Origin of the sequence: Acetivibrio mesophilus, assembly GCF_004102745.1 — a bacterium.
Classification (GTDB): domain Bacteria; phylum Bacillota; class Clostridia; order Acetivibrionales; family Acetivibrionaceae; genus Hungateiclostridium; species Hungateiclostridium mesophilum.
The window spans coordinates 1-57671 of the sequence record NZ_RLII01000022.1; the positions used below are offsets into that span (position 1 = coordinate 1).

46 protein-coding genes, 3 tRNA genes, 1 riboswitch and 1 other annotated feature are annotated in these 57671 nt (G+C 37.7%); of the genes, 39 read left to right on the top strand and 10 right to left on the bottom strand.

Annotated elements, in window-relative coordinates:
- Window positions 1-215: 215 nt before the first annotated feature.
- Together argH and EFD62_RS13405 are read right to left on the bottom strand one after the other, a co-directional pair.
- Window positions 216-1592, bottom strand: a complete 1377-nt coding sequence (argH, locus tag EFD62_RS13400; RefSeq protein WP_069194292.1) for an argininosuccinate lyase — start codon at window positions 1590-1592, stop codon at window positions 216-218.
- 9 nt (window positions 1593-1601) lie between these two features.
- A complete protein-coding gene (locus EFD62_RS13405; RefSeq protein ID WP_069194291.1) occupies window positions 1602-2819 on the bottom strand; it encodes an argininosuccinate synthase in 1218 nt (405 codons plus the stop codon).
- Between the two features lie 187 nt (window positions 2820-3006).
- On the opposite strand from EFD62_RS13405, the gene ruvC reads away from it, so the two are divergent.
- From ruvC to EFD62_RS13475, 14 genes are all read left to right on the top strand, one after another.
- Window positions 3007-3495, top strand: a complete 489-nt coding sequence (gene ruvC / locus EFD62_RS13410; RefSeq protein WP_128706274.1) for a crossover junction endodeoxyribonuclease RuvC — start codon at window positions 3007-3009, stop codon at window positions 3493-3495.
- Between the two features lie 46 nt (window positions 3496-3541).
- A complete protein-coding gene (gene ruvA, locus EFD62_RS13415) occupies window positions 3542-4150 on the top strand; it encodes a Holliday junction branch migration protein RuvA (protein WP_128706275.1) in 609 nt (202 codons plus the stop codon).
- 91 nt (window positions 4151-4241) lie between these two features.
- The gene (gene ruvB / locus EFD62_RS13420) at window positions 4242-5234 is read left to right on the top strand and encodes a Holliday junction branch migration DNA helicase RuvB (protein WP_069194288.1); all 993 of its coding nucleotides are present in this window, start codon (window positions 4242-4244) and stop codon (window positions 5232-5234) included.
- A 43-nt stretch (window positions 5235-5277) separates the two neighbouring features.
- Window positions 5278-5823 carry an epoxyqueuosine reductase QueH gene (locus tag EFD62_RS13425; protein WP_128706276.1) on the top strand — a complete coding sequence of 182 codons (546 nt, stop codon included), beginning with the start codon at window positions 5278-5280 and terminating at the stop codon, window positions 5821-5823.
- A gap of 140 nt (window positions 5824-5963) precedes the next feature.
- The gene (pilM, locus tag EFD62_RS13430; RefSeq protein ID WP_069194286.1) at window positions 5964-7067 is read left to right on the top strand and encodes a type IV pilus assembly protein PilM; all 1104 of its coding nucleotides are present in this window, start codon (window positions 5964-5966) and stop codon (window positions 7065-7067) included.
- A gap of 295 nt (window positions 7068-7362) precedes the next feature.
- Window positions 7363-10242 (top strand): N-acetylmuramoyl-L-alanine amidase family protein, encoded by a 2880-nt coding sequence (locus EFD62_RS13435; RefSeq protein ID WP_128706277.1) that lies wholly within the window; start codon window positions 7363-7365, stop codon window positions 10240-10242.
- Between the two features lie 187 nt (window positions 10243-10429).
- Window positions 10430-11419: a UDP-glucose 4-epimerase GalE gene (gene galE, locus EFD62_RS13440; protein ID WP_128706285.1), complete on the top strand. Its 990-nt coding sequence runs from the start codon at window positions 10430-10432 to the stop codon at window positions 11417-11419.
- Between the two features lie 105 nt (window positions 11420-11524).
- Window positions 11525-12676 carry a GerMN domain-containing protein gene (locus EFD62_RS13445; protein ID WP_069194284.1) on the top strand — a complete coding sequence of 384 codons (1152 nt, stop codon included), beginning with the start codon at window positions 11525-11527 and terminating at the stop codon, window positions 12674-12676.
- Window positions 12677-12742: 66 nt separating this feature from the next.
- Window positions 12743-13534 carry a ribonuclease PH gene (gene rph / locus EFD62_RS13450; RefSeq protein ID WP_069194283.1) on the top strand — a complete coding sequence of 264 codons (792 nt, stop codon included), beginning with the start codon at window positions 12743-12745 and terminating at the stop codon, window positions 13532-13534.
- Window positions 13491-14090, top strand: a complete 600-nt coding sequence (locus EFD62_RS13455; protein WP_069194282.1) for an XTP/dITP diphosphatase — start codon at window positions 13491-13493, stop codon at window positions 14088-14090. The genes rph and EFD62_RS13455 overlap by 44 nt, the downstream gene beginning before the upstream one ends.
- Before the next feature lie 403 nt (window positions 14091-14493).
- A complete protein-coding gene (locus tag EFD62_RS13460) occupies window positions 14494-16296 on the top strand; it encodes a serpin family protein (protein ID WP_069194281.1) in 1803 nt (600 codons plus the stop codon).
- Window positions 16297-16508: 212 nt separating this feature from the next.
- Window positions 16509-16582, top strand: a tRNA-Gly gene (locus EFD62_RS13465).
- 16 nt (window positions 16583-16598) lie between these two features.
- A tRNA-Arg gene (locus EFD62_RS13470) sits at window positions 16599-16675 on the top strand.
- A gap of 552 nt (window positions 16676-17227) precedes the next feature.
- Window positions 17228-17286: riboswitch (Fluoride riboswitch) on the top strand.
- A 53-nt stretch (window positions 17287-17339) separates the two neighbouring features.
- On the top strand, window positions 17340-18524 hold the full coding sequence (locus tag EFD62_RS13475; protein WP_128706278.1) for a cation:proton antiporter domain-containing protein: 1185 nt from the start codon (window positions 17340-17342) through the stop codon (window positions 18522-18524).
- Between the two features lie 442 nt (window positions 18525-18966).
- On the opposite strand, the gene EFD62_RS13480 is transcribed toward EFD62_RS13475, so the two are convergent.
- Both EFD62_RS13480 and asnA read right to left on the bottom strand, forming a co-directional pair.
- On the bottom strand, window positions 18967-21060 hold the full coding sequence (locus EFD62_RS13480) for a glutamine synthetase III family protein (RefSeq protein WP_069194279.1): 2094 nt from the start codon (window positions 21058-21060) through the stop codon (window positions 18967-18969).
- Window positions 21061-21078: 18 nt separating this feature from the next.
- A complete protein-coding gene (asnA, locus tag EFD62_RS13485) occupies window positions 21079-22086 on the bottom strand; it encodes an aspartate--ammonia ligase (RefSeq protein WP_069196294.1) in 1008 nt (335 codons plus the stop codon).
- A gap of 413 nt (window positions 22087-22499) precedes the next feature.
- Here asnA and EFD62_RS13490 point away from each other — a divergent pair, with 413 nt between their 5' ends.
- The 12 genes from EFD62_RS13490 to recJ all read left to right on the top strand — a co-directional run bounded on the left by EFD62_RS13490 (window position 22500) and on the right by recJ (window position 37501).
- On the top strand, window positions 22500-23591 hold the full coding sequence (locus tag EFD62_RS13490) for a class II glutamine amidotransferase (RefSeq protein WP_069194278.1): 1092 nt from the start codon (window positions 22500-22502) through the stop codon (window positions 23589-23591).
- Entirely contained in the window at window positions 23591-25096 is a 1506-nt protein-coding gene (locus EFD62_RS13495) for a glutamate synthase-related protein (RefSeq protein WP_069194277.1), read from the top strand. Before EFD62_RS13490 ends, EFD62_RS13495 begins: the two co-directional genes overlap by 1 nt.
- A 12-nt stretch (window positions 25097-25108) precedes the next feature.
- Window positions 25109-25537, top strand: coding sequence for a 4Fe-4S dicluster domain-containing protein (locus EFD62_RS13500; RefSeq protein ID WP_069194276.1), 429 nt, complete (start codon window positions 25109-25111; stop codon window positions 25535-25537).
- A 4-nt stretch (window positions 25538-25541) separates the two neighbouring features.
- A complete protein-coding gene (locus tag EFD62_RS13505) occupies window positions 25542-26780 on the top strand; it encodes an NAD(P)/FAD-dependent oxidoreductase (RefSeq protein ID WP_069194275.1) in 1239 nt (412 codons plus the stop codon).
- A complete protein-coding gene (locus EFD62_RS13510; RefSeq protein ID WP_069194274.1) occupies window positions 26770-27492 on the top strand; it encodes a GltB/FmdC/FwdC-like GXGXG domain-containing protein in 723 nt (240 codons plus the stop codon). Before EFD62_RS13505 ends, EFD62_RS13510 begins: the two co-directional genes overlap by 11 nt.
- 32 nt (window positions 27493-27524) lie before the next feature.
- On the top strand, window positions 27525-28841 hold the full coding sequence (glnA, locus tag EFD62_RS13515; protein ID WP_128706279.1) for a type I glutamate--ammonia ligase: 1317 nt from the start codon (window positions 27525-27527) through the stop codon (window positions 28839-28841).
- A gap of 29 nt (window positions 28842-28870) precedes the next feature.
- Window positions 28871-29440, top strand: a complete 570-nt coding sequence (locus EFD62_RS13520; RefSeq protein ID WP_069194272.1) for an ANTAR domain-containing response regulator — start codon at window positions 28871-28873, stop codon at window positions 29438-29440.
- A 257-nt stretch (window positions 29441-29697) separates the two neighbouring features.
- Window positions 29698-29967 carry a DUF1294 domain-containing protein gene (locus EFD62_RS13525; protein WP_069194271.1) on the top strand — a complete coding sequence of 90 codons (270 nt, stop codon included), beginning with the start codon at window positions 29698-29700 and terminating at the stop codon, window positions 29965-29967.
- A 139-nt stretch (window positions 29968-30106) separates the two neighbouring features.
- Window positions 30107-32131, top strand: coding sequence for a UvrD-helicase domain-containing protein (locus tag EFD62_RS13530; protein WP_328590686.1), 2025 nt, complete (start codon window positions 30107-30109; stop codon window positions 32129-32131).
- A 25-nt stretch (window positions 32132-32156) separates the two neighbouring features.
- Window positions 32157-34388, top strand: coding sequence for an ATP-dependent helicase (locus tag EFD62_RS13535; protein WP_069194269.1), 2232 nt, complete (start codon window positions 32157-32159; stop codon window positions 34386-34388).
- Entirely contained in the window at window positions 34385-35209 is an 825-nt protein-coding gene (locus tag EFD62_RS13540; protein WP_128706280.1) for a PD-(D/E)XK nuclease family protein, read from the top strand. Before EFD62_RS13535 ends, EFD62_RS13540 begins: the two co-directional genes overlap by 4 nt.
- Window positions 35210-37501 carry a single-stranded-DNA-specific exonuclease RecJ gene (gene recJ, locus EFD62_RS13545; protein WP_128706281.1) on the top strand — a complete coding sequence of 764 codons (2292 nt, stop codon included), beginning with the start codon at window positions 35210-35212 and terminating at the stop codon, window positions 37499-37501.
- Between the two features lie 69 nt (window positions 37502-37570).
- On the opposite strand, the gene EFD62_RS13550 is transcribed toward recJ, so the two are convergent.
- Entirely contained in the window at window positions 37571-38632 is a 1062-nt protein-coding gene (locus tag EFD62_RS13550; RefSeq protein ID WP_069194266.1) for a LacI family DNA-binding transcriptional regulator, read from the bottom strand.
- 298 nt (window positions 38633-38930) lie between these two features.
- Here EFD62_RS13550 and bglS point away from each other — a divergent pair, with 298 nt between their 5' ends.
- Both bglS and EFD62_RS13560 read left to right on the top strand, forming a co-directional pair.
- Window positions 38931-39956, top strand: coding sequence for a beta-glucanase (gene bglS, locus EFD62_RS13555; protein ID WP_069194265.1), 1026 nt, complete (start codon window positions 38931-38933; stop codon window positions 39954-39956).
- 285 nt (window positions 39957-40241) lie between these two features.
- Window positions 40242-40433 carry a DUF6897 domain-containing protein gene (locus EFD62_RS13560; protein ID WP_069194264.1) on the top strand — a complete coding sequence of 64 codons (192 nt, stop codon included), beginning with the start codon at window positions 40242-40244 and terminating at the stop codon, window positions 40431-40433.
- Between the two features lie 118 nt (window positions 40434-40551).
- Here EFD62_RS13560 and EFD62_RS13565 read toward each other — a convergent pair whose 3' ends face one another.
- On the bottom strand, window positions 40552-41898 hold the full coding sequence (locus EFD62_RS13565) for a GH1 family beta-glucosidase (protein WP_069194263.1): 1347 nt from the start codon (window positions 41896-41898) through the stop codon (window positions 40552-40554).
- Between the two features lie 247 nt (window positions 41899-42145).
- Here EFD62_RS13565 and EFD62_RS13570 point away from each other — a divergent pair, with 247 nt between their 5' ends.
- From EFD62_RS13570 to pheT, 3 genes are all read left to right on the top strand, one after another.
- Window positions 42146-42919 (top strand): DUF975 family protein, encoded by a 774-nt coding sequence (locus tag EFD62_RS13570; RefSeq protein ID WP_069194262.1) that lies wholly within the window; start codon window positions 42146-42148, stop codon window positions 42917-42919.
- A 101-nt stretch (window positions 42920-43020) separates the two neighbouring features.
- Window positions 43021-43294, top strand: a binding site (T-box leader).
- A gap of 77 nt (window positions 43295-43371) precedes the next feature.
- The gene (pheS, locus tag EFD62_RS13575; RefSeq protein ID WP_069194261.1) at window positions 43372-44391 is read left to right on the top strand and encodes a phenylalanine--tRNA ligase subunit alpha; all 1020 of its coding nucleotides are present in this window, start codon (window positions 43372-43374) and stop codon (window positions 44389-44391) included.
- 33 nt (window positions 44392-44424) lie between these two features.
- Complete coding sequence (gene pheT, locus EFD62_RS13580) at window positions 44425-46812, top strand: phenylalanine--tRNA ligase subunit beta (RefSeq protein WP_069194260.1); 2388 nt, start codon at window positions 44425-44427, stop codon at window positions 46810-46812.
- A 111-nt stretch (window positions 46813-46923) separates the two neighbouring features.
- On the opposite strand, the gene EFD62_RS13585 is transcribed toward pheT, so the two are convergent.
- The gene (locus EFD62_RS13585) at window positions 46924-47145 is read right to left on the bottom strand and encodes an alpha/beta-type small acid-soluble spore protein (protein ID WP_069194259.1); all 222 of its coding nucleotides are present in this window, start codon (window positions 47143-47145) and stop codon (window positions 46924-46926) included.
- 463 nt (window positions 47146-47608) lie between these two features.
- Between EFD62_RS13585 and EFD62_RS13590 the strand changes: the two genes are divergently transcribed.
- The gene (locus EFD62_RS13590) at window positions 47609-48955 is read left to right on the top strand and encodes a glucose-6-phosphate isomerase (protein WP_069194258.1); all 1347 of its coding nucleotides are present in this window, start codon (window positions 47609-47611) and stop codon (window positions 48953-48955) included.
- Window positions 48956-48998: 43 nt separating this feature from the next.
- On the opposite strand, the gene EFD62_RS13595 is transcribed toward EFD62_RS13590, so the two are convergent.
- A complete protein-coding gene (locus tag EFD62_RS13595; RefSeq protein ID WP_069194257.1) occupies window positions 48999-49805 on the bottom strand; it encodes a metallophosphoesterase in 807 nt (268 codons plus the stop codon).
- Window positions 49806-50046: 241 nt separating this feature from the next.
- Here EFD62_RS13595 and EFD62_RS17785 point away from each other — a divergent pair, with 241 nt between their 5' ends.
- Both EFD62_RS17785 and EFD62_RS13600 read left to right on the top strand, forming a co-directional pair.
- Complete coding sequence (locus EFD62_RS17785; RefSeq protein ID WP_170176856.1) at window positions 50047-50208, top strand: hypothetical protein; 162 nt, start codon at window positions 50047-50049, stop codon at window positions 50206-50208.
- Between the two features lie 112 nt (window positions 50209-50320).
- A tRNA-Leu gene (locus EFD62_RS13600) sits at window positions 50321-50404 on the top strand.
- A 160-nt stretch (window positions 50405-50564) separates the two neighbouring features.
- On the opposite strand, the gene EFD62_RS13605 is transcribed toward EFD62_RS13600, so the two are convergent.
- On the bottom strand, window positions 50565-51038 hold the full coding sequence (locus EFD62_RS13605) for a pyridoxamine 5'-phosphate oxidase family protein (RefSeq protein WP_069194256.1): 474 nt from the start codon (window positions 51036-51038) through the stop codon (window positions 50565-50567).
- Between the two features lie 32 nt (window positions 51039-51070).
- Window positions 51071-51649, bottom strand: coding sequence for a hypothetical protein (locus EFD62_RS13610; protein WP_083225129.1), 579 nt, complete (start codon window positions 51647-51649; stop codon window positions 51071-51073).
- A 798-nt stretch (window positions 51650-52447) separates the two neighbouring features.
- Between EFD62_RS13610 and EFD62_RS13615 the strand changes: the two genes are divergently transcribed.
- The 5 genes from EFD62_RS13615 (at window position 52448) to EFD62_RS13635 (ending at window position 57664) form a co-directional block, all read left to right on the top strand.
- Window positions 52448-53146 carry an ABC transporter ATP-binding protein gene (locus tag EFD62_RS13615; protein WP_069194255.1) on the top strand — a complete coding sequence of 233 codons (699 nt, stop codon included), beginning with the start codon at window positions 52448-52450 and terminating at the stop codon, window positions 53144-53146.
- A 12-nt stretch (window positions 53147-53158) separates the two neighbouring features.
- Window positions 53159-55414, top strand: coding sequence for an ABC transporter permease (locus EFD62_RS13620; protein ID WP_069194254.1), 2256 nt, complete (start codon window positions 53159-53161; stop codon window positions 55412-55414).
- Window positions 55415-55631: 217 nt separating this feature from the next.
- The gene (locus tag EFD62_RS13625) at window positions 55632-56309 is read left to right on the top strand and encodes a class I SAM-dependent methyltransferase (RefSeq protein ID WP_128706282.1); all 678 of its coding nucleotides are present in this window, start codon (window positions 55632-55634) and stop codon (window positions 56307-56309) included.
- 155 nt (window positions 56310-56464) lie between these two features.
- Window positions 56465-57073, top strand: coding sequence for a DUF5710 domain-containing protein (locus tag EFD62_RS13630; protein ID WP_128706283.1), 609 nt, complete (start codon window positions 56465-56467; stop codon window positions 57071-57073).
- 87 nt (window positions 57074-57160) lie between these two features.
- On the top strand, window positions 57161-57664 hold the full coding sequence (locus EFD62_RS13635; RefSeq protein ID WP_128706284.1) for a cysteine hydrolase family protein: 504 nt from the start codon (window positions 57161-57163) through the stop codon (window positions 57662-57664).
- Window positions 57665-57671 lie beyond the last annotated feature (7 nt).

Genomic DNA, 57671 nt, shown 5'->3' on the forward strand with positions numbered 1-57671 from the left:
GGCAAAACTGGCAATAATATATAATGAAGAAATGATTTAAGGTAACATTCTGTAAACTTCAAAAATTCAAAATTTCTTGCTAAGGAGGATTGTAAAAATTCCGATACACAAAATTATTTACATTACCTAAGTAATAGACAAAATAAAGAGCTGCGGCATAAAAATCTACTTGATTTTGCCGCAGCTCGTTTCAATTTATTCAAGAATAAATAATTTTATAATTTCGATAGAAACTTAAGACCATTTTCAATTGAAGCCATAACGCTTTCCTTCGCCGGACCTCCGGGAAGATTTCTGCCGGAAACACACTTTGATAGACTTATTTCTTCATATACATCTTCGGCTATAAGCTCTGAGAAGCTTTTAAACTCACTCATATCAAGCTCGTCAATTGCCTTGTTGTTTTCGATACAGTAAAGAACCATTTTTCCGATGATTTCATGAGCGTTCCTAAAGGGAATGCCCTTCTTAACAAGGTAATCTGCTATATCCGTAGCATTTGTAAACCCACCTTGAGCAGCTCGGAACATATTTTCCTTTTTTACTTTCATGGTTTTAATCATCTTGGTGAACACCGGAACACACATCTTTACAGTGTCCACAGCATCAAAGATGGCTTCTTTATCTTCCTGCATATCCTTGTTGTAAGCTAGAGGAAGGGATTTCATAACGGAAAGGAGAGCCATAAGGTCACCATAAACCCTTCCAGCCTTACCTCTGACCAGCTCTGCTACATCCGGGTTCTTTTTCTGAGGCATTATACTGCTTCCGGTACTGTAAGCATCATCCAGTTCAATAAAGCCAAACTCATGGGAGGACCATAGAATGATTTCTTCGCTGAATCGGCTAAGATGCATCATCAGTATTGAAAGGCAGGCAGAAAGCTCAATAGCAAAATCTCTGTCGCTTACAGCATCAAGACTGTTTTCGGTTATTCCATCAAATCCGAGCTCTTCGGCAACCATATACCTGTCAAGGGGATAAGTTGTCGATGCCAGAGCTCCGGAACCTAAGGGCATTATATTAATTCTTACATAGCAGTCGTCCAACCTTTCAATGTCGCGTTTAAACATTTGAAAGTATGCCATCATGTGATGGGCAAAGGTTATGGGTTGAGCCCTCTGGAGATGGGTATACCCCGGAAGAATGGTATCAATATTCTTTTTTGCTATTTCTATAAGTGTTCTTTCAAGCTCGGCCAGTATTTTTTTGATTTCAATAACCTCATCCCTGAGGTACATTCTGATATCAAGAGCAACTTGGTCATTGCGGCTTCTTCCGGTATGAAGCCTTTTTCCTACATCACCAATTCTGGATATGAGGATTTTCTCAACATTCATATGAATGTCTTCGGCATCAATCTCGAAATCAACATGACCTTCTTCAATGTCTTTAAGTATCTCCCTTAATGTATTCTGAATAAGAAGGGAGTCCTCCTCAGAAATAATTTTGCATTTTCCAAGCATTTTGGCGTGGGCAATGCTTCCTAAAATATCTTGTTTATACATGCGACAGTCAAATCTTATGGATGAATTAAAATCATCTACTGATTTGTCGGTACTTTTTTCAAATCTACCGCCCCAAAGCTTCATCTTATCACCTTATTTGCCTTTATTCTTTTCTTTCATAAGTGCATTGACCTTCATTGGAAGACCAAAGAGGTTTATAAATCCTTCTGCATCCTTCTGATTATATACCTCATCTTCTCCAAAGGTGGAGAGCTCTTCGCTGTAAAGGGAATAATCCGACTTTGCTCCAGCGCTCATGACATTGCCTTTGTATAGCTTTAACCTTACTGTACCGGTAACTGTCTGCTGAGTAACATCAACAAAGGCTGAAATAGCCTCGCGCAAAGGTGTATACCATTGTCCGTAATAAACAAGTTCTGCAAATCTTTGGGATACGAGATCTTTGTAGTGGAGGGTGTCACGGTCAAGACACAGAAGCTCAAGCTCTCTATGAGCAGCATAAAGAATAGTTCCTCCAGGGGTTTCATAAACGCCTCTGGATTTCATTCCAACCAAGCGATTTTCTACCATATCAACGATTCCTACACCGTTTTCACCGCCGATTTTATTAAGAACTTCAATAAGCTCAACAGGTCCGTACTCTACACCGTTAACCTTCTTTGGAATACCCTTTTCAAAGTATATTTCAACATAGGTTGGTTTGTCCGGGGCCTTTTCAGGCGAAACCATGAGCTTTAATATTTTATCATACTGGGGTTCATTCCATGGATCTTCCAAATCTGAACCTTCATGACTCAAATGCCAGAGATTTCTGTCCATGCTGTAGTTGTCCTTTTTGGAAACAGGAATTGGAATATTTCTTGCTTCGGCATATTCAATGGCATCTTCTCTTGACCTGATATCCCATATTCTCCAAGGAGCAATGATCTTCAGGTGAGGAGCAAGAGCCTTGACAGTAAGTTCGAAACGAACCTGGTCATTCCCTTTTCCTGTTGCTCCGTGAGCGATAGCTGTAGCACCTTCCTTTTGAGCAATCTCAACCATTCTCTTGGCGATAATAGGTCTTGCAAAGGATGTACCTAAAAGATACTTTCCTTCATATATAGCACCAGCCTTTATTGTAGGGAAAACATAATCTGTCACAAATTCTTCCTTGAGATCTTCAATATATATCTTGCTTGCTCCGGTTTTTATGGCTTTCTCATTTAACGGATCAAGCTCTTCGCCCTGACCTACGTCAGCCGCCATTGCAATTACTTCATAATCATAATTTTCTTTAAGCCAGGGAATTATTATTGAAGTATCCAGACCACCGGAATAGGCAAGGATTACTTTTTCTTTTTGACTCATACAAATACCTCCTTAAATATGTTAGAATATATTATTAGTAAATTAAAAATGCTTAACTTTGAAGCATGTAAATAGTTTGTGCAAAGTTAAAGCTTTCAATATAATGAGATATATTATATAATAAAATGTATAAATATGCAATGTAATATATAATTATTCACAAATATTTTCAGAGAGGATATAATCAATGATTATAATGGGAATTGATCCCGGGTTTGCAATTACCGGTTATGGTATAGTAAAATATGAAGGTAACCGATTTACTTCAGTAGATTATGGTGCAATCACTACTGAAAGCTCAATGGAGCTTCCAAAGAGGCTCTTAATTCTATATAACGGTTTGAAGGAAATTATAGAAAAGTATAGGCCTGAGGCAATATCTATTGAAGAGCTTTTCTTCAATAAAAATATAAAAACAGCCCTTGCCGTGGGACATGGAAGAGGTGTTGCGGTTTTGGCAGCCGCTCAGTCAGGGGTTGAGGTTTTTGAATATACCCCCCTGCAGGTAAAACAGTCAATAGTGGGATACGGAAGGGCGGAGAAGGCACAGGTGCAGCAGATGGTAAAGGCAATATTAAATCTTCCGGCCATACCGAAGCCGGATGATGTGGCGGATGCGCTGGCGGTGGCAGTATGTCATGCCCATTCTTATAGAATGATGGGTTACGGACTATAATATAGACCTAAAAGTATTCGAAAAAACTTAACCGGAGGAAATAAAATTGTTTGCATATATTAGAGGAAGGCTTGATTACAAGAATAATGACTTTCTGATAGTTGAATCAAACGGAGTGGGGTATAGGATTTTTACGTCCCTGTCTACCATTGCAGGCATTGGTGAGGTGGGGGGAGAGGTAAAGGTCTACACATACCTTTATGTTCGTGAAGATAATATAAGCCTATATGGATTTGTTAATCAGGAGGAGCTCAATGTATTCGAGCTTTTAATCAGTGTTTCCGGCGTAGGGCCGAAGGCGGCAATATCTGTTCTGTCGGCAATATCCCCTTCAAGGTTTAGCCTTGCGGTCATAACCGATGATATAAAAACATTGACAAAAGCGCAGGGGATAGGAAAGAAAATTGCTCAAAGGATAATACTTGAACTTAAGGACAAGATAAATAAGGAACAGCTGACCTCAAATATAGGGATTGAAGCTGATATCGGAACTTCCGGCGGAGATGACTCAAAGGTATCGGAGGCAATTAGTGCCCTTATGGTTTTGGGATACACTCCGGCTGAAGCAAATAAGGCGGTATCTGCGGTTTATACAGAGGATATGGACATTGAAACCATAATAAAAAATGCTCTTAAAGGACTTGCAAGGCCTTAAGTGAGCATTAGCATATCTATATTGGCGGTTTGGTGCAGACCGATAGAGTAAATGGAAAAGACTTACTTATACAAATTTGGAGGTTGTAGCAATGGAGGATAGGCTTGTCGGTTGTAAACTGAATGAAGAGGATGTCGAAGAGTCGAGTCTAAGGCCCAGAAGGTTCGGAGAGTATGTTGGACAGGCAAAGGTTAAGGAGAACCTTATGATTTTTATTGAGGCAGCAAAGAAGAGAAATGAGGCATTAGATCATGTTCTTCTTTATGGACCGCCCGGGCTGGGTAAGACGACCCTTGCCAGCATAATAGCGTCGGAGTTGGGTGTCAATTTACGCGTTACCTCAGGTCCGGCTATTGAAAAGCCTGGGGATTTGGCTGCTATACTGACCAATCTCGGTAATTTTGATGTCCTTTTTATAGATGAAATTCATAGGCTTAACAGGAGTGTTGAGGAAATATTGTATCCTGCCATGGAAGACTATGCTCTGGACATAATCATCGGAAAGGGCCCCAGTGCCAGGTCAATAAGACTTGACCTTCCGAAATTTACATTGGTAGGTGCAACTACCAGAGCAGGACTTTTGACATCTCCTTTAAGGGATAGATTTGGTGTAATCAATAAGTTGGAAATGTATACTACGGAGGAATTGAAGCTGATTGTAAAGAGGTCTGCGCAAATTCTGAATACTGAGATAGAAGATGAGGCTGCTGAGGAGATAGCTCGACGTGCTAGGGGTACCCCGAGAATTGCCAATAGGATATTAAAAAGGATTCGGGATTTTGCCCAAGTTAAGTCCGATGGGGTTATATCAAAAGAGATAGCAAAGACTGGGCTTGACGCTTTGGAAGTTGACGAAATTGGCCTTGACGCTGTGGATAGAAATCTCCTTATGAGTATTATTGATAAATTTGCAGGCGGTCCTGTGGGACTTGATACATTGGCAGCTACAATAGGAGAGGAAGCGGACACAATAGAGGATGTATATGAGCCATATCTTTTGCAGCTTGGGTTTATAAACAAAACACCCCGGGGAAGAATGGCCACAAAGCTTGCCTACGAGCATTTCGGGCTCAGATATGAGTGATGCGGTTTGGCTGTATAAATAACTATTAATAACGGAGGAAAAAATGAGACTATTGCTGCACATATGCTGTGGACCTTGTGCCGTATATCCTGTGAGCGTGCTGGAGGAAGAAGGTATTGATTTTGAGGGGCTCTTTTATAATCCCAATATACATCCGCTCGACGAGTTTGTTAGGAGAAAGGAAAATGTCAAGAAATTTGCGGAGATTAAAAAAATTCCTGTGGAATATATGGATGATTTCCAGCAGGAGATGTGGGAAAAGATAGGTGAGGACAATGAAAATCGATGCAATATGTGTTATACATTAAGAATCGATATGGTTGCTCAGTTTGCAAAAGAGAATGGTTTTGACGCTTTTACTACGACTCTTTTGGTAAGTCCCTATCAAAAGCATGAACTTATTGTTGAACTGGCCAAAAAGGCTGCCGAAAAATATGGCACCGAATTCTATTACAAGGACTTTAGGCCCGGTTTTCGACAGGGACAGCAACAAGCTAAAGAATTGGGACTTTACAGACAAAAGTATTGTGGATGTATAATATCTTATGGGGAAGCAGAAGAACTAAAAAAGAAGAGAAAAAGCAAATAAGAAAAGTTTTGAATTTAATAATTGGGTATTTCATGCATAATTATTGATTTTTTTTCAATATTGTGCTAATGTATAATTGGAAAGAAAGTTTTGGTGATTATAAGTCAATTCTATTATGGGGTTAAGGGAGTCAATGATGTATGTTGTTGCCATTTTTGAAAAATAATTATCTAAGTATTGATGTGGGTTTTAGGAATATCAAAGTTGTTGAGGTGGCTGTAAACAGGAATAATGAAGTTTACATCAATAACTTTGGAATAGCTCCTACTCCTTTAAACTGTATTAAAAACGGCGTTATTAAAAATGTCGATGCGGTTTCTAGTGAGATCAGCAGGATAATTCGGGAAAACAAGATGAAGGTAAAAAAGTCCAAGATTGTCATGTCTGGGACCAGTATAATTTCCAGGGTGTTTATGATTGAAAAGGTACCTGGAAAGGAGATTGATGAACTTGTTTATAATGAGATAATATCCAATATGCCTATTAATCCCGAGGAACATAAAATTGACTACAAGATTTTGCAAGAGCTTAAAGAGGATAATGTCGAGAAGATAAAAGTATTTGTGACTGCTGTAAGAAAAAGCATAATAAATAGTTACATAGATGTTCTCTTTGAGCTGGGCTTAAAGCCTGTCTCAGTTGACATACCTGCAAACAGTACGGCAAAGTTCTTCAACAGGGATATAAAGGTTAGTATTGACAATGTGAAGTTTGTAAACCCCAATAAAAGTCAGTTGAATAAAGATGCTTTTGCTGTTATAGATTTTGGTTCGGAGACAACAATTATAAATATTTTAAGAAATAAGATACTGGAGTTTAACAAGGTAATACTTACCGGTAGCACCAATCTGGATGATGCAATAGCAAAGGGTGCGCGCAAATCTATAATCGAAGCTGAAAGACTTAAGAAATTGTATGGTATTACGGTTCCGCCGCCTCATACTACCAATGAGGATCATATAAAGGTTTATAGAACTTTAAAGGAAGTAGTTGACAAGCTTTTAAACCAGATTTATATGTGCCTCACTTTCTATGAAGCGCGGTGTTATGGTGTGAAAGTCGGAAAGATATTCATAATAGGCGGAGGTTCACTGTTAAAAGGCTTGGGAGACTATATGGAACAGGTATTGCAGATACCTGTATACCCTGTAGGACTTTTAGATATCGACGGTATTGATATTAATAAGAATCTAAACAGTGATAAGTTGAATTTTCTAGTAAACGCAGTAGGAATAACACTTTAATACAGTTTTGTTTTTTATAACTTGCTAAATAATGAAGGAAGCCTTACCTTGGCTTCCTTTATTTGCGTTTTGCCTCTTGGAATAAAATGAAAGAGGCAAAATTATACCATCAACTGCACTATTACAATTTAATTACAAATCGTTTAAAAGCCTTTCTCCGACAGGAATTATCACAAGGATGTCGAATATCATATAATATATGTTGTCGTTTTTTTAGAATTTACAAATATTGGGCAGCTCCATAAGATAACATAAAACTAATTACCAATGATAAATAATTTTAAGAGGTGTTCATATGAAAAGAGGTCTATTTATTCTGTTTGTTGTGATGTCTCTTGTGTTTAATTGCTTCAGTATGTTTGCAGAGGCATTAACGCTAAACTATGATGGGAAAGTACAGGAGTATACGGGAAATATCTTTACTTTGAAGGTTAATAATGAAATTGTTGATACCGATATTCCCCCCATTATAATTAATGGACGTTCACTGGTCCCTGTCAGAGCTATTTTTGAAAAGCTCGGTGCAAAGGTTGGATGGGATGCGGCCAGTAAAAAAGTGACGGTGTCTTATGACGGCAATACAATAGAGCTTAAAATAAATGATGTATATGCTTTGGTAAACGGTACCAAAGTTGAGATGGAAGTCCCGGCGAAGATCATAAATGACAGGACTTTAGTGCCTTTGCGTTTCGTGGGCGAGCAACTGGGCATGGAAGTTGGCTGGTACCCGGAAAAGGGTGAGATTAGTTTGAACGGCAAAAAAAGTGCTGTTGCCAGCATAAATGATATCAATTATAAAACCGAGGGCAATTTACATCAGGTAAAGATAGAGTTGGATGCATGTCGGGAATATAAAGTAATGAGAGCTGCAAATCCAGATAGAATTGTTGTTGATTTCCCAAACACAAAGCTTTCAAATGTGCAGTCTAGTATTAGTGTGGGCAGTGAACTTGTAAATTCGATACGTTGCGGAAATCCCGATGACAAGACCGCAAGAGTGGTGCTTGATGTAGTCGGTCAACCTCAGTACATAGTAAAAGAAGATGGAAATAGTATTGTACTAAATCTTCAAAAAGAGAACACCTATAGTACACCTGGGACTGTCGGCAGTAGTAACAAGCTTGATATTGAACATATTATTAAAACTGATCATGAAGAAATACATATAAAATGTGATTCGATTTCAGGATATAATTCTTTTGCCCTTCCGGATCCTGAAAGGATTGTGGTTGATGTATCTGGGGCATATATTGAAGGCGAAATAAAGAATATTGAAGTAAAAAGCAACCTGATAAAAGCGATAAGATCTGCAAATCAGGTGGATAATGTTGCAAGAGTAGTGGTTGACCTTCAGCAGAAATTAAACCATAGGGTTATAAAATCGGGAGAGTACCTTATCGTATATATATCCAGAGCACCTATTCCGGAAAATCCTGTGCTTTCGCTGCCGAACCGAGGGGGGAGCGGCAAAGACAATGGGGCTCGGGACAATGTTCTTTATGTTGCCTATGAACCTGATGTTGATAAGGACCAGGTTGTTTTAAGCCTCAACAGTTATGAAAATTATAATATTGTTAAGAATGTTGAGAAAAACAGAATTGTTATAGATATACCTAATGCCCTAGGGCCTTCTGAAGAGAAAACCATCGGTGTTGGCAGTGACATGATTGAAAGTATCAAATATATTGGTTTTGACAAGTCGTATTCACAGGTGGCGATTCTCCTTAAAGGGAAGGCTCAATACCAAGTGATTGAAAAAGAAGGGAAATTGATACTGGCTATTTCGGAGGCTTCACCGGATTCTCCATCGATATCTCCAACAGTGAAGCCAACACCAACAGTAACACCGACTGTTACACCAACCGCAACCCCAACACCGACGGTAACACCAACTGCAACACCGACATCGTCGGTAAGTCCAACTCCAACAGCAACTCTAACACCGGGTAAAACTCCAAGCGGTGAGGATGGACTTGTTTCGGTGGACTATGTTGTTACATCGAGTTATAGTAAGGTCATAGTTGAAGTAAATAACTATGAGGATTATGATATAAAGCGTATTTCACAACCTGACCGCATTGTGATTGATATACAAGGAGCCCGTGTTGACAAAAAGGCGGATACCATTGAGGTAAAGAAAGGCTTGATAAGTGCGATAAGGTATTCACAATACGAGATTGGTGTTGTCAGAGTTGTTATTGATTTAAAAGGTAACCCGCAGTACCATGTGGGAGAATTGGAAGGGAAGCTGGAAATATACCTTATGGAGCCCACCTTCAAAAATATACAGTACAACAATACCATGGACAGAGTGCACTTTATCTTAGAGGGAGCAAAGCTCACAGAGGGTGGAGCGAATCTCAAAAAACTTTATACCGAAAAATATGGCCTTGACGGAAAAAGATATACAATAACTTTTCCTTCAGATCTTGCTGATATAGGAAGCGGCATAATGCAGATAGACGATGGAATGGTAGATTATGTTGAGATTACGCAAAATGCTGATACCAATGAAACGAGCATAGAATTTAACACCAAAGAGAGCTACAGCTATTTGGTAATTACCCGGGGCGATGTGAAAAATACAACCATCACCCTGTTAAAAAAGGCTTCTAAGGCTGATAGGCTTGTGGTTATCGACGCCGGGCATGGAGGTTCAGAACCTGGTGCGGTTCATGGGGGCTATTATGAAAAGGATTTCAACATCGATATTGCAAAAAGATTGAATGAATTGTTAAAGAGTAAAAATGTCAATACTTATATGATTCGTGAGGATGACAGCTATGTCGGTTTATATGAGAGGGCGTATATTGCAAACAACCTCAACGCAACACTATTTTTGAGTATTCATAATAATGCATATTATTCAAAGTACCATGGAACGGAGACACTGTATTATCCATCGCATTCAGGAAGCACCGGATTGACGGGTAAAAGATTTGCACAGATTATTCAGAACAATCTCATTAGCAAGCTCAATACAAAAGACAGAGGAATTGTGGAAAGGCCGAATCTGGTAGTTCTTAAAGCGACTAAAATGCCGGCTGCACTGGCGGAAATTGCCTTTATGACCAATAGCGAGGATATGGAGAAGCTTAAGACGGAAGAATTCCGGCAAAAAGCGGCAGAAGCGCTATGTGACTCAATATTAAAAGCATTGCAGGAAATAGAATAATAAATTGAAGAAGGTGGTGTAAAAAGCTGCCTTCTTTTTTATTATCTCTTGTTTTAAATAAAGAAACTTTGTGTTATTATAAAATATGGATGAAGAATATGTTGTGAAAAGCCGTATGCAAAATAGTGGCATATGGTTTTGCTATCTTCAGTAACATAATAAACATAGAGGAAAGGTTGTGTTTAGAGTGGCAGTATTGGTTACAGGAGGCGCAGGTTATATTGGTAGTCATACGGTGGCGGAGTTAATTGAAAAAAATGAAGAGGTAATAATTGTTGACAACCTTGAAAAAGGTCATAAGGATGCTGTGGCAGGATCAAAGCTTATTGTAGGTGACTTGAGAGATAAAGAATTTTTGGCAAAGGTATTTTTGGAAAACGATATTGAAGCAGTTATCCATTTTGCTGCCTATATTGAGGTGGGCGAGAGTGTCCAAAATCCCTTAAAGTACTATAATAACAATGTTGTCGCAACACTGAACCTTTTGACGGCAATGAAGGATGCCAAAGTCGATAAAATTGTATTTTCTTCTACGGCTGCAACCTACGGTGAACCGGAAAATGTGCCGATTTTAGAGACGGACAAGACATTTCCTACCAACCCATACGGTGAAACAAAGCTATCCGTTGAAAAGGCTCTTAAGTGGTGTGATAGAGCCTATGGTATTAAATACACTGCTTTGAGGTATTTTAATGCCAGCGGTGCCCACGAAAGTGGCAAAATAGGTGAAGACCACTCTCCTGAAAGTCATTTGATTCCCCTTGTTATTCAGGCTGCATTGGGCAAAAGGGAATCCATAAAGGTATTTGGAAATGACTATAATACTCCGGACGGAACATGTGTAAGGGATTATATACACGTTTCCGACCTTGCAAATGCCCACTATCTTGCGCTGCAAAGACTGAGAGCGGGCAAAGAGAGCGAGGTTTATAACCTTGGAAACGGAAAAGGTTTTTCTGTAAAAGAGGTTATTGATGTGGTGCGCAAGGTTACGGGGAGAACAATCAAAGCCGAGGACGCTCCAAGAAGGCCTGGAGATCCCGCAATACTGGTTGCTTCATCCGAAAAGATCCAAAGGGAGCTAAACTGGCAGCCTAAAATGGCTGACCTCGAGACAATTATAAGCACTGCGTGGAAGTGGCACGAAGCCCATCCAAACGGATATAACGATAAATAATGCATAATAAAAAAGATAATAAAACTTTATAAAAAGATTATATTATGCCCAGCTTCTGTCTATAATTACAGTAATACTAATATTTTACTGTAAGGAGTAGGTAATATGAAGAAGCTGATATGTCTTTTTATTGTTTTGTCAGTTACATTTTTATACGGATGTCAAATACCGACGGATAAAATAACTGAAGATGAAAAAGGTTTAAGTAGTTCAAATAGAGATAAAGAAGTCATAAGCCCGGAAGATGCGATAAATCTGGAAGGGACAGTAGGCGGCAATGTGGCAGGCAGAGGTGATGCTGACGATGATATTGATAAAGGAGTATTAAGTGCTGTAGAACCACCGGCAGGCAGTGAGAGAAATGGGGAGAAGAGCGAAAGGGAAAAAGCAATGCTTGCTGTAACTGTGTACTACAGGGACAGTGATAATCAACTCATTCCTATTACGAGAGACATTAATAAAGAAGAGGGCATTGCAAAAGCATCTCTTAAATGTATGATCGATAATGATTTAAATCGCAGTGCATTAGAGCCTCTAGGACTATATCCTGTCTTGCCGGAAGGCACGGAAATATTGGGAATGAACATAAAGGACGGTATTGCAACAGTTGACTTCAATGACCGTATTTTGAACTACAAAGACGAAGCGGCAGAGAATAATATAGTAGCAGGTGTTGTATACTGCCTTACTGAATTTAATACAATTGATGGCGTTAAGATATTAATTGAAGGCATGGAAAAGGAAAAGCTGCAATATGGCACCTATATATCGAGCATTCTTGGCCGAGACAATGTCCTAATTAATTCGGATAAGATAAACCTTGCGGACAAATTAAAAAAGGTCGACGTTTATATGTTTAAATATATAAAGGATAAGAATGAGTTTATCCTTCCGATTTCGATGGAATATATCGGGGTCTCAAAGGAGCAACTTCCGGCAGAGATAATAAGAATGCTGGCCACAAAGCCTGCAAATGAAAGGATATATTCTCAGATTCCATCAGGAGTTGAGGTGCTAGATAGCAGGATTGATGAAGACCTTCTGGTATTGGATTTAAATAAAGAAATAAAGAATTATGGGGGTACCGCTAGGGAAGAGGGGATTTTGAAGCAGATACTATATAGTATGAAGCAGATAAAGGATGTAAATAAAATACAGATTCTCATTGAAGGCAAAAAAGGAAATCTTCCCGAAGGGACTGAAATATCCGGCCAACTGTTGCTTCCCACAGAGATAAATAGACAAAAAGGCTTGTAATTTCTTTCAAATTATAGGAAAATTAAAATATTACAGAATTATAATGACAGCAGAAAGGTTGTGAACATGTTGAGAATCGACGGAAGAAGCCAGTCTGATTTAAGACCGGTAAAAATAACAAGAAATTACATCAAACATGCCGAAGGCTCGGTTTTGATTGAGATGGGAGATACGAAGGTAATCTGTACGGCTACAGTGGATGATAAGGTGCCGCCGTTTAAAAAGAACAGCGGTGAAGGATGGGTTACTGCAGAGTATTCAATGCTGCCAAGGTCTACTGCGACCCGCAATCAAAGGGATATAAGCAGGTTAAAGCTCAATGGAAGAAGTCAGGAAATACAAAGGCTTATAGGAAGAGCACTTCGTTCAGTAGTGAATTTAAATCTTCTAGGAGAAAGGGAAATCATAATAGACTGTGATGTAATTCAGGCAGACGGAGGCACTAGAACTGCCTCGATTACCGGAGGATTTGTTGCTTTGGTGGATGCTTGCAAAAAGCTTGTTGATGAAGGCATAATTGAAAAAATACCGGTGACTGATTTTTTGGCGGCGGTAAGTGTTGGTATTGTAGACGATATGGAAATGCTTGATTTATGCTACATAGAAGATTCCGGTGCTGCTACAGATATGAATGTCGTGATGACATCAAAAGGCGAATTTATTGAAATTCAAGCCACCGGTGAACAGTCACCTTTTAGGAAAGAGCAGTTTAGCGGGCTTTTGAGTCTTGCTGAAAAAGGTATAGGTCAATTGATTGAAATACAGAAGGATGTATTGGGTCAGGTATCAAATGAGGTTGGGAGAGTTACAAAAGATGAGAAAGTTTGTAATTGCGACGAAGAACAGCGGAAAGCTTAAGGAAATAGAAGAAATATTAGAAGGAATGAACTTTGAAGTTGTTTCAATGGAAGAAGTTGGTGTAACCCAGGATATTGAGGAATCCGGAAGTACTTTCGAAGAAAATGCCCTTATTAAGGCTCGGGAAGTTTATAAAGCTTGCGGCGAAATGGTAATGGCAGATGACTCAGGGCTTGAAGTGGACTATTTAGACGGTGCTCCGGGCATTTATTCTTCGAGGTTTGCAGGAGAAGGCGCCAGCGATGCGGACAGGAACAACAAGCTTCTTTCGCTTTTAAAGGATGTGCCCTTTGAGAAAAGAAAGGCAAGGTTTGTATGTGTTATCGCAGTGATACTTTCCAATGAAGAGTACTTTACAGTAAGGGGAACTGTCGAGGGTTATATAGGTTTTGAACCAAGAGGAAACAATGGCTTTGGATACGATCCTCTGTTTTTTGTTCCGGAGTATAACATGACATCGGCACAAATGGAGCCGTCAAAAAAGCATGAAATAAGTCATCGGGGCAAGGCGATTAGAATGATGCTGGAGGAGCTTAAAAAGAGATTGGACGTATAGGCATAAATGTGATTATAAGGGGCTATCTCAAAATAGGATTTTGAAATAGCTCCTTTTTTGATTATAAAAACACAAATTCGGGTGTGGATAAGGATAATTTATGAAGTTAGAAAAGGTGGGAACTATTTGTATAAGGATGGTTCTTAAAACTTACATAAGATAAACATATGGAAAATTTTATTGCATTTTATTCAATTTCTTGATATAATTTAAATGCAAAATAAACACTTTGATGCAGTGGCCTTTATACAATTTATGGTATGATTAATCCTAGCATAACATATTCTAATTCCTTTCTGTTATTTTTACGGTTGCCATTGAAGTAACAATAGAGTTTCTTGGTATTTAAGGTCTATTTTACATAAACCTTAAATATATATTTATTATTTAAGGGGGAATTGTTATGCAAAAGAAATTGTTATGCATCCTTGTTTTCGCATTGTTGTCTTCGTCTTTCTTTGTCAGCAATTCGTTTGCGGACAATTGGGAAACTTATTATGAGTTGTACCCTGAACCGGTTGTCACAGAAACTGGTGCTGTTATTAGATTAAAGCTTACCAAAATAATTATAGACGATTTTATAACATGGCCGGGATATCTTTATGCCCTTGAGTACTGGAAAACTGATGACCCTTCAAATGTTATGAGACAAAGTAGAACTAAATTTGAATCTAGGGAAGAGCTCTCAGAAGACGTTATTGAAGAGGTATACACAGTAGAGCTTACTGATTTAGAGCCGGACACAGAGTATACATATAAGTTTTGGGGACAAATGCCTACTTGGAATAAAGAAGGTACTCCTAAAACCCTTTCATTTAGAACTCTTCCACGAATTATTTATGGTGATGTGAATAGAGATGGAAAAGTAAATAGCACAGACTATACTTTAATGAATCGTTACGTCCTTCGTATGATAGACAGATCCATTATAGATGAGTATTTTTATCTAGCAGATTTAAATGGGGACGGAAAAGTAAATAGCACAGACTCTACTTTGTTGAAACGGTATATCCTTCGTGTAATAGATAAATTTCCTGTAGAAAAGCAGGACACAAATGAAGGTATAAGTGAAGGTTTTATTGAAGGAAGCAGCAAATTTGCATTTGATATTTTCAAACAGATCAGTGAAGAAGAACAGGGTGAAAATGTGTTCATTTCTCCCTTTGGTATTTCAACTGCATTGTCTATGGTTTATCAGGGAGCTAAATCTGATACCAAGGATGAGATGGCGAAGGTTTTAGGTTTTGAAGGACTTGATATTACAGAAGTTAATAATAGTTATAAGTATTTATTAGAATATTACAGTCAGCTTGATGAGAAAGTTAAACTTAAAAACAGCAGCTCAATCTGGAATAATTCTTTAAAGAGCAATTTGATTAAAGAAGATTTTATTTCTGTCAATAAGGATGTATTTAATGCATTAGTTGAATCAAGGGATTTCTCCGATGAAAGTGTTGTAGATGAAATAAACAGTTGGATTTCCGAGGCTACAGAGGGAAAAATAGACAAGATGATCAGCCGCATTGATCGAGAGGAATTATCATATATAATATCTGCCTTATATTTTAATGGATTATGGAAAGAAGAGTTTGAAATTGAAAAAACAGTTGCACTGCCTTTTAAAGCTGAAGACGGAAGCACTGACAATGTTATGATGATGAGAAAATTGAATTGTAAACTGGAAATTGGTGAAGGTGATGGATACACAGCAGTCAGGCTACCCTATGGTGATGGTGAAATGGCTATGTACTGTATTCTTCCTGACGAAGATACACCAATAAATGATTTTATTCAAAAGTTGGATGTATCTGTGTGGAATCAAATTAAAAACAGTATAGTTAAAAGAGAAGATGGAGATCTTTATTTACCTCGTTTTAAAGTTGAATATGCCAAGAATGGAAACGGTAGCATAATGGAAAGCTTGAAAGCTTTGGGTATGGAAAAAGTATTCAGGGATGATGCTGATTTGTCCGGCATATTTGAAATTGATACTTGTATTAATGATGTTTTGCATAAGTCGGTTGTGGAAGTAAATGAAAAGGGAACAGAAGCTGCAACAGTGGTGGTAATACCTATAGTCCCGACGAGTATACAAACAAGACCTAAGTTTATTGCAAACAGACCCTTTGTATTTGTAATTGCAGACGAAGAATATAATACAATACTCTTTATGGGTAAAGTATCTAACGGTGAGTTTATTAATTGACAGTTGATATCAAAATAAATATAGTTGTGTAATAGAAAATCTCCGCTTTGTTCTTATTGCAAGGTGGAGATTTTTTGCGAAAAATAGATATTTTTCCACAAAAATATGCGAAAAAATTTTTTAATTTTTTATCAAAATGGTGTTGACAAATAAAAAGGTTGTTTGTATAATATACTAGTCGGTTGTGAGTTCACCGATTATGTATATAAGATGCGGGTGTAGTTCAATGGTAGAACATCAGCCTTCCAAGCTGATTGCGAGGGTTCGATTCCCTTCACCCGCTCCACTAAAATCTAACATATCTGCCCGTAGCTCAGCTGGATAGAGCAACGGACTTCTAATCCGTTGGCCGGACGTTCGAATCGTCTCGGGCAGGCCAAAAACCCTAGAGTTGAAAGGTTTCTAGGGTTTTGTTTTTATTCAGAAAGATTCAAAGACAAAAACTGACTACTATTTGACTACTAAAGATACAAAGAAATACAAAAAATTAAGAAAGTTTATAAAGAGATGTTTTTTCTTTTATTAACATTTCCTTGAGCAAATCTCCGGATTCTTTTTTGCTTCACCAAGCAGATTGAGTACATATATATCTATGGAAGTTATTTTAATGTATATATTGAGAATGGTAAAATAACTGATTTGGTGAAAAATTGGATTGAGGTAGACAGTAAATCCGAACTGTTAAATTCATTTGATTACTTTTAAAAAAAATGCTATAATATAATTGTTAATAATGTATAATTTAACCAATAATAATATATAAAGACTGTGTTATTGACTAAATACTCTTGGAGGCATTAGTTGTAAAATACGACGGTATAACTATGCAAGTTGATTGTATAGATGAGTCTTTTTAGAGAATTCTATTTTAAGATAAAAATTATTGACATATAAAATGTTTTAGTATACCATCCATTATGGAATATAAAATTGAATAAAAGGTGATGGAGTTCACCTGAAATGCGTAATGCTGATGACTCCTACAGAAATAATAATACTGTTTCTGTAGGAGTTTTTTGTTACTGGGAAGGGAGTAGTGTTTTATGGCTGCGAGTTTAGCAATTATTTTATTATTGGGATTGGCTGCAAAGCGAATATTTGAAAAATTAAGGTTACCGGGTTTATTGGGCATGTTATTATTAGGCATCCTTATAGGACCCCATGTTCTTAATCTGATTCAGACGGATATGCTTCAAATATCTTCTGATTTAAGAAGTATCGCATTAATAATTATTTTATTAAGAGCAGGACTTGGGCTTAACAAGGATGAAATAAAAAGTATCGGAATTCCTGCATTAAAGATGAGTTTTATTCCCGGATTATTTGAAGGTTTACTTATTGCACTGGCTTCTGTATATTTTCTTGATTTTACATTTGCCCAAGGAGGAATGTTAGGGTTTATTATCGCTGCCGTTTCTCCTGCTGTTGTTGTTCCTTTTATGCTTAAGTTAATGGAAAATAAAATTGGTACAAAAAAAGGAGTACCAATTTTGATATTAGCGGGTGTATCTATTGATGATATCTTTGCCATTACGGTTTTTAGTGCCTTTTTGGGCTTATATAACGGTTCTAAAATAAATATTGGCATTCAATTTTTAAATATTCCAATCTCCATTTTATTGGGAATTTTGACTGGGATGATTGTAGGGTTTTCACTGATAAATATTTTTAAAAGATATAATATCCCGGATACAAAAAAGGTATTAATAATACTTGGATTTTCGATATTACTCAATCAGTTGGAGAGCATATTGAAAACTAAATTACAGATAGCATCATTGCTTGGAGTTATGACTATTGGCTTTATATTGACTGAATATCTTCCTGATGTGGGCAAGAGGCTTTCTGAGAAATTTAATAAGGTATGGGTATTTGCAGAAATATTACTATTTGTATTAGTGGGAGCAGAGGTAAATGTAAATGTAGCATTAAAAGCAGGTGGAGTAGGAATTATATTGATATTAATAGGTTTAATTGGAAGAAGCGTAGGTGTTGTTATTTCTTTAATAGGTACAGATTTTAACTGGAAAGAAAGGCTGTTTTGCATTATTGCTTATATCCCAAAGGCGACAGTGCAGGCCGCAATGGGTGCAGTGCCGCTGTCATTGGGAGTGGAATCGGGAGACATAATCCTGGCGATTGCGGTATTATCTATATTAATTACTGCACCATTAGGAGCAGTTGGGATTCATTACTCAGCAGAAAAGTTACTGATAGAGAATCAATAGTGTAAGCCCATAGTGAATCTATTTAAAAAAACAATATAAAAAATTACGAAAATATGGTACAATATTAACATAAAATAAGAAGGACGATAATATAAGCAATGAGTAAAAAGGGAATATTGTGTGCATTAATTTCGCTGATTTTGGTAGTATCACTTTCAACAACAGTGTTTGCAGAGCAGATAATAACAACAAAATTAAAAAGCTATATAACTTATGAGTATCCTTTAAGTTACATACTGTAAACATACCATTCTTTGGCTTCGACAGAAAGAAATGACCACTCTGCATCGACAGAGTGGCTATAATATACAGAGTGGTTATGATATATAGAAGATCTACTGGATACCCATATTTTTTAATATAATATATATATATTATAATCAAAGGCGTGCAATCTATTTTCAGCAATAGACTACACGCCTTTGTGAAGCTAATATTAATTTCAATATACACTGTACAGAAGTTCTCCGTAGGTTGGGAATGGCCAGTACTTTTTACCGATTTTAGTTTCAAGGTTATCAATTACGCTTCTTAGTTCCTGCATGTTAATGAATACAACTTCTCTATAGTATTTTGCAGTATTTAAAAGACTATCTTGATTTTTTGCCTCGAGAATTGAATTGTCCAATTTCTCAATATTTTTATAAAGGCAAGCCGATAAATCGGATACAACATTAATTAAAGATTCTTCAAGCTGGGAGTTTATTGCGCTACTTATAGCTTTTTTGTTTTTCACAACCTCGGTTAAATCTTTAAGGTAATCAACAATGGAAGGTATAATACCTCTTTTAGTCATATCCAGTATTGTGAGTGCTTCAATGTGTATTACTTTAATATACTCTTCAAGCATTATGTGATATCTAGAATGAATTTCTGCCTCTGAAAAGATATTGTGTTTTGAAAATAGATTTATATTTTTTTCAGATATAAAGTACGGAACAGCTTCAACGGTTGATTTAAGGTTTAAAAGCCCTCTCTTTTCAGATTCTTTGACCCATTCCTCAGAGTAATTGTTGCCGTTGAATATTATTCTCTTGTGTTTCTTGATTGATTCTTTAATTATTGCGGTCAATTCTGCTTTGAAATCGCCGGCACTTTCCAGTCTGTCGGCAAACTGGGACAGAGCTTCGGCAACAATAGTATTTAAAACAACGTTGGCATCTGATATAGAGGAGCTGGAACCCAACATTCTAAACTCAAATTTATTGCCGGTAAACGCAAAGGGAGAAGTCCTGTTTCTATCAGTTGTGTCTTTGGGGAAATGGGGAAGCACGGTTGCACCTATTTCCATTTGTGTTTTCTCTTTTTGATTATATCCGGTATCATTCTCGATGGATTCAATAATGGCTGTAAGTTCATCTCCTAAGAATACGGATATTATAGCAGGTGGTGCTTCATTTGCTCCAAGTCTGTGATCGTTTCCGGCATTTGCTATGGATATCCTAAGCAAATCCTGATATTCATCAACTGCCTTAATAACTGCTGATAAGAATAATAAAAATTGAGCATTTTCATAAGGAGTTTCTCCGGGCTCCAAAAGGTTGATACCGGTATCTGTAGAAATAGACCAGTTATTGTGTTTACCGCTTCCGTTGACTCCTGCAAAGGGCTTTTCATGCAGCAAACAAACAAGGTCGTGCTTATTTGCGATGGTTTTCATAAGCTCCATAATTAACTGGTTGTGGTCAGCGGCAATATTGACTGTTGTAAATATTGGAGCCAACTCATGCTGAGCAGGGGCAACTTCATTGTGTTTTGTTTTGGCTAAAACGCCAAGTTTCCAAAGCTCTTCATCCAGCTCTTTCATAAAGGCAGAAACCCTTGGTTTTATTGAAGCAAAATAGTGATCTTCCAATTCTTGACCTTTTGGAGGTCTTGCACCGAATAATGTTCTGCCGCAGTATATTAAATCCGGACGTTTTTGATATAATTCTTTGTCTATCAAGAAGAATTCCTGCTCCGGTCCCACTGTTGTTATAACCCTTTTTACATTGTCATGTCCAAAAATCTTTAAAATTCGTTTCGACTCTTTATCTATTGCTTGCAGGGAACGAAGAAGCGGGGTCTTTTTGTCAAGAGCTTCTCCACTGTACGAGCAGAATGCTGTTGGGATACAGAGGGTATTGTCTTTAATAAATGCATAAGAAGTAGGATCCCAAGCAGTATAACCTCTGGCTTCAAAGGTAGATCTGATTCCTCCGCTGGGAAAGCTTGAAGCATCAGGTTCTCCGCGAACAAGTTCTTTCCCTGAGAATTCCATAATCACATTTCCGTCATCCACAGGCGAAATAAAGCTGTCATGTTTTTCTGCTGTTACTCCGGTGAGGGGCTGGAACCAATGAGTAAAATGAGTGGCTCCTTTTTCGATAGCCCATTCTTTCATAGCAGTTGCTACAATATTAGCCACATCTAAGTTTAAGTGTTTTTGCTCAGCTATTGTCCTCTTTAAAGCTTTATATACTTCTTTTGGAAGTCTTTGTTTCATGACTTTATCGTTAAAGACCATATTTCCAAATATATTAGGGATATCTTGCATTATTAATTCCTCCTTACATTATAATAGATTGATTCCTTTTTCTTGGCATGCGGCAATTGATTCCTCATCCCAAACAGAAACCTGCACTTCTCCTATATGAGCTTTGGCAAGAAGAAGCATGCAAATTCTTGACTGTCCTATTCCTCCTCCTATGGTAAGAGGAAGCTCGTTGTTTAATAGCATCTTATGGAAAGGTAGGCTCCGTCTATCGTCACAATTTGCTTTTGTCAGCTGTTCATCAAGAGACTTTGCATCTACACGAATTCCCATTGAGGAAATTTCAAAAGCACTACCTAAAACGTCATTCCAGAATAAAATATCTCCGTTTAATTTCCAATCGTCATAGTCAGGAGATCTGCCATCATGCTTTTGACCTGACTTTAATAAATCTCCTATTTGCATAATAAAAGCAGTTTTATGTTCTTTTAAGTAAGCATTTTCCCGTTCTCTAGGAGATAAGGACGGATACATATCTTCAAGTTCCTGAGTAGTAACAAAACTCACATCTCGCGACAGTTCAACCGGAATTTGGGGATAATCCTTTTTGACGGCATCAAGGGTGTCGCATACCGCGTTCACGATTGATTTTACTGTTTCCTTTAAATAATCCACATGGCGATCTTCTTTTTTAATTACTTTTTCCCAATCCCACTGATCTACGTATATGGAATGAAGATTATCCATTTCTTCATCTCTGCGTATAGCATTCATGTCTGTATAAAGACCTTCTCCTGGCTGGAATCCATATTTATGGAGAGCCATCCTTTTCCATTTGGCTAGAGAATGGACAATTTGTGCTTCGGTATTTGTTTGCAATATATCAAAACTTACTGGTCTTTCTACACCGTTTAAATTATCATTTAGACCTGTATTAGGATCAACAAATAATGGAGCAGATACTCTTCTTAAATTAAGTGCTTTTTTCAATTCATCTTCGAAAGTCCTCTTTAACATTCCTATGGCAGTTTGAGTTTCATATAGGCTAAGCAAGGATTTGTAACCTTCCGGTATAATAGTTTTTTTCATCTTATCATTCCTTTCAAAAAAATTAAGGCGTCCACGAGTTTTTAAACTCATGGCGCCTTTGCCTTATATATGTAGTATAGCACCAAAACTATAAAATGTAAATACTTTTTATTAAAAAAATGCAGGATTATTTTGATTAAGTTGCAAAAAATCCATAAAAAGCTTTTTGTAACACAGCATATTTAATGCCTGGTGAAATTTTAAACCAACAAATCCTTCAAAATGTTATTGACAGAATTGCTATTTTAACGTATTATTATAAGTACAGTGAACAAAGGCGTTCACCAAATAACGAAAGCCATTATGTGTTAAGTATATGCTTTTTGTTATTGGGTGAATGCCTTTTTACATTATATATATAAGAAAAAGATGTATTTTGCAGAATACTTGAGATTTATTCGGAGGTGGGACTTATGTTAAAAGAAGGTCAAATAAGAATACCGTCAGGTTGTGCTATATCAGGTATATTTTCAAAGTCAGGTAAAAGAGTAAGCGGCGAATCTATTATTAAGTCAATTGCGACAATGCACGACCGGTCAAACGGTCTGGGGGGAGGATTTGCTGCTTATGGAATTTATCCTGAATATAAAGACTATTATGCATTACATGTATTTTACGATGGAGATACTTCCCAAGAAGAATGTGAGAAATTTTTAGAACGCCATTTTGATATCATCAATCTTTCTAAAATACCAACCAGAAAAACTCCGAGAATAACAGATGCTCCTTTGATTTGGAGATATTTTGTTACTCCATTGCCAACGAAGCTTGCCGAAAGTCAACTGGATGAAAAAGAGTTTACTGCAAGGTGTGTAATGAAAATAAATATGGGAATAGATGGAGCGTATGTATTCTCCAGTGGTAAAAATATGGGAGTATTTAAGGCCGTGGGGTATCCGGAGGATGTGGGCGAGTTTTACAAACTTGAGGAATACTCAGGTTACTGCTGGACCGCTCATGGAAGATATCCAACCAACACTCCCGGATGGTGGGGTGGTGCCCATCCCTTTGCTTTACTGGATTACTCGGTGGTTCACAACGGTGAAATATCTTCTTATGATGCCAATAGAAGAACTATTGAAATGTATGGTTATAAGTGCACATTGCAAACGGATACCGAGGTAATTACCTATATTATTGATTATTTGAATCGAAAAATAGGTCTTAGCCTTGAGGAGATATCCGGAGTTGTTGCAGCCCCTTTTTGGCAAGTTATTAATAGTATGCCTAAAGAAGAGAATGAAAAATATACTTATCTTCGAAATGTCTTTTCATCTTTATTAATAACAGGTCCTTTTTCAATATTGGTAGGCTTTGAAGGGGGAATGATGGCTCTAAATGACAGATTAAAGCTTCGATCTATGGTAATCGGAGAAAAGGATGACATGGTTTATGCAGCCAGTGAAGAATGTGCAATTCGTGTTATAGAAGAAAATCTGGATAGAGTGTGGTCTCCAAAGGGTGGAGAAGCAGTTATCGCTACATTGAATAGAGGTGTAATATAATGGGAATTAATTATTTATATCAAGAATATGAAGTTTCAAGAAATATGGATAGATGTATTAATTGCAGGGTTTGTGAGCGACAGTGCGCTAATGAAGTTCATAGTTTTGACAAGGACAAAAATATAATGCGCAGTGATGATGTCAATTGTGTCAACTGCCACAGATGTGTAGCTCTTTGTCCGACAAGAGCTCTTAAGATAGTAAAAACAGATCATACCTTTAAAGAAAATGCCAACTGGCGTGGTTCTATAATCAATGAAATATATAAGCAAGCGGAAAGCGGTGCAGTACTATTGTCCAGTATGGGAAATCCCAATAATTATCCTGTATATTTTGATAAAATCTTGCTAAATGCATCTCAAGTTACAAATCCTTCTATTGACCCACTAAGAGAGCCTATGGAAACAAAAGTGTTTTTAGGCAGTAAGCCAAAGAGTATACAAAGGGATAAGGACGGAAGGCTTATTAATAATTTGTCTTGCGGAATTGAACTTTCTGTGCCAATAATGTTTTCTGCCATGAGCTACGGATCCATCAGCTATAATGCCCATGAGAGCCTGGCAAGAGCGGCAAAAGAAGCAGGAATTTTATATAACACAGGAGAAGGCGGACTTCATAAGGATTTTTATCAATACGGAAGCAATACTATTGTACAGGTGGCTTCAGGCAGATTTGGAGTGTATAAAGACTATCTTGAAGCGGGTGCTGCAATAGAAATAAAAATGGGGCAAGGAGCAAAGCCTGGAATAGGAGGTCATCTTCCGGGGGCAAAAATAGTAGGGGATATATCCAAAACAAGAATGGTTCCAGAAGGGTCAGATGCCATTTCTCCGGCTCCTCATCATGATATTTATTCAATCGAAGATTTAAGGCAGTTGGTTTATTCATTAAAGGAAACCACAAATTATAAAAAACCTGTTATAGTCAAAATAGCCGCTGTTCACAATGTAGCAGCTATTGCCAGCGGAATTGCCAGAAGCGGAGCGGATATTATTGCTATTGACGGATTCCGTGGAGGTACCGGAGCTGCTCCTACAAGAATCAGAGATAATGTGGGAATTCCTATCGAACTTGCTTTGGCAAGCGTGGACCAAAGACTTAGAGACGAGGGTATAAGAGATAATGTATCCATTGTTGTAGGCGGAAGTATCAGAAACAGCAGTGATATCGTGAAAGCAATTGCACTAGGAGCTGACTGTGTTTATATCGGAACAGCGGCATTGCTTGCCCTAGGATGTCACCTTTGCAGAAGCTGTCAAACAGGAAAATGCAACTGGGGTATTGCAACCCAAAGTCCTGAATTGGTAAAGCGTCTTAATCCAGATATAGGATTTAAAAGACTTGTTAATCTTGTGGGTGCATGGGAACATGAAATAAAAGAAATGATGGGCGGAATGGGCATTAATTCAATAGAGAGCTTAAAAGGGAATCGACTGATGCTAAGAGGAGTAGGACTTAGTGAAAAGGAACTTCAAATATTAGGAATTAAACATGCGGGGGAATAGGGGGTGCTTTTGGTGAAAAGAGTATATGTAAATGAACAATGGTGCCTAGGATGCCATTTGTGTGAGTATTACTGTGCTTTTGCAAATTCTAATGAGACAGATATGGTTAAGGCATTAAAAGACATTGTTATACACCCAAGAATTCAAATAGAACAAAAGGATAATATAAGTTTTGCCGTATCCTGCAGACATTGTGAAGAACCTTTGTGTGTAAAGGGGTGCATTACAGGGGCGCTTTCAATTAACGAAGGAGTAATATCCGTTGATCAAAATAAATGTATTGGATGCTTTACTTGTATTTTATGCTGTCCTTATGGAGCAATAAGTGCGGGGGATGAGTCAATTATCCAAAAATGCGAGCTGTGCACTAATAACAAACATGGAAGTCCCCATTGTGTAAAAGGTTGTCCTAATAATGCCATTGTTTTTGAAGAGAGGTGAAAAAATGAGGTATGTAATAATAGGAAATTCCACGGCGGCCGTGGGAGCAGTGGAAGGGATAAGAAAAAACGATTTGGAAGGCGAAATAATAATAATTAGTAAAGAGCCTTACCATGTATATTCAAGACCTCTTATATCGTATTTGCTGTATGGTAAGACCGATGAGGAAAGAATGAAATACCGCAGTAAAGATTTTTATGACACTATGAATTGCAAGGCGATTTTGGGCAGAGAAGCAGTAAAGATAGATGATGCAAAAAAAGAGGTTCACCTTGATGACGGGGAAGTTTTAAATTACGATAAATTACTTGTTGCTACCGGATCATTACCCTTTGTTCCACCTATGGAGGGGTTGGATGGGGTTCATAAACGATTCTCCTTCATGTCTTTGGATGATGCGAAGAAAGTGGAAAGTGCTATTTCCTCAAATAGTAAAGTATTAATAATTGGTGCGGGATTAATAGGATTAAAATGTGCCGAGGGGATTTCAAAAAGGGTGGAGAGTATTACAGTAGTAGATTTGGCGGATAGAATTTTATCCAGTATATTGGACAGAGACGGGGCCGAAATAGTTAAATCCCATATGGAGAAAAGAAATATTAAATTTATTCTAAATACAAAAGTGGAGACATTTGCAAATAATGAGGCGGTATTGTCTAATGGAGAAAAAGTTGAATTTGATGTTTTAGTACTTGCTGTTGGTGTTATACCTAATACAGGTTTAATAAAAGAGATAAACGGCAAGATAAACCGAGGCATTGTTGTTGATGAATTCTGTCAGACTTCCATACCGGATATATTTGCCGCAGGAGATTGCTGTGAATCCTTTGATATAACTATGGAGCAGAATAAGGTTCTTGCATTGTTGCCCAATGCTTATATGCAGGGGGAATGCGCAGGAATTAATATGGCAGGGGGCAAAAAAGAGTACGGAAAAGCAATTCCTATGAACGCAATATCTTTTTTTGGTCTCCACATCATAACAGCGGGAAGTTACATCGGGGAAGTTTTTAGCAAAAGTAATGGGGAAAATTATAAAAAATTATTTGTAAAGGATGGACTGCTAAAAGGCTATATTATGATTGGAGATATCGAAAAAGCAGGGATTTATACAAGTTTAATAAGAGAAAAAACTCCTCTGTGCGATATTGATTTTGAATTGGTCTTGCAAAGTCCTGGCTTGATGGCTTTTACAAGAAAAGATCGCAAGAAAATACTTGGAGGTGTGGTAAATGAATATTAATGCTCAAAATTTATATTTTAAGAGTTTAAATGAAAAAATAAGAGAAACATCCGATAAAGACATTGTTATAGAAAACTGCATAGGACAAAGATATATAGGGAGCGGGCAAAGCGATAAAAACATTACAATATACGGTACCCCGGGAAATGATCTTGGAGCATATTTGAATGGGTGTACTATAAGGGTAAAAGGAAATGCCCAAGATGCAACCGGGGATACAATGAATGACGGCGTCATATATATTCATGGAAATAGTGGGGATGCCTGTGGATATGCAATGAGGGGCGGAAAGATATTCATAAGGGACAATGCAGGATATAGAACAGGTATCCATATGAAGCAATATAAAGAGAAAAAGCCTGTTATAGTTATTGGTGGCAGTGTGGGAAGTTTCCTTGGAGAGTATCTTGCAGGAGGAATCATAGTAGTATTGGGATTAAATAGCGAAAATACTGTTCCGGTGGGAGATTTTTGCGGAACAGGTATGCATGGTGGTAAAATATACTTAAGGTGCAACGAGCTTCCGCAAGACTTGCCCAAACAGGTGATTGCAAGGGAAGCTGATAGTGGGGATATGGAAGAAATAAAAGAGTATATAGAAGAGTTTTGCCAAGAGTTTGGCAAAGACAAGGAACAGATACTAAGCTCCAAATTTTTCTGCCTGATCCCCAATACGAAGAACCCTTACAAGCAGCTCTACACATATAATTAATCAAGAATATAACCAAAGGAGGTTTTCTGAGGATGACTTATACTATGAAAGAGGTGCTGGAATTTGTAGAAGAAAATGATGTGAAATTTATCCGGCTGGCCTTTTGCGATATTTTAGGGACTCAAAAGAATATCTCTATTATGTCTCAAGAGCTTGAAAGAGCTTTTGAACAAGGGATATCCTTTGATGCATCTTCAATTTTGGGATTTATGAATGTTGAAAAATCCGATTTGTTTTTACATCCTGACCCATCCACTTTAAGTATTTTGCCCTGGAGACCTCAGCAGGGAAGAGTAATACGTTTTTTCTGTGACATAAAACATCCCGACGGGAGAGCTTTTGAAGGAGATACAAGGAATATTCTTAAAAAGGCTGTTAGTCGTGCGGAGAAAATGGGATATATATGTAAGATAGGCTCTGAGTGCGAGTTTTATTTATTTGAAACCGATGAAAAAGGAAGACCGACATATATTCCCCATGATGAAGGAAGATATTTGGATATTGCCCCTCTTGATAAAGGAGAAAACGTAAGAAGAGAGATTTGTCTGTCTCTTGAACAAATGGGAATCCAGCCGGAAAGTTCCCATCATGAGCAAGGTCCCGGGCAAAACGAAATAGATTTTAAGTATAGCGACGCTCTTACAGCAGCAGATAATTTAATGACTTTCAAAGCTGTGGTTAAAGCTGTCGCATCAAGAAACGGGCTTTTTGCATCCTTCATGCCAAAGCCTATTTTGAGTGAAAGCGGCAGCGGACTTCATATCAATTTATCTCTTTCAAAAGACGGACTCAATATTTTTAAAGAGAGAGATAATGATTCATCTGCTGCAAAAAGCTTTATTGCCGGGGTTATTGATAGAATGTTGGATATTACTGCATTTTCCAATTCGATCACAAATTCTTATGCTCGTTTTGGAAGTTTCAGAGCGCCAAAATTCGTATCTTGGTCTCATCAAAATCGTTCTCAGCTCATCAGGATCCCTGCTGAGACAGGGGAATACAGCAGAATGGAGCTGCGCTCTCCGGATCCGGCATGTAATCCATACATTACGTTTGCACTTATTTTGCATGCAGGACTTGACGGAATCGAACGAAAATTAGAGCTTTCGGAACCGATTAATAACAATTTGTATAATTCTAACGGCGATGAATTACGAAATATTAAGGCTCTTCCGGAAAACTTAAAACAGGCCTTGGATATTGCATCAAAAAGTAGTTTTGTAAAGAGTATTTTAGGGGAAGAAATGCTAGGCAAGTATTTAGAGATAAAGTTTGAAGAATGGGAGAGATATTTTGAAAGTGAAGACAAGGAAAGTATAGAAAAGCAGATGTATTTTCGAAGAATTTAGATTCAAAAAAGGGATAAGTCGGTGGTGATATGGATAGTATTCTAATTGTATCCAGTTCTTTAAAGGTCAGCTCTTCATTGGAAGAGTTATTAAGGTTTAACTCATATAACGAAATCGTTTTGGCTAAAAATGCCGGTGAAGCTAAAAGAATACTAGTTGACAGAGATTTTGATTTATGCATAGTTAATACACCGTTAACAGATGAATTTGGGAGCAATTTGGCAATAAATATTGCCAATAGGGGAACAACACAAGTTATGCTGATTGTCAAAAGCGAGTTGGAAGATGAGATATCCGATAAAGTTGAAGATTTTGGTATATTTGTCATAGCAAAGCCCGTTAATCGTCAGCTTTTTTGGAGTGCTCTAAAGCTTGCTTCTGCCGCTCACAATAGAATAAAAGGTCTTAAGAAACAAAACGAACAGCTTCAAAAAAAGATAGAGGATATAAGGTTTGTCGATAGAGCAAAATGTGTTTTGATTGAATACTTAAAAATGTCGGAAGCTGAGGCACATAGATTTATTGAAAAACAGGCAATGGATATGCGGGTTACCAAGAGAGAAATAGCAGCTAGAATATTAAAAACCTATGAAAAATAATTTGTGAAATATTTTTAAGATAGTTGAATAATATATTCTAAAATGGTTAATAATTATAATGACCTCACAAATACATTTTAACCCCCTAATAGATGCCCTGGCGTAATGCCGGGGTATTTATTTAACTTGAAAATTTGTTTTAAAGCAATAAAATTTGATATAATATATATGTAATCCTGTTGTTAACTTATTCGAAACCATTGTAATTCTTGGTAATTATGGAAACTCAATATTTGATGACGATGGGGGAAACGAATATGTTTATTTTTCTTTTGCTTATGACCATAAACATTGTTGGCTTTATTTTAAGCGGGGTTGACAAATATAAAGCTGCAAGGAGCCTGTGGAGGATACAGGAAAAGACTTTCTTCTGGCTTGTCCTAATGGGAGGTGCTCCGGGAGTATATTTGGGGTTGCTCTTTTTCAGACACAAGACAAGACACCGCAGCTTTATGATAGGAATTCCGTTGATTTTTGCATTTCAGATTTTGGGAATCATCCTCGTCTATATACTCAGCAGGACTTAATAAAGCTTTGTCGATTACCATATTACTTGTCGCATTTATTAAATATTTTCATTAATCTTCCCATGATGGTATAATATATGCAGGAAAACTTTTTGGAGGGATACCTATCAAATTTTTTGATGATCTTACAAGGAAGATTATAAAAGCACCGATAGAAAATTCAAAGCTGATACTTAAAGGTCCTACTGGAAGCGGAAAATCAACTTTGCTTCTTGAAAGGTACAGGTATATGGTTGATACCCTTAAGGTACCCAGCGAAAAAATACTGATACTGCTTTTAAACAGGACCCAGTCTTTGGAGTGGAGGACCAAGACATTTCTTGAGGGCTCCGGTGCAATTCTCAGAACCTCATATTTTGGTTTTATTCAGGAGGAGATAAGAACCTATTATCCTCTTATTCTAAAAAACTGCAATGAGATTGGAAATAGGGATGTGAAGCCTGTTTTTCTGACCTTTGAAGCTTCCCAATTTCTTGTGTCCATTGTTTTGGATTGGCGAAGGCAAAAAAAAGGAGCCTTTGCGGGGGTTACCTCTTTTTCCGACAGGCTTGCAATTGATATGACATCAAACCTTGTCAAGGCTGCTATTTCAGACATTCCCTATAGCGAGATTGGAGATCGCCTATATAGTGCTTTAGAGAAAAAAGAAGACATAAAAAAGCAGGTATACAAAGAAGCCGACGATATAATACGGGACTATAGAAAAAGGTGTATGGAGCTGGGCATATTCGACTTTGGTATGGCCGTGGAGTTGTACAACAAATGCCTCCTTACTGATGAAACATACCGAAATCAGTTGTTTCAAAGGATTAATCACCTTATTGTAGATAATATCGAGGAGTGTGTACCTTCGGAGGTTGATTTTATCAAATTCCTGTTGCCCAAATTAAAGACATGTCTTTTAGGGTATAATCATGAAGGGGGATATGGACAGGCCTTTGGAAGTAATCATGAATATGTTAAGCAGCAATTGATTGATAAAATAGAGATAGTGGAGATGAATAGATCCCACACCTGTAAGGATTTTATGTATGAATTCTCGGACATGCTTTTTGATATCATAGAGAACTCTACACCTTGTAAATTCAATATGCGTCCGGAGATAGAGAGGGTTCCGGCATTAGAACTTAGAAGTGACATGCTGGAGAGGGCAGGGGATAGAATTATAGAGCTGATTGAGGATGAAGGATATAATCCTTCAGATATTGCAGTAATATCCAACTATGCAGATCCTGTCACAGAGTTTGTTATAGCAAGAACACTTGAAAGACACGGATATGAGATTAAAAACTTGGCAAGAATGAACAAGATAATAGACAATCCCTTTTCCCAGGCACTGATAACCTTGGCTCAGCTGTGTCACCCGGCTTATGGTTCGGTACCGGGAAGGGACGATATAAGGGCGCTCATTAGGATGGTACTGAAAATAGACCCGGTAAGAAGTTCCATCCTTGCGGGAGAGGTCCTTGCCCAAAGGCCCTTTGCCCAGTTTCCCGATATAGAGTTTCCGGGACTGGTGGAGAGGGTCGGGTATTATAACATTGAAAAGTATGAGTACATAAGGAGCTGGATAAAGGAATACCGAGAGAGGGAAAAACCCCTGCAGATACATGAGTTTTTTCAGAAGGTTTTTCTGGAGATACTGCTTTCTGGGGAAGTGTCCCAGAAGGACATTATTGAAGCCAAAAAGCTTATTGACAGTGCGGAGTCTTTTGTTAATGTGGTTTCAAGGTTCAATAGGAATGCCAGCAGGGATTTTCTTGATATCGCGAAGAAGGGAATAAAGTCTGCAGAAAGCATATTTGAGTTGGAAGAGAAGCTTAACGGCAATTTTGTACTAATGTCTACTCCGGTGGCATACCTGTCAAGCCCATTAAAAAGCAAGGTGCTGATACTTTTGAGTATCAGCAGCAACAATTGGACCCCGAGAAGTATCAAAGAGATAACCAATATCCATGTTTTGACAAAAACGTGGAATGAAAAGGATATTTATACAGAGGAAATGGAAGAAAGAAATCAGAAACACTACTTGGCAGTTCTCATAAGGTCACTGTTAAAAAGATGTGACGAAAAGCTTATAACCTTTGAATCTATGCTTTCTGCCAACGGCTATGAAAATGACGGTATTCTGGCAGATTATTTTGACGAGATACTGACGAAGTAAAAGAACTATTTGGGAGGCATGTTTCGTGGGGCTTAGAAAAGGGCAGAAAGAGCTTGTGGAAAGATACAGAGGGGGAAAATGTGCTATTCCGGCAATACCGGGAGGCGGCAAGACCCATTGCCTTTCTTTGTGGGCAGTAGAGATGATAAGCAATGGGTACCATAAACCGGGCAAAATTCTAATTGTCACGTATATGAACAGTGCTGTGAACAATTTTAAACAGCGTATCTCTGCAGAGCTCCAAAAAAGAGGTATCAATGGGAGCAAAGATTACTTTGTATCCACAATTCATGGCCTGTGCCTTCAAATCATAAAGGAAAAGCCCGACCTTATTATTGCAAACGAGGAATTTGAAATAATTGATGAGGTGTCAAAGATACACTTGATTTCCAGCGCAATAGATGAGTGGAAGAGATATAACGAAAGGGAGTTCCAGCTTTATCTGGATATGGAGAACCTAAGCTCGGGCAAGATGGGAGACATATATAAAAACTGGCAGGACAAGCTTTGCAGGATAATGCTTTCGGCGATCAGCGATTTTAAGGTGAAGGGCATTACACCTTCCGAAGCGAAAGAGAAATGCAAAAGCTTAGGGAAAGATTCCATTCTCTCATGGGCATCCGACATATTCGAAATATATGATAGAAGGTTAAAAATCGGTGGCTTTTTGGATTTTGATGATATGCTTTACAATGCAAAAAAAATGCTGGAAACCGATGAACACCTTCTTGAGAAATATCGAAAGAAATACTCCTTTGTGTGTGAGGATGAGGCTCAAGATTCAAACTATATTCAAAATGAGATACTGACATTGATTGCCAATGGAAACCTGCTGAGGGTTGGAGACAGTAACCAGGCGATTTGCGGAAGCTTTAGCAGCAGTGACTTCACACTTTTCAAAGGCTTTTGCGATGCTCCGGACACGATGGTATACAGTATAACCCAGTCAAGTAGAAACACTAGGGATATTATTGACCTGGCCAATTATTTTGTAAGGTATGTAAGGGAGAATCACCCGGTACCCCAGTGCCGTGACAGCCTGCTTCCCCAATATATCGAGCCTGTGGCTGAGGATGACCCAAGACCCAACCCGGTCATTGATGAATATGGCATAAAAGCCGCTGTATTTGAATCGTGGGAGGAGGAAGCAAGGGGAGTTGTGACCCAGGCAATGCACATGATAAAAAAGCATCCGGATAAGACTATTGCCATACTTGTCCCTTCGGCATGGAAAATGTCGCTGGTCATAAATATTTTAGAATCGAGAAAGGCTCCCTTTGAACAGCTTGACAATACTTCCGGAGAGAGGAACGGGACGCTGAAGAAGCTGGGTAGAATTATTGACTTTTTAGCCGTACCGGAAGATGGTGAAAAGTTTTCCAATATGATAAATGAGTGCATTCTAACTGGTACCTATGACAGCCCCGATTTCGCCGATACCGAGGATGAGGTAAAGACGATGGGGCAGAGGGAGCTTTTGAGCGGATTCTTAAAAAAGTATCCTGTGGAAAAGCTTCTCTATCCTGTGGGCGGGATAATTGAAATTGCCGATGTGCCGCAGGAGCTTCTTCAAGCAAATATCTGGAAGGATTTTGTAGACTGTCTTGATATGGTTAGAGAACTGTTGGAGTTTCCCAATACTATTGTGGAAAAGCTTATTCTATTCATATCGGAAAAACTTAGGTTTGACAGAGAGGAAAGAGCAATAGCCCAGAAGGTGGCCGGTGATGTAAGATACCTTATGAACCAAAATCCCCGGTGGAGGCTCAGTGACCTTGCATTGGAGCTTCTGAGCCCTAAAAATATGTTCAACTATTTTGCAGGGATCGTTTGGGATTTAAAAGGCTTCGAGCCGCAGCCGGGAGTGATTACGGTTGCTACATACCATAAATCTAAAGGCCTTGAATGGGATATTGTATTTCTCACAGGGCTTAATAATGCTGATTTTCCGGTTTTGCTGGAGGATAAATTTATGGGCGAATTCTGGTTTTTGAAGGAGCAGTATAAGAATCCCCAGGCTATAATTAAAAGTGAAATGGCAAAAGTGTTTGAAGGGAAAATCGGCAGGGATTCGATTTTAGAATCAAAGCTGGAAACGATTTCAGAGAAGGCAAGGCTTCTTTATGTCGGTATTACCCGGGCAAAGGAATATCTCTTTTTATCTTCCTATGAGCTAAGCAAGGGTAAAAGGGTTGAGCTTCCGTCAAGATATATCCTTGAGCTGAGACAGTATATTGAGGAGGCTGGGAGAATATGAATAATGATTTAAGGTTTTTCAATTATTTTTTGTTTACACAGCAATCCATATCGACTTTTGAAAAGTGTCCACTGAAGTTTAAAAAGAGATATCTTGAAGGTCTAAAGTGGAAAAGTGTGATTAGTGAAGAGCTAAATAGAAGGCGGGAGATAGGCAATAACTTTCATATAATGGCTCATAGGTATTTTTTGGGAATTGACACTGGATTTACAGAGGGGATTGAAGGATATGAAGAGCTGTCAAGATGGATAGAAGCTCTTAAAACTTATTTCCCAAAGACAGACGATGCACTGTATCTTCCTGAGTATAAGCTAAGGATGGCAAAAGAAACCTTGAGACTTGAAGCAAACTTTGACCTCCTTGTGGTAAAAAAAGGCGGCATTGAAATATGGGACTGGAAGACCCCAGGAAAGAACAAGGCAGTTGATGAGAGGCTAAAAGGCGAAAGGTTAAAAGGGAGCCTTCAGTCAATGGTGTATCTTTTTGTGCTGAAGGAGCAGGCGCAGAGGGTGGTTCAAAGGGAAATCGACTGCTCAAATATAAGGATGTTCTATTGGCAGCCGGAGCCTGTCAGTGTTTTGGCTGAAATAAGCTATACTGATGAAATGCATGAAGAGTTTCGACATACTCTAAAAAGAAAGATAGACGGTATTTTGGAGTATGATTACGGGAGCTTTGATAAAAAACTTTATAGAAAAAATTGCATGTATTGTGAGTTTAACTGGTTTTGCAATAATGAACGGGTTGATTTTGAGGCTGTGGAAGAGGATGAGGATTTCCTCGATCAACTGGATTGGGATAGTATTGAGGAGCTGAGGTAGTTGAAGGTCAAGGTAAATATATTAAACGGAGGAATCCACCTTCCGCAAGAAGTGTTGGATGCTTGCGGCGATGATGAGCTTGTGGCGAGGATTTTTTACAACCGGGGATATAAGAATCCGGATACGATAAGGCAGATGCTGAATTCAGAGCTTTATGAGCCTACCGGAACCTGTGAATTTTCCGATATGTCCAAAGCCGTGGACAGGATTTTTCGTGCAATTGATAATGGAGAAAAAATATGTGTGTATGGAGACTATGATGTTGACGGTGTTACCAGTACTGTTACCCTTGTGGAATGCCTGAATTTCTTTACTCCAAAGGTGGTCTATCATGTTCCCGACCGATTTACCGAAGGATACGGCATGAATGAGGATGTAGTGAGAAAACTTGCCCAGGAGGGTGTATCGTTAATAATCACCTGCGATTGCGGAATTTCAAACATCAAGGAGATAAGCGTTGCTAAGGAGCTGGGAATGGATGTGGTGCTGACCGATCACCATACTATTCCCGATGAACTTCCTCCGGCCGATGCAGTATTAAATCCCAAGCTTTTGGAGGAGGGGCATAGGGCAAGGAATATATCCGGCTGTGGGATGGTGTATTTTCTCTGCCTTGCCTTGCTTGAGAAAAAGGGTCTTGCCAGTAGAGCGGAAAAGTTTTTGGACATGCTTGCATTATCTCTTATAGCGGATGTGGTGAGCCTAAATGGAGAGAACAGGTACCTCCTTAAGAAGGCTTTGCCTGCTCTGTTTAACACAAAGAGAATAGGGCTTAGGCAGCTTCTTATGATAGCAGAAAAGAACGGAAAACTTGAGAATGAGGAGGACGTTGCATTTCAGATAGCCCCTAGAATAAATGCAGCGGGAAGAATGGAAACAGCACGGCTTCCAGTGGAGCTTTTTTTGTGCCGAGACGCCCAAAAGGCACGAATTATGGCGGAGAAAATTGACTCCCTAAATACAGAGAGAAAAAGAGTGCAGCAGACAATTATAGATGAAGCTGTTGAGATGGTGGAGGCAAGGAAAAAGAACAAGACAGTTTTGGTACTGTTTAAGGATTTTTGGCACCATGGGATAATTGGAATAGCTGCCGGCAGGATTTGTGAGCTTTATCGGAAGCCGGCAATACTGTTTTCCCTGAAGGAGGATGGGATTACTGCAGTAGGCTCTGCGAGGTCCATTGAGGAGATAAATATTTATGAACTGATCAAGGAGTGCAGCGGAAAGCTTTTGAAGTTTGGGGGGCATTCTCAGGCCGCAGGACTTTCAATCAAAAAGGATGACATTGAGGATTTTATCGCACAAATTGAGCTGGAGGCAGAAAATAGGTATTTTATAAAGGACATGATAAATGTCAACGCCGATATGGAGCTGGAGTTAGAAAGTATAGATCAAGAGCTTTACAATAGAATTCAATCGGCAGGACCCTACGGAGAAGGCTTTGAGGCTCCTTGGTTTTATATTAGGAATATTACTGTGCTAAGTGACAGAATAACGGAGAAAAAACATCATATAATGGTATTAGAAGACCAAAAAGGAAAGCGAATACCGGCGGTCAAGTGGTTTGGAGAGGATGAGTCCTTTGAAGGCAGGATATTTGATATAGTCTGTAGGCTCAGCCGTAATAATTACAGTAAAGACGCGGGTATTCAACTGACTTTAGGATATATGATTGAAACTTTTGGAGAATTCAGGGATCTGTTTGAAGGGGAAATAGCGGATGAGAGGAATACATCTGTTGAAAGCCTCTTGAAGAGATATCCCGAAGCTCAGATATTCTACGAAGGGCTTCAGGCGGCATGTCCTATCGAGAATACTGTTGACAGGTTTTTGGTGAGAAACTGCGATGAACTCATTTTCCTGTCAACTCCTTCTAATACAGACATTTTCAGAGAGGTCATTGCCCTTGCCAATCCCCAAAAGGTAATAATAAATTTCGGTATCCTTCCGAACTATACCTTTAAAGGCTTTGTATTGAACCTTCTGGGGCTAATAAAGCATATAATAAAAAATAGAGATGGGAGAGCCTATGTAGACGAGCTTTCCATGAAGCTTTGCGTTGAGGAGAGTATTGTAAAAGCAGGCTTAAAATATCTAGGGTCTTCCGGAATGCTAAACTATACCCTCAGTGAGGATGAAGAGAAGGTCTATTTATCGGAAGGCAAGGGTGTATCCGATAGCCGTGCCTTTATGGCAAAAAAGAACCTTGCCGATGCTTTGGCTGAAAAAAATGCCTATCAGCAATTTATTTTAAAGATGGAGATTGACAAATTTAAGGAATATCTTAAGTAATTCAAACTTATATTGAAGAAAAGCGATTGATAATTGATGATTTAAAGCAGATTATTTTACATCACAATTTCAATCGATTTTTTTACATGAATTGCGTTTGATTATTTGAACATTAACCGTTTTTTGCATGGCTTTTATCTCATTGTTATTTATACATTCAAGAAGCAAATCAATAGAACATTTAGCTATCTCAGGCAATGAAACATTGACTGTAGTAAGAGAAGGGGACATGTATTGGGATATATAAGAATTATCGAAGCCTATAACTGAAATGTTCTCCGGAATCTTGAGTCCACATTCTTCTATTGCTCTATATGCTCCGATAGCCATAGTATCATTACACACAAATACGGCAGTCGGCTTTTTATCAGATGCCAATATTTTTTTCATACCTTCATAGCCGCTATATTCGGTAAAATCACCATAGGCAATAAGGTCATCATTTAATGGGAGAGAATGTCTTAAAAGTGCATCCTTAAAACTATTAAATCTTATTTTACCGGAAAGCTTTTTTAAATCACCTGTAATAATGCCGATATCTCTATGTCCAAGCTCAATGAGATATTCTACAGCATCAGACACACCACTATAATTATTAACATTTACAGACATAACCCTATCTATATTTTCTTTTTCTACGTCAAAATCAACTGCAACTGTAACAAAATCTTTATCCATTATTTCAACAATTTTGTTATAATCAGCATTACTACTTCCTACAATTACTGCACCATCAATTCTTTTCTCATAAAAAGCGCTTTGTATCTTCCACAACTCATCTGAGCTGTAGATAGTTGATACCAAAACATGATATTGAGCTTTGTTTGACTGGTCAATAAAAGCATTTATAAACGGTGAAAAATATGAATTGTCATATAAAAGATCCTCATTTTTTTCTATTACATGATGAGGTTTTTCATTATCTCTTATATCTATAATAAAAATACCCAATGTAGAGCTTTTCATCCCCACAAGCCTTCTAGCTGAAGCATTAGGATAATAGTTATATTCCTTTATTGCCTTTAATACCTTTTCACGTGTTGCTTGTGGGATATCAGGATAGTTATTTATTACCCGTGAAACAGTACTTCTTGAAACGCCAACAATCTTTGCAATATCCTTGCTATTCATGACCAAACCACCTTAATACCAATAAGAATTAGAATTAATCTGACAACTAAAGGATAGCACTGATATTGGAATTAATCAAGTGAATCTTACTGTTTATGTATATAATTATAAAAAATTTCAGTAGTTTATATCACAATAATATACAATCATATTCTTTTTTATCTAAGCTTGGGTTTGGTTGACAATGGAAAGGCGATAGGATATAATTAAAATAAATTAACACGTGTTAGTTGTGTAAAACACTAGATTTATAATGTTGATACAAAACTATATATTATTATTTTTTTGGGAGGTATTTATGCAAAAGAAAATAATCTTATTCTTAATGGCTTCCTTGCTATTTGCTTTACCCATGTTTATTTCTCCTTTTCCTAAAGCAGAAGCTGCAAACATAACAACTACACCTTTTGTGGCAGTATTTTCTGATTTTGATTCAAGTCTATGGGAGAAAGCGGATTGGTCAAATGGCTCAGTATTTAACTGTGTTTGGAAGCCTTCTCAAGTAACATTCTCCAATGGAAAGATGGTTTTGAACCTTGACAAGGAATATGGTGGTACATATCCGTATAAAAGCGGTGAATACCGTACAAAATCATTTTTTGGCTACGGTTATTATGAAGTAAGAATGAAAGCTGCTAAGAACACAGGTATTGTTTCTTCATTTTTTACTTACACAGGACCTTCAGACAACAATCCGTGGGATGAAATCGATATTGAGATCCTTGGTAAAAACACTACACAAGTCCAATTTAACTGGTATAAGGACGGAAATGGCGGCAACGAATATTACCACAATCTAGGATTTGATGCATCTCAAGATTTTCATACATATGGGTTTGAGTGGAGGCAAAACTATATAGACTTCTACGTTGACGGCAAAAAGGTTTATCGCGGTACTAGAAATATACCTGTTACCCCAAGCAAGATTATGATGAACTTATGGCCTGGAATAGGTGTAGATGGTTGGTTAGGTGCATATGACGGAAAAACTCCTTTAAAAGCAGAATATGAATATGTAAAATACTATCCGGATGGCGTTCCGCAAGGTACTCCAACTCCAACTCCTACTCCTAAGCATACTGCAACTCCTTCAAATACTCCTACACCAACAAAAGGCAGTTCGATTCTTAAAGGTGACGTAAACGGTGATGGAAAAGTCAATTCAACAGATTATTCAATATATAAAAGATATTTACTTAAAATTATTGATAAATTCCCTGTTGATGACTTAAGAGTTACTGATCTTAATAATGATGGAAAGATTGGTTCCACAGATCTTACGATATTAAAGAGGTATCTTTTGCAAATAATACCGAATTTGTAAAAACAGTTACCTATTATTCTATTGAAGATTCGATTTTTTTCTAAAATTCCATATATAGAGCTCTGTAATTTGATTTGGTTGAATTACAGAGTTTTTTTTTGGATAGTTTGAACAAAGTAATATTAGATGCTTCTATTTGCACCACAATAGTGATAAAATATATATGGATAGTTTTATTAGCTTAACCCCTTGCATACTATTTATAGATCGTTTATACAGTTTGGGTGCCGAAATGGAACTTATAACGGACGAACTATCCAGAAAAGTGCGAAGGGTGGTATTTTAATGGATGGTTATTTAAAACAGTATGTGGGAAAGAAGATTGTAGTATATCTTTCCTTGTGGTCAAAGCTCCTTCATATTGGGATAACGGGACTGGTAAGTGAGTGCCGGGAAGGATGGATTGAGCTAAAAAGCAGAAATAGAATTCAACACATTAATGTTGATAAAATATATTGTTTCAAGGTTTTGGAATAAAACTATGATATGACCTTTTTGATATTAAAAATGATAATGGACATTCGGATATAAATGCCCATTATCATTTTTTTGCTGGCTATAGAATTTGGCTTTATCATGCATTATAGAGCACGTTTTAAAAACCGTTGTTTTTAATGACTTCTTTATACCAGTAGCCGCTGTCCTTTATTTTTCTTTCCTGGGTTTCTAAGTCCACATGGACGATTCCGAATTTTTTATTGTACCCATAAGCCCATTCGAAGTTGTCCATAAATGACCACAAATAATAACCTTTCAGGTTTACACCATCCTGAATTGCTCTATGAGCTTGGGTCAGATAATCCTTAAGATATTGAGTTCTCTTTATATCTTCTATTCTTCCGTTGCTGCTTATTTCATCCTTAAAGGCAGCACCGTTTTCGCTTATAATCAGATTTGGCTTTCCATAATCCCTGTCAAGGAGCATAAGCAGATCATACAAACCTTCAGGATATACAATCCAGCCCATATCTGTTTTTTCAAAGTTCTCTACTATTGAATCTGCACCTGTATAGCCGGACTCACTGGTTGGGTCATACTTTATAAAGCTCGAAGAATAGTTGTTGAACGCCAGAAAATCCATTGGCTGGCTGATGAGCTTCAAATCATCCTGAGAGAAAGAAAGTTCAATACCCTTGTTTTTGTAGTGCTCCAATGCATCTTCAGGATAGGAGCCTTTGAACAATGGATCCAGATACCATCTTGCATCTATCGAAAATGACAGTTCTGTCGCTGCAATATCCTCAGGTTTCTGGGATGCAGGATAGTGATAGGATAAATTCGGAGCTATCCCTATTTGACCATTGATATTCATTTCTCTAAACAGCTTCACGGCTTTGCCGTGGGACAGCATGAGATGATGAGAAACCTCCAAGGATGTGCGAAGGTCTTTTATGCCCGGTGCATGAATTCCTAGAAAATGACCAAGCAGAGACACAACCCTAGGCTCATTTTGAGTAATCCATATAGGAACTATATCCCCTAGATTTTTAAATATTTCTTCGCTATATTCAGCAAAATAATCGGTAGTGTCCCGATTTTTCCATCCTCCCTTGTCTTGAAGTTTTTGAGGAAGGTCCCAGTGGTAGAGGGTAATTGCAGGGGTAATTCCGTTTTCTAGAAGTAGATTTGTCAGTCTCTTGTAAAAATCCAACCCCTTTTGATTCGGCTGGCCTGTTCCTTCGGGAAAAATTCTAGGCCATGAGATGGAAAACCTGTATGATTTAATACCGATTTCTTTCATAATTTTTATGTCTTCTTCATAACGATGATAGTGATCGCATGCAATATCGCCTGTATGTCCGTTTTCAATATTGCCTGGAGTATGGGAGAAGCGGTCCCATATTGATTCACCTCTGCCATCTTCGTTGTACGCACCTTCGATTTGGTATGCTGCTGTTGCAGAACCCCATATGAAATCCTTCGGAAAATTGATAGTTGGCATGTTTATCACATCCTTTGAGATATTATTTGCTAATAATGTGTAATATAATTATAACCCACAATAAACATAAATACTATTTGCTATTTTATTTTGTCAATGCTTGAATAATTTCTGGAAGTGTATTAGTATATCGGCATATTGTGGGTTAATTATGAGTTTTTTTATTTGTATTGGGTTGAAGAATATGATAAAATAGCAGAATGAATTGATATGCAAAAGTATTGGATATATATGGGGGTAGTATTTGATGGAATTGGGTAGACTAAAAAAGAAAGCGAGGTTCCAACTAAGTAACAATGGATCTAATTTGGCACTGTTATTTCTGATGACGGTGGCGTTTTATGCTCTGCTGTTTTTTATGTTGGGGCGTTTTAGTTTAGAGGCGGTATTAATAATTAATGGACCGGTGGTATTGGGATTTACCATTTACTTTCTTGCCATATCAAGGGTAGAAAAGAAGCCTAGGACCAAGAAAGAAAAGGAAGATAAGGACAAGGAGAAAAAGCAAAAAGGGAAATTTAGTATTTTTGGAGCGGAAATCACGATTGGGAAGAAGATAAAAATAAATCTCGATACAGCCGAGCATCCTTACCGTGTCAGTATGAAGTATGTGTTTTACGGTTTTAAGTATTTTTTAAACGCTGCTGCACTTTATATCTGGACAACTCTATTAATTTTAGTGTGGTCCGTTTTATTGATTGTTCCTGGAGTAATCAAGGCGCTTGATTTGAGTATGAGCTTTTTTATACTTGCGGATAATCCCACAATGGACGTTAGACAGGCCACGAATTTGAGCGCAAGAATGATGAAGGGCTACAGGAAAAAGTTCTTTTTGCTGAACTTGAGCTTTATAGGCTGGATATTGATTTCGATATTTACTTTTTCCATTGGTTTTGCCATTACAATACCATACATGATGACTACTTATGCACTTTTTTATGATGAGCTCAAAAATGAAAGTATAAGAAATGGCATTATTGCAGAAGATGAAATTGGAACCAAAAGGTTATGGGAATACTAAGAATAGTGTCATTGCAATTTGCTGAGAGCAATATTGCTTCACCAAGAAATGAAAATGCGCATTGAATATATGTAGAATTTATGCTATAATTTATAAAATATATTAAAGCGATGATTGAGAGAGTAGATGGTCATTGAGGATATAAGAGAGAAGATACCAGGGGCTGAAAGTATCTTTATCAGATCAGACCATTGAAATTCCCTCAAGAGCTGCATTCTGAACATTAGCTTGTTAATAAGCATTACAAAAGCGTTAATAATTGCTGGTAAGTAGGAAGTGCCGGGTTGCATCCGTTATTTGCATAGGAGTGCTTGTATATCTTAAGAGATATACAAGAATCTGGGTGGTACCGCGAAGCAAACCTTCGTCCCTTTGTGTGGGGATGAAGGTTTTTTTTATCAAAAGACAGGTAAATACTTCTAAATGAATTCATATAAGGAGGAATATAAAGCATGAAGGAGCAATTGAACAGTATTAGAATGCAGGCAGAACAGGAGCTTTCTAATGTTGGGACTATTACGGAACTGGAAAATATCAGAGTAAAATACTTGGGCAAAAAGGGTGAACTCACCGCTGTACTAAGGGGTATGGGCGCGCTGTCCCCGGAAGAAAGGCCGATAATAGGTCAACTGGCAAATGAGGTGAGGGCTTCTATTGAAGGCCGTCTTGAAGAGGTAAAAAGTGAACTCACCAAAAAAGAAAGAGGCCTTAAGCTGGAGAAAGAAGTTATTGACGTAACAATGCCGGGAAACAGAAAGATGCTTGGAAAAAAACATCCTTTGAGCATTGTAATAGATGAGATTAAAGATGTGTTTATAGGAATGGGCTATGAGATAGCCGAAGGCCCTGAGGTTGAGCTGGATTATTATAACTTTGAAGCTCTCAACATTCCAAAGAATCATCCGGCCAGAGATGTTCAGGATACCTTTTATATAAATAACAACATATTGCTCAGGACCCAGACATCACCGGTTCAAATTAGGGTTATGGAGAATAAAAAACCGCCAATAAAAGTAATCTGCCCTGGAAGGGTATATCGTTCCGATGCTGTAGACGCCACCCATTCACCAATATTTCATCAAGTAGAAGGACTGGTCGTAGACAAGGGAGTTACAATGGGAGACCTCGTGGGTACTCTGAGATTGTTTGCTAAGAGCTTGTTTGGAGAAAAGACAGAAATAAGGTTGAGACCTCACCATTTTCCATTCACAGAACCCAGTGCTGAGGTTGACGTTTCATGTTGGACTTGTGGGGGAAAAGGCTGTAGGGTATGCAAGAACGAAGGCTGGATAGAAATCTTGGGTGCAGGAATGGTTCATCCAAAAGTTCTTGAGGTTTGTGGTATAGACCCTGAAGTATATAGCGGATTTGCCTTCGGACTTGGAGCGGAAAGAACAGCAATGGGAAGATTCAATATTGATGATATGAGGCTTTTGTATGAAAACGATATCAGATTCTTAAAACAGTTTTAATATTTAGATAAAATTTGCGAAAGGAGTAATAGTATGAAAGCACCGATAGATTGGCTAAAAGATTATGTTGATATAAATGTAAGCCCTAAGGAATTTGCAGATGCCATGACAATGTCAGGCTCTAAGGTTGAAGGAATAGAGGTTCAGGGGGAAGACATCACTAAAGTGGTAGTGGGGAAAATACTGACTATTGAAAAACATCCCGATGCCGACAAGTTGCAGGTGACAAAGGTGGATGTAGGCAGCGAGGTAATACAGATAGTGACCGGAGCCCAGAACATCAGTGTTGGAGATTATATACCGGTAGCTCTTGTGGGATCTACCCTTCCGGGAGACAAAAAAATATCAAAAGGAAAGCTAAGGGGAATAGAATCCTACGGTATGATGTGCTCAATAGAGGAGCTGGGCCTTACCAGTGAGGATTATCCCGATGCGCCGGAGGATGGTATTTATATTCTGCCTAAGGAAGAGGAACTGGGAAAAGATATAAAGGAAGTATTCGGATTGAACCACAAGGTCATCGAGTTTGAAATTACGTCCAACAGGCCGGACTGTTTGAGTATTATCGGTCTTGCAAGAGAGGCAGCTGTCACTCTAAAGACAGAGTTTAAGAAACCCGTTATAGACCTAAAGGAAGAGGGAGACGATGCTGCTCAATATATTTCTGTTGAAGTGAAAGATACGGAGCTTTGTCCGAGGTTTGCGGCAAGAGTTGTAAAGGATGTCAAGATCGGACCTTCGCCCAAGTGGATGAGGGATAGGCTAAAAGCAGCAGGAGTAAGGCCGATTAATAATATTGTTGATATAACAAACTATGTAATGCTGGAATACGGCCAGCCGATGCATGCTTACGACATCAAGGATATAAAGGGAAATAAGATTGTTGTAAGAAGAGCTCATGAGGGGGAGACAATTAAGACCCTGGATGACCAGGACAGAGAAATAGATTCCTCAATGCTTGTGATAGCTGATGAAGAAAGAGCAATTGGAGTAGCTGGTGTAATGGGCGGTGCCAATTCGGAAATCAAAGAAGACACCAGTACGATAGTATTTGAGGCGGCAAACTTCAACGGCACGTCTGTGAGACTTACAGCAAAGAAGCTGGGAATGAGGACCGAGGCTTCCGGAAGATTTGAAAAGGGCCTTGATGCTGAAAATGTTGAGGCTGCCATCAACAGAGCTGTTGAGCTTGTAGAAGAACTGGGAATTGGTACTGTATGCAAGGGTTTGATTGATTGTTATGCCAAAAAGAAAGAGCCTAGGACTATCAATCTAAGGGTCGAGAAAATAAATGATTTCTTAGGTACCAATATTCCGAAGGAAGAGATGATTGGTATATTGAAAGCCCTTGAATTTAAAGTTGACGAGAATAATATGACTGTAAAGGTTCCTAGCTTTAGAGAGGATGTGGAGAGGGAAGCGGATATTGCAGAGGAAATTGCCAGATTCTATGGCTACAACAACATAGAAGCTACGCTCTTATCCGGCAAGGCTGCTACACTGGGAAGGAAAACCCACAAGCAGATTATTGAGGACCTCATAAAGGAAACAATGATCGCATGCGGACTGTCTGAGGCATTTACCTACTCATTTACCAGTCCGAAGGTGTTTGACAAATTGAACCTTCCGATGGACAGCGAGCTTCGCAAGGCTATTGTTATTTCCAATCCGCTAGGTGAAGATTACAGCATAATGAGAACGACTACTATTCCGGATATGCTTGGGGTAATCAGTACCAATTACAATAGGAGAATAGAAGAGGCGAGACTTTTTGAAATGTCCAGGGTATATATTCCTCAAAGTCTTCCGTTAAATGAGTTGCCTCATGAAAAACCGGTGCTTACACTGGGAATGTACGGAAAGCTCGACTTCTATGATTTAAAGGGCGTTGCAGAAGAGTTGTTCGCAAGGCTTGGAATAAAAGATTATGAGATTTCACCAGAGAAAGACAATGCTATTTTCCATCCGGGAAGGACGGCTTCCTTAAGCATTGACGGTGAGTACGCAGGTATCATAGGGGAAATACATCCCGATGTTGCCGAAAAATTTGAATGTCCCGAGAGGACATACATCGGTGTTATTGAAATTGAAGTGTTGGTGAAAAAAGCTTCGATGAAATGCCAGTATACGGCTCTTCCGAAGTTCCCGGCCGTTACAAGGGATATAGCAATGCTTGTAAAAGATGAAGTAATGGTTAAACAGATTGAAGATGTTATAAAGCAAAGGGCAGGCAAGATACTTGAGAGTATAAAGCTTTTTGATGTTTACAAAGGAAAGCAGGTATCCGAAGGCATGAAGAGTGTGGCCTATTCCATAACATTTAGAGCATCCGACAGGACTTTGACCGATGAAGATGTGGGCAAGGCTATGACAAAGATCCTTGACGGACTAAAAAGAAACCTTGGTGCAGAGCTCAGGTAATCAGGCTTATTAATATAGCCGGAGAAGAGTAATGGGCTTACTTTTCTCCGGCTCTTATCAGCCTTTCGGAGTGAAATGATGATCTGTACTGTATGATGAGTCAATCGAAGTTTATTTCAATTGGTTTTCAGCCATTTGAATCATTCTTTTGACCATTTGTCCGCCGATGGGGCCGCCTTGTAATCCATTTATTCTTGAAGGTACATCACCTTTGTAATGATCGTTGTTTTCTTTAACATACTGCAAATGACCGATTTCCTTAGCACATTCCATTTTAAAACGAGTTAAAGCATCTCTGCTTTCTGGAACCAAAGGAGTATTTCTTTTTGCCATGCTATTCACCACCTTGTCTATTTTGTATGTATTTAGTTTATACATTTTGCAAAGGATTAACACGGTAATTTTAAGCTTGATTTCGTATTAAGATGCAGATAGCCCATATTTTGTGCCAATTGCATTATTATTTAAAAGCTTAGTTTTAAGCTTTAAGTAGCTGAAAATTTACATCTAAAATTTACATCTAAAGCATTAAGATATGAGTAGTGGGATTGATACCCTAAAAACGTAATTTGATGAAATGAAAATTCATGCTCTAAGGTATAAATTATACGGTTTGGTGTATTATATCATTTAGACAATGAGGCCTAATATAGGCTTATAGACTATATTAGGGTTGGAAAAATTAGAATATTCTATTGCGTTAAGATTAATCATTTGTTAATATAAAAACAAAGTTGTTGAAAAGCTTATCAGACTTATGTTTGATCAATAAAAATTATATGCTGGAGGTTTAACGATGGAAAGAATAAAATTCGACTATTCAAAAGCAGCGGCTTTTGTAAATGAAAATGAAATTGCGTATTTGGAAAGCTTTGTGAAGTCTGCACATGAAATGCTCCATAATAAGACTGGAGCAGGAAATGACTTTGTAGGCTGGGTAGATCTTCCTGTAAATTATGATAAGGAAGAATTTTCGAGAATTAAGGCGGCAGCAGAAAAGATAAAATCTGATTCCCAGGCATTGATTGTAATTGGAATCGGAGGCTCATATTTAGGGGCAAAGGCAGCAATAGATATGCTTTCTCACTCATTCCATAATCTTTTGCCCGAATCAAAGAGAACTGCCCCTGAAATATATTTCGTAGGAAACAATATTAGCTCTACATACATTGCTGATTTGATGGAAGTAATAGAAGGCAAGGACATTTCGGTAAACGTAATATCAAAGTCCGGTACTACAACAGAGCCTGCCATTGCATTCAGAATCTTTAAAGAGTACATGGAAAACAAATACGGAAAAGATGGAGCAAGGAGCAGAATATACGCTACTACCGACAAGGAAAGGGGAGCTCTAAAGAAGCTGGCAACAGAAGAAGGGTATGAAACTTTCGTAGTTCCGGATGATATCGGAGGAAGATTCTCTGTTTTGACAGCAGTAGGCTTGCTTCCTATTGCAGTATCCGGAGCCGATATCGACAGCATGATGAAAGGAGCAGCTGATGCCCGTGAGCTTTATAGCAATCCGAATCTGATGGAAAACGACTGCTATAAGTATGCGGCTGTAAGGAATGCTCTCTACAGAAAAAACAAGACAATCGAAATAATGGTTAACTATGAGCCTTCACTTCATTATTTCACAGAATGGTGGAAGCAGCTCTATGGAGAAAGTGAAGGAAAAGATCAAAAAGGCATATTCCCGGCTGGGGTTGACTTTACAACAGATCTTCATTCCATGGGACAATATGTACAGGATGGACTCAGAAACATATTTGAGACTGTAATCAAAATCGAAAAGCCTAGAAAAAATATCGTTATAAAGGAAGATAAGGATAATCTTGACGGATTAAACTTTGTTGCCGGTAAAGATATAGACTATGTAAATAAGAAAGCAATGGAAGGAACAATGCTTGCGCATACCGACGGCGGAGTTCCAAATCTTGTAGTAACTGTACCCGAGCTTACTTCCTATTACTTTGGAAATATGGTATACTTCTTTGAAAAAGCATGCGGTATCAGTGGATACCTCCTTGGGGTAAATCCTTTTGACCAACCGGGAGTTGAAGCCTACAAGAAAAATATGTTTGCGCTTTTGGGAAAACCGGGCTACGAAGATGAGAAAAAGAAGCTTGAAGAGCGTTTATAATGCATAAAATTAAGGAGTCGGAGAGTTTCTCTGACTCCTTAATTTATGGCAGATATAATACAGATATCTCCGGCGGTGAAAAAAGTCTTAAGGGAAAGCATACATTCCCAAGACCACTGTTAATATTTAAATTAATATTTTTAAACCTATGAGCACCTTTTGTCATGCCCATTTTAGCAAGTTTTTCGTGGCGTAGAAGCTTAAATTCAAGATTGAAAGGTGCCCATATCTGCCCACCGTGAAAATGACCGCATAGAAGATAATCCACACTTCCCACGGGTATTTGAAATATAATATCGGGGTTATGGGATATGGCTATATTGGTGCAGCCCTTTGTGTTGCAACTGCTAAGGGCCTTTTCAACATCGTACCTTTTTGACCTCAGATCTTCAATTCCAATAATATTGTACTTTCGATTGCCTTTTTCTATACAGACGGAGCTATTGAGAGGCACCGATACACCTTTGCTCTCTATTAGCTTTCTAAATTCCTGTATTGATACCTCATCGTTGTTTAGCGCATTATAATCATGGTTGCCAAAGCAAAGGCAAATTTCATAATCTCCTCTGATGTCCTCGAGGAACTCTATAAATGCCGGTATATGCTTTGGGTTATCTATATAGTCCCCCGTAAGTATAACAAGATCGGGTCTTTCGGATTCCAATACCTTTACCACCTTGTTTATATCCACATTTAAGAACTTCATGTGCAGGTCTGAAAGATGTATAACCTTAAGAGGATTCTTTTTTTTGGTGAAATAGACTCTGCTGACTTTTAGTCTTGTAGTCTCATAACGCATATAAACAAGGGCCAGAATCAATACTAATAAAATAAAATATATAGTAGTCATTTTTTACCTTTCCATATTTCTGTTTTATATTATTATTTTTATGCTTTTTGTATTTGATTTTTGATTGATTATTGTCTACCCAAATAATATATCAGTAAATTTGAATTGCATCAATGAGTTTTTAAATTGCTAAAGTATCTGAGAGATCTAAAAGCAGTTGATTGTAAGGGTTTTAGCAATATTAACCTCTGGATTTTAGATAAGGAGGGATTGTATAATTTTATTATGGGGGGTGCTCAATATGTTCAATTTAAACAATGACTATGACCTGCAGCCTAGGACGTATTCCATTAAGAGCTACCGAAGGAGAGAATCCACGGTAGGCAAGAAGGTAGCTAAGTTTTTTGTGGGTCTTATTATACTAATGGTTTTAGCTATAGTAGCGTTCCTTCTTTTTTATTAATTAGCGAAAGATATATTAATTATGCGAAAAGTTTTAAAATTTAAAATTTAAAATTTCTATTGACAAATGACTAGAACGCAAGTATAATATCTTTTGTCGCGTGATATTATTTGCGGACGTGGCGGAATTGGCAGACGCGCTAGACTTAGGATCTAGTGTCACCGACGTGGGGGTTCAAGTCCCTTCGTCCGCACCACAAGGTTTGAGAGAATTTTATTAATTTTCTCAAACCTTTTTTCAACCAAATTTCTAACGAATTTCTAACGCTTTAAAAATCTTCTGGTGGAATGCTCTAATTTTATCAAGTTGAGCAATATATAAAGAAAGTGAATTAATATGAATAGGTATTATGTCTATTATGGGTGATATTTACCGGTAAATTCGTGTACAATAATTTTAAACACTAAAACACTGTCTACCATTCTATCATCAAATGAAAAATCCTTTTTGGTCTGATGTCTCATCAATGCAGATAGGGCAGTTTTCTTTTCTTCAACTTCATCAATAAAGACAACCTTACCGTTTCCAATAATGCTTTTAAATGAATACGAATATTGGCAGGCTAAATCTCCTGTAATAAGGCGGTGTTCACAATCCATTTCAAAACATACAACGCTGTTTTCTTTTAATGCTTGGATTTTTCTTCCTTCTTTTGCACTATGGAAAAATAGCACTAGTTGATTATTTTCATAAGTATAGCCAAAATTCATTGGCACAATATAAAGGCCGGCATTATCCTGCATACCAATCCTACAGACCTTACATTGGTCAATAATTTGAATTAGCTCGTTTGTTTCTGTAACTTCTCTGTCTTTTCTTCTCAATTTCATCATACTCCCTTAAATATGTAGCTTCATATATCTTATTGGCCGTGTTTAAATATCTTTTTTAGGATTCTCCCGAAGGCATTTGGATAATCACCTGTTAATGCCCTGCAAATGTTTTCTCTATAGTCAACATCTTTTTCTTTAAGCTCAATAATTTTTTTTGGAATGTTCACATTAAGGTATACTTCAGCGTATGAGTCTTTCTCAAATGAATCCTCATAGAAAAGCTTAAACTTAAGGTCCTCAAAAGGAAAATTTTTTGGATTGCCACCAAGGACAAAGCTTGTAAATTTCAATTCTTTTACCATGGTATTCTTTTTTGCTTTTTGATTATAAAGCTTAGCTAAAGCTTGTACAAATTTATCTGATACTATTCCCATCGATCTTAGGGATACTCCTCCTTTGCAAAAAGCTGTGTTATCAATGGTGTTACCTTTTATACCTGGTACCATATCGGATTTAAACACTGCTTCAAACCCTACAGTTTCTTCTTCAAAAAGACCTATCGCTCTAACAATTTGATTTTGATTTTCGTCCTGGAAATATTCCTCAATACTGAATTCTAAATCTTGAAATCCTTCTTCTGTATTTGCATTTATTTGCTTATATTTCATTATAAAATACCCCCGCAAACTGTGCTTATTATATCATTTATAGCTAACATACCGAAATGGCACGGACTTGGCAAAATGTGTAGTCCAATTATTAATATTGATTATATATGTCGTTTAATATCCTGACTCATAGGTATTTTTAAGCTATATGTATATAGTATAAACCAATCTTTCTTCAAATGAAAGAAAGGATTATTCTTTTTTCCAAGAATGCACTTCAACTGACATACTATGTGAGTTTGTCTTTGAGGATTACGTATAATGATACCAGAAATTAAGACAGACAAGACAGCAAAAATAAGTTAAAATGGAAATAATGATACCTATCGTTCTTTGAGTGACGGAGGAATTTTCTTTTTTAAGAATTAGGGAAAAGAGCTGGAAGATTAGATTTTTTGGAGTTCAGCTTTCCAGCTCTGAATTGGTTTGAATGGGATGAAGCCCGTAGCGTTATATGGATTATTCTATTATGGTAAATTATGGAATTAAGGAATTTGACACAACTTACTTCATATGTTAAAATATGATTAATCTTTGAGGGAGTAGTCAGCGCGAAAGCGTGGCAAGCCAACACACTGGTTGATGAAAATCATAAACCTGGTTTTGCATTAAATGATGAGACTCGAGTATAGCGTTGCTGTACCCGAACTCATAAATATAGGATATTTATTAACGGATACAGCGACGTATCCGTTTTTTTTATTTGGCCTCTTGGAATGAAATGAAAGAGGCAAAAGCGAAGGGACTCGATATCCTGAGCTTTTATTTTTCTGACACGACCGAAAAGGAGGAGATTGCATGAAAATTAAAGTGAATGATGTTCACAAATTCTACGGAAATGGAGATTCTAGAGTTGAAGTGTTGCGGGGAATAAACTGTGAGATTCAGGACGGAGAAATATGTGTGTTGCTAGGTCCGTCCGGTTCGGGCAAATCCACGCTTCTTAATATCATCGGAGGCATCGAAATGGCAGACGCCGGTTGTATCGACATTGGGGAAGATTGCACGAAACGCATGAATGAAAAAGAACTTACCCTCTATCGAAGAAACCATTTGGGATTTGTCTTCCAGTTTTATAACCTGGTTCCGAACCTTACACTGAAAGAGAATATTGAGGTATGTGCATACCTAAGTAAGAATCCTCTGGAAATTGATGAATTATTAAGAACTCTCGGACTGTACGACCATAAGGATAAATTGCCGTCTCAATTGTCCGGCGGACAGCAGCAACGCTGTGCTATTGGAAGAGCCTTGGTCAAGAACCCGTCCCTTCTTCTGTGTGATGAACCAACCGGAGCCCTTGATTATCAAACATCAAAAGAAATATTAAGCCTCATAGAGCAGGTAAATAGAAAATACCGTAATACAATTATTATTGTAACCCATAATGATGCAATTAAAAACATAGCCAACCATGTGCTAAAGATGCGAGATGGCATGATTGTCTCTGACTATGTCAATGAGAATCCGATATCGGCCAGCCAATTAGAGTGGTAGGGGGTGACTAATATGAGAAATCCGTTGAGTAAACGTTATTCCCTTGAATTTAAGAAAAATGCGGGAAGATACATATGCATATTCTTGCTTTTGGTCATTACTATACTTATCGGTTCAGGCTTTTTGTGCGTGATGGAGAGTGTCAAGTATTCATTGGATGAATACCTAATTGATAATAAAGTCGAAGATGCCTATTTTGAAACTGCATTTCCCTTGGAAGATAACGTAAAGAATATGTTGGGGAAAGAGGATATTGTCCTTTGTGACAATTATTACAGCTCGGTAGAAGAATTTGATGGAGATGCCAAGGTATATGTTTTTAACGAAAGAAATGAAATGAATATTCCGGCTCTTTTTGAAGGTAAGCTACCGACCAATGGCAATGAGATTGCTGTGGATCGATTGTTTGCCCAAAACCATGACATTGCAGTAGGGGATTCTCTTGAGTTAAACAAGATTAAATATATTGTCTCGGGAACCATCTCCTTACCCGATTACAGTTCTTTGTTTCTGAATAATCAGGACTTGGTCATGAATACCACGGGGTTTGGTGTGTGCATGGTGTCGGAGGAGGGCTTTGATAAATTTGACAAAAGTACTGTTACATACCGTTACAGCTACCGCCACAATGAACGGAATCTGTCAGACAAAGAAAAGGTAGAGGCGGCCAATAGAATCCATAAGCTTCTTGTCGGCAATGGCGTGAATGTTCAGGATTTCTTAATTGCCCAGAATAATCAAAGCATAATTTTCCTTCAAAACGATATGGGCAAAGACGGACCTGTGATGGAAGTATTAATCTATATTTTAATAGTAATTATGGCCTTTGTGTTCGCAGTACTTTCTTCACATACTATTGAGGAAGAGGCACCAATCATTGGTACCCTTCGTTCCATGGGATATAAAAAATGGGAACTGATTCTCCACTATATTACTCCGACCATCATTGTCACATTCCTTGCCTCCGTAGTGGGGAATGCTTTAGGGTATACAGTGATGATTGAACCATTTAAGCGAATTTACTATACCACATACTGTTTGCCGCCTTTGGCGTTGAGATTTAATCAGACGGCCTTTATAAAGACTACGATTATTCCTGTGGTTATTATGATTGTGGTGAATTTAGCATTGCTGATAAATAAAATGTCTCTGTCACCTCTTCGTTTCCTGCGAAAGGATCTAAAGAAAAGAAAGCAAAAGAAAGCAGCAAAACTTCCGAACTTCAAATTTATTAGCCGCTTCCGGATTCGCGTTATTCTTCAAAATAAAGGAAGCTATCTGGTTCTGTTTTTTGGAATCTTTTTATCTAGCTTCCTATTGATGTTTGGCATTGGCTTACAGCCTCTCATGGATCATTATGTGGATACGATTGATGACACCCTGCCCTATGAATATCAGTATATATTAAAAGCTCCGGTAGAAGCAGAGGGGGGAGAGAAGGTATTAATCTATTCCTTAGAGACTGAGTATTACCTGACTGGAGATAATGTAGATGTCACCTTTTACGGGGTGCAGGAAGATAGCCAAATCTTTAATGACTTTACGCTTCCGACCGAGCAAAACCACATTGTCGTTTCCGATTCCTTTGCAAAAAAGTTAAACGTTAATGTGGGGGATGAAATTATTTTTGAGGATACTGTTTATGAGAAAAAATACACTTTGGTAGTGGACACAATTAGCCCTTACACTAATAATCTGGGGGCATATATGAGCATTGATGATTTGTGTAAACTTCTTGAAAAGGATGCGGGCACCTTTAACTGCTATGCATCACAGAAAAAACTGGATATAGACGATGCTTACATTGCCAAACTCATGAACAGAAGTGATTTTCTCGGGGCGGCAAAGCAGATGATGATTTCCTTTGGAGATGTTATTACTATTGTGAATGTGTTCTCTGTATTTGCCTATTTAGTATTGATGTACCTTCTGACTAAGATTGTCATTGACAAGAACTCCCTTTATATTTCCTTTATGAAGGTATTCGGATATGAAAAAAAGGAAATCAGGAAGCTGTATCTGGATGCTTCAGCAATTGTTACTCTGATATCTTTGTTGATTTGTCTTCCACTAGAGTCATATGTATTTAAAATGGCTCTGGTATACATATCCTCATTAATCGAAGGGTATATGGATTTTTATCTGCCGGTGTCGGTTTATGTGAAAATTGTCATAACCGGAGCATTGGCTTACTTTGTGATTAATGCTCTGCATCTTCAAAAGGTGAAGAGGATACCAATGAATGAGGCTTTGAAGAACAGGGAATAAGGCTGTCCGAGGAATATAATACATTTCAAGGCGAGATTCATTTGAGTCTCGCAATTATTTTGAGTGGGATTTCACGAAGTAAAATGACCAATTAAGCTTTGATACATCCTTCATCTACAGCATCATACTTAATAACAAATTTAATTTGATTATGAGGGATGATGTGGTAAAATAGTTAATAATATCTTCAGATCCTATGTCATAAGGAGAAAAAAATATGAATCAATTAAAAGATAAATTTGATGAAATATCAAAAAAGTATGACAGTCAAAGAAAGATGCTTATACCATGTTTTGACGAGTTTTATGGTATTTGTGTATCTGTTGCAGATGTTAATAATAATACACCTAAAATACTTGATATTGGTGCTGGAACAGGATTATTATCATCATTTTTGCTTGATAGATATCCTGAAGCTAGAATTACACTCATAGATATTTCTGAAAAAATGCTTGAAGTAGCAAAGCAAAGATTTATTGGAAATGAGAATATAAAGTATGTAGTGGGTGATTATACAAAATATAATCTTTCAGAAGAGTTTGATATGGTTGTTTCTGCACTTTCAATACATCATTTGGAAGATTCAGATAAAAAAGAATTATTCAAAAAATGCTATTCAATTCTAAAGCCAAACGGGGTTTTTATTAATGCAGATCAAGTAATTGGAGAAACACCCTATATAGATAGTCTTAACAAAAAAAGATGGAAGGAAAGTATAGAGAAAAGCGGTTTACCAAGGGAAGAAATCCTAGCTGCGTATGAAAGAATGAAGTTGGACAAAGAAGCAACAGTAAATCAACAATTAGAATGGCTCAAGGAAATAGGATTAATGGATGTTAGTTGCATCTACAAGTATTATTCCTTTGCAGTTATGTTTGGCAGAAAGAAATCCTGAAAACCAATGAGCGCAAATGTAGCTGGGGCAATTGTCGATTCTATTTGGGCATTTAGTAAAATAAGGTAGACAAGTATTGGTGGATTTGATAAGATGTCGAGTAAGGAAAAACTATTTCTTAAAATGTGATTTTGCATATCATGGGGGGATATAGATTGCCATTATTATTGAATGTGCCTTTTTCGCAAAAGGATGAAGCAAAAGCTTTAGGAGCAAGATGGAATCCGCAGCTTAAAAAATGGTATGTAAATAATAGAGAAGAATATCACAAATTTAGTAAGTGGTTTCATAATAAAGATACGAACTTAATTGTTTCGGAGCACCTCTATATTGCTATTGGAAATCAGACATGTTTTAAATGTAAAAGTGATATTAAGATAATATTATTAGCAGCAGATAATTATACAGTAATTGATGATGGAAGTGAAGTATTTGACGAAGAAATTAATTTTATCAGTAACATTAGTAATATGCCTTCGAATTTACAGAGATTTCTAAATGATAATTTTAAATACTGCAAAAGATATTCAGAAACTTCACAAAGCAATTATTTTGCAAATCATTGTAGTAATTGTGGAGTATTTCAGGGTATTAGAGATAATGGCCCTTTCTTTATTGATTCTGAAGAAAAGGCAAGTGAGCTAGTACTCTATGCAATTAAACTGAAAAATGATTTGGAGTTGAATGGCTCTGCTGATTGGGGATCACTGGATTGGATGATAAAGGAATATGCGACCTTTAAAAGTTTAGACCTAGATCTGTAAACGATATAAACGATTAGAGAATAAGGAAGGTTGAAGGTGTGCCATTGCATTAATAGATAATATAATAGGAATGTGAGGATGAGAATTATGTCTAAAGCAGTTTTAGTTATGGATATGCAGAATATTTGTGTAGGAGATTCCCATGCAAAATTTTTTAAGTATAACAACAAGGAGCTTATTGCTGCTGTAAATAAGGTAATTAAAGACAATGAAGGAAATTCCATTATTTACATATTGACTATTATGAAAGACAATTTAATCAATAGGCTTGCACCTTTTAAGGCATTCGAAGGCACTGAAAATGCGGAATTGGCTAATAACATAGAAGTAGTATCCAATTATTTTTTTAAAAAGCATAAGGGCGATGCATTTACTAATCCAAAGTTGAAAGAGAAACTGGATGAATTAAATGTTGATGAAATAGAGATAGTTGGTGTTGATGGTGGAGGGTGTGTAGCGTTAACTGCATTGGGTGCGATTAAAGCAGGATATAAAGTTACTATTAATACACCTGCAGTAGGTACTATGTTTCACAGAAGAGCAAGTAAATATAATGAAAAATTAAAGAAACTGGGAGCAAAATTCATATAAAATCATG

Coding starts and splice junctions, on each gene's coding strand:
- argH (WP_069194292.1), bottom strand. CDS start 1,592: ATGAAGCTTTGGGGCGGTAGATTTGAAAAAAGTACCGACAAATCAGTA.
- EFD62_RS13405 (WP_069194291.1), bottom strand. CDS start 2,819: ATGAGTCAAAAAGAAAAAGTAATCCTTGCCTATTCCGGTGGTCTGGAT.
- ruvC (WP_128706274.1), top strand. CDS start 3,007: ATGATTATAATGGGAATTGATCCCGGGTTTGCAATTACCGGTTATGGT.
- ruvB (WP_069194288.1), top strand. CDS start 4,242: ATGGAGGATAGGCTTGTCGGTTGTAAACTGAATGAAGAGGATGTCGAA.
- EFD62_RS13425 (WP_128706276.1), top strand. CDS start 5,278: ATGAGACTATTGCTGCACATATGCTGTGGACCTTGTGCCGTATATCCT.
- pilM (WP_069194286.1), top strand. CDS start 5,964: ATGTTGTTGCCATTTTTGAAAAATAATTATCTAAGTATTGATGTGGGT.
- EFD62_RS13435 (WP_128706277.1), top strand. CDS start 7,363: ATGAAAAGAGGTCTATTTATTCTGTTTGTTGTGATGTCTCTTGTGTTT.
- EFD62_RS13445 (WP_069194284.1), top strand. CDS start 11,525: ATGAAGAAGCTGATATGTCTTTTTATTGTTTTGTCAGTTACATTTTTA.
- rph (WP_069194283.1), top strand. CDS start 12,743: ATGTTGAGAATCGACGGAAGAAGCCAGTCTGATTTAAGACCGGTAAAA.
- EFD62_RS13455 (WP_069194282.1), top strand. CDS start 13,491: ATGAGAAAGTTTGTAATTGCGACGAAGAACAGCGGAAAGCTTAAGGAA.
- EFD62_RS13460 (WP_069194281.1), top strand. CDS start 14,494: ATGCAAAAGAAATTGTTATGCATCCTTGTTTTCGCATTGTTGTCTTCG.
- EFD62_RS13475 (WP_128706278.1), top strand. CDS start 17,340: ATGGCTGCGAGTTTAGCAATTATTTTATTATTGGGATTGGCTGCAAAG.
- EFD62_RS13480 (WP_069194279.1), bottom strand. CDS start 21,060: ATGCAAGATATCCCTAATATATTTGGAAATATGGTCTTTAACGATAAA.
- asnA (WP_069196294.1), bottom strand. CDS start 22,086: ATGAAAAAAACTATTATACCGGAAGGTTACAAATCCTTGCTTAGCCTA.
- EFD62_RS13490 (WP_069194278.1), top strand. CDS start 22,500: ATGTTAAAAGAAGGTCAAATAAGAATACCGTCAGGTTGTGCTATATCA.
- EFD62_RS13495 (WP_069194277.1), top strand. CDS start 23,591: ATGGGAATTAATTATTTATATCAAGAATATGAAGTTTCAAGAAATATG.
- EFD62_RS13505 (WP_069194275.1), top strand. CDS start 25,542: ATGAGGTATGTAATAATAGGAAATTCCACGGCGGCCGTGGGAGCAGTG.
- EFD62_RS13510 (WP_069194274.1), top strand. CDS start 26,770: ATGAATATTAATGCTCAAAATTTATATTTTAAGAGTTTAAATGAAAAA.
- glnA (WP_128706279.1), top strand. CDS start 27,525: ATGACTTATACTATGAAAGAGGTGCTGGAATTTGTAGAAGAAAATGAT.
- EFD62_RS13520 (WP_069194272.1), top strand. CDS start 28,871: ATGGATAGTATTCTAATTGTATCCAGTTCTTTAAAGGTCAGCTCTTCA.
- EFD62_RS13525 (WP_069194271.1), top strand. CDS start 29,698: ATGTTTATTTTTCTTTTGCTTATGACCATAAACATTGTTGGCTTTATT.
- EFD62_RS13540 (WP_128706280.1), top strand. CDS start 34,385: ATGAATAATGATTTAAGGTTTTTCAATTATTTTTTGTTTACACAGCAA.
- EFD62_RS13550 (WP_069194266.1), bottom strand. CDS start 38,632: ATGAATAGCAAGGATATTGCAAAGATTGTTGGCGTTTCAAGAAGTACT.
- bglS (WP_069194265.1), top strand. CDS start 38,931: ATGCAAAAGAAAATAATCTTATTCTTAATGGCTTCCTTGCTATTTGCT.
- EFD62_RS13560 (WP_069194264.1), top strand. CDS start 40,242: ATGGATGGTTATTTAAAACAGTATGTGGGAAAGAAGATTGTAGTATAT.
- EFD62_RS13565 (WP_069194263.1), bottom strand. CDS start 41,898: ATGCCAACTATCAATTTTCCGAAGGATTTCATATGGGGTTCTGCAACA.
- EFD62_RS13570 (WP_069194262.1), top strand. CDS start 42,146: ATGGAATTGGGTAGACTAAAAAAGAAAGCGAGGTTCCAACTAAGTAAC.
- pheS (WP_069194261.1), top strand. CDS start 43,372: ATGAAGGAGCAATTGAACAGTATTAGAATGCAGGCAGAACAGGAGCTT.
- pheT (WP_069194260.1), top strand. CDS start 44,425: ATGAAAGCACCGATAGATTGGCTAAAAGATTATGTTGATATAAATGTA.
- EFD62_RS13585 (WP_069194259.1), bottom strand. CDS start 47,145: ATGGCAAAAAGAAATACTCCTTTGGTTCCAGAAAGCAGAGATGCTTTA.
- EFD62_RS13590 (WP_069194258.1), top strand. CDS start 47,609: ATGGAAAGAATAAAATTCGACTATTCAAAAGCAGCGGCTTTTGTAAAT.
- EFD62_RS13595 (WP_069194257.1), bottom strand. CDS start 49,805: ATGACTACTATATATTTTATTTTATTAGTATTGATTCTGGCCCTTGTT.
- EFD62_RS17785 (WP_170176856.1), top strand. CDS start 50,047: ATGTTCAATTTAAACAATGACTATGACCTGCAGCCTAGGACGTATTCC.
- EFD62_RS13605 (WP_069194256.1), bottom strand. CDS start 51,038: ATGAAATTGAGAAGAAAAGACAGAGAAGTTACAGAAACAAACGAGCTA.
- EFD62_RS13610 (WP_083225129.1), bottom strand. CDS start 51,649: ATGAAATATAAGCAAATAAATGCAAATACAGAAGAAGGATTTCAAGAT.
- EFD62_RS13615 (WP_069194255.1), top strand. CDS start 52,448: ATGAAAATTAAAGTGAATGATGTTCACAAATTCTACGGAAATGGAGAT.
- EFD62_RS13620 (WP_069194254.1), top strand. CDS start 53,159: ATGAGAAATCCGTTGAGTAAACGTTATTCCCTTGAATTTAAGAAAAAT.
- EFD62_RS13625 (WP_128706282.1), top strand. CDS start 55,632: ATGAATCAATTAAAAGATAAATTTGATGAAATATCAAAAAAGTATGAC.
- EFD62_RS13635 (WP_128706284.1), top strand. CDS start 57,161: ATGTCTAAAGCAGTTTTAGTTATGGATATGCAGAATATTTGTGTAGGA.